The organism is Paracoccus sp. R86501, assembly GCF_042466435.1.
Lineage (GTDB): Bacteria > Pseudomonadota > Alphaproteobacteria > Rhodobacterales > Rhodobacteraceae > Paracoccus.
The window spans coordinates 665,615-723,285 of the sequence record NZ_JAXHPZ010000001.1 but is presented as its reverse complement, the minus strand read 5'-3'; the positions used below and the strand labels follow the sequence as shown (position 1 = coordinate 723,285).

Here is a 57,671-nt window from a genome sequence, read left to right as displayed (position 1 = left end):
CGCTTCCAGATTGCAGACATCGATGATGGTGCGACCGGATTTATAGGCCTCGATGAAGCCCGCCTCGGCCTCTTCGCGTTCAGCGGACAGGCGGGCGACCTCGGCGGCGTCTTCGCGTTTGACGACGACCAGGCCGTCCGCATCGCCGTTGATCACGTCACCCGGACGCACGACCTGACCGCCGATGACGATGTCGCCGTTGATCTGACCAAGCGTTTCCTTGACCGTGCCCTTGATGCAGACCGACATCGAAAAGACCGGCAGACCAAGGCGGATCAGTTCCTGCGTGTCGCGTACGCCGGTATCGGTGACGACGCCCGCGATGCCCTTGGCAAGGCAGGCGTTGCCCAGCACGTCGCCAAAGCAGCCGGCCTCGGAATAGGCGCCGGCGGACATGATGATGACATCGCCGGGCTGTGCGTAATGGATTGCCAGTTGCAGCATGATGTTGTCGCGCGGCGCACTGGCGACGGTGAAGGCGGGTCCGCAAAGGCGCATGTCGCGGTGGATCGGTTTCAGGTCCGAGGACAGCGCGCCCAGCCTGCCCTGCGCTTCGTGGATGGTGGCGCTGCCGAAGGGCGCAAGGGCCGCGACATCTGCTGCGGCGGCACGTTCGATCTTGGTGATGATATGGGGCAAGGTTCTGATCTTTCTGCTTGAAGCGGGGGTGCGGGCTTGCGTCCGCGGTCCTGCGCCAACCATAGGCGGCGCCTTTTGCCGCGCATAAGAACGTCTGCCTCTGACGTGATCGGAAATCGCGATAGCAGCGGGGCCGGTCATGCGAAAGCGATCTGACATCATCAAAAAGTGCCAATGCTAGGTTCGGGGCAAGACAAGAAAACTGCCAACAGGAAACCACGCATCTCATGTCGATCAGCATCGAATCCATCATAGCAAGGATGGAATGGGCGGCGCGCAGGCATCTGGACGAATTCGCCTGCCTGGAAGACGGGCACCGGATCACCATCCGGCGCGGCCAAAGCGCCCTGACCGCATCCCCCGCCCCCATCGCCAGCCTGCCCTGCGAACCGGCGGCCGACACGCAGGGCTACGACGTCCCGGCCCCGCTGGCGGGCCTGTGTCATCTGCGCCCCGAGGCCGGAGGCGACGCCTTCGTCCAGCCCGGCGCGCAGGTCACCGAAGGTCAGACCATCTGCATCATCGAAGCGATGAAGATGATGACCCCCATCCCTGCCCCGCGGTCCGGCACGCTTGACGCGATCCTTGTGCAGGACGGCGCGACGGTCGCCGCCGGTGACTCCCTGGTCAGGATAAGCTGATGCCCGATATCGACATGAACACCGTGCTGGTCGCCAACCGGGGTGAAATCGCCCTGCGCATCATCCGCGCCTGCCGCCGCCTGAACCTGCGGGTGGTCTGCGCCTTTTCGCAGGCCGACCGCGGCGCGCCCTATCTTCAGCTGGCCGATCAGGCGATCTGCATCGGCCCGGCGCCTGCCGTCAAAAGCTATCTGAACATTCCCGCCCTGATCGCGGCAGCGCAGGCCACCGGCGCGGGGCTGATCCATCCGGGCTATGGCTTTTTGTCTGAACGCCCCGAGTTTGCCGAAGCCGTCGAGGCTGCGGGCCTGACCCTGATCGGGCCGAACGCCCGCGTCATGGCGCAGATGGGCGACAAGGTTCAGGCCAAGCGCGCGATGATCGCGACCGGCGTGCCCTGCGTCCCCGGCCCCGACAGCGTGCTGCCCGACGACCCCGAGGCCATCCGCCAGATCGCCCGCGACATCGGCTATCCGGTGATCCTGAAGGCGGCGGGCGGCGGTGGCGGGCGCGGAATGCGCGTCGTCCATGACGACAGCCAGCTGGCCGATGCCTTCATGCTGACCCGCCAGGAGGCCACGCGCTTTTTCGGCAATCCCGACATCTATATCGAGAAATTCCTGCAAAAGCCCCGTCACGTGGAAATTCAGGTGCTGGCCGATGCGCATGGCAACGCGCTGTGGCTGGGCGACCGCGACTGTTCCATGCAGCGCCGCCACCAGAAGATGATCGAAGAGGCCCCCGCCCCCGGCATCGACCGCGCCCTGATCGCGCAGATCGGCGAACGCTGCGCCGCCTCCTGCCGCGAGATCGGCTATGTCGGCGCTGGCACCTTCGAGTTCCTCTATGAGGACGGCCAGTTCTTCTTCATCGAGATGAACACCCGCATTCAGGTCGAACATCCCGTGACGGAAATGGTCACCGGTCTGGACATCGTCGCCATGCAGATCGACGTGGCACGCGGCAATGCGCTGACCGTGACGCAGGACCAGATCGTGACGCGGGGCCATTCCATCGAATGCCGCATCAATGCCGAAGACCCCGACAGCTTCGCCCCCAGCCCCGGCCTGATTACCGCCATGCACATCCCCGGCGGCCCCGGCATCCGCGTGGATACCCATGTCAGCGCGGGCTGCGACATCCCAGCCAGCTACGATTCAATGATCGGCAAGATCATCGCCCATGGCGCCGACCGCGCCGAGGCATTGGCCCGCATCCGCAGCGCGCTGGCCGAAACATCCGTCAGCGGGGTGTCCACCAATATCCCGCTGCACCTGCAGATGCTGGCCAATCCCGGCTTTGCCGAGGGCGGCGTCAGCATCCACCATCTGGAACATTGGCTGGACAGCAGAAAGGCCCAAGATGCGTGATCCGATGATTTCCATGATCGGCAGCCGCGCGGTGCTGTTTCAGGCACCCTGCCCCTTCGATCTTGCCAGCCAGCAACGGTTCTGGGCCATCGCCGACCGGGCAGCCCATTGGCCCGGCGTACGCGAGGCCGTGCCCGGCATGACCAATGTCACGCTGTTGCTGGACCATGTCCCGACCGATACCGATGCCCTGCTGGCCGATCTGACCGCGCTCTGGTCCAGCGGCATCCGCAAGGAGGTCGAGGGCCAGTTGCTGACCATCGACATCGCCTATGACGGCCCCCATCTGGCCGAGGTGGCGGAAATGACTGACATGACCATCAATCAGCTGGTGGCCCTGCATTCGGCCCCCGATTACACCGTCTATGCCGTCGGCAGCCACGCGGGATACTGCTATTTGGGTGGTCTGGACCCGCGCCTCGAAACGCCCCGCCGCAAGGTCCCCCTGCCGCGCCTGCCCGGTGGATCGCTGTCGCTGGCGGGTCTGCAGACCGGCGTCTCGGCATCGGCCGGACCAAGCGGCTGGAACACTATCGGCAGCACCTCGGTCAGCTTTTTCGACCCGGCGCGCGACCCCGCCGCGCTTCTGGGACCGGGCGATCGCATCCGCTTCAACCCCGTGAAGGTGGCACCATGATCGAGGCCCTGTTCATCCCCCCCGCCGCCACCGTTCAGGATCTGGGCCGTGACGGATATTGGGCCCAGGGTCTGGGCCGCGCCGGTGCCATGGACAGCCTGTCCCACCGCATCGCCAACCTGATGCTGGGCAATGACGCCAATGCCGCCACGCTGGAAATCGGCCTGACGCCCGCCAAGCTGCGCTTTACCGCGGACGGTGCCTTCGCGCTGGTCGGTGCAAGTTGCGGTGCGACGCTGGACGGCCTGCCGCTGCCGCGTGTCTGGGCGGGCATGGCCAAGGCCGGACAGGTCCTGCAACTGGGACCGATGACCAGCGGCGCGCAGGTCTATCTGGCGCTGGCGGGCGGCATCGATGTGCCCTTGGTGCTGGGATCGCGCAGCACGCAGCTGCGCGAAGGCTTCGGCGGCCATCAGGGTCGCGCCATCGCTGCCGGTGACGTCCTGCGCCCATTGGGTCAGGCGGTGCTGCCCGCAGGTGGCCTCAGCCTGAGCCTGCCGGAATTGCGCGATGCTGACGGCGCGATCACGCTGCGGGCGCTGCCCTCGACCGAATATCCCGATTTCACCGACGAGGCGCAGCAGGCGTTCTGGTCGGGCGGCTTCATGGTCGGCCAGCAAAGCAACCGTCAAGGTTACCGGCTTGAGGGACCAGTGCTGACCTGCACGCCCGGTCAGGAACTGCGGTCCCACGGCATCGGCCCCGGCATCGTGCAGGTTCCGGGCGGCGGGCAGCCGATCATCCAGCTGGCCAATTCCGCCACGATGGGCGGCTATCCCAAGATCGCCGCCGTGATCGAGCCTGACCTGTGGCGCATCGCCCAGGCCCGCCCCGGCGACACCCTGCGGTTCCGTCAGGTTTCGCTGGCAGACGCGGCGCAGTCCGAAGCCGATCACCGCGCGATGCTGGCGGACCTGTCGCGGCAGATCGACGACTTCACAACACGACAGAAAGGCTGGGCCTGATGTTCACCGAACCCGAAATGGACCGCCTGTTGGACGCCATGCGCGCGAATGGCGTCAACTGGCTTGAAATCACCGGCGATGACGCGCTGCTGCGGCTGTCGCTTGCCGCCAGCGTTGCGACCCCCTTGGCACCGCCAGCGCCGCCCGCCCTGATCGCCGCCACCAGCCCTGAAATCGGCACCTTCCTGCCGCGTGGCAGCGATGACGGGCTGCCCGCCTTGGCCCAAGGCGACGATGTGCAGGCGGGCGAGGTCATCGGCTATGTCACCCGCGGCGACATTCGCGCCGCCGTCACCGCCCCAGTCGCCGGACGCATCGCCAGCGACCTGCCCGCAACCGGCAAGCTGACCGGATACGGCGACACCATTGCGGAACTGGAGGCCGACGCATGATCATCGACATCAACTCCGACATGGGCGAGGGCTTCGGCCCCTATCGCATCGCCGACGACGAGGCGCTAATGTCTCAGGTCAGCTCGGCCAATGTGGCCTGCGGGTATCATGCCGGCGATCCGGTCATCATGGACCGCACCATCCGCATGGCGCTGGAACATGGCGTCGATCTGGGCGCGCATGTCAGCTTTCCCGACCGCATGGGCTTTGGCCGTCGCAAGATCGACATGGATCTGGACGAACTGCAGGCGCATGTCCTCTATCAGCTGGGCGCGCTTGGGGCGCTGGCGGGGCGTGCGGGGCACCGCATCACCCACATGAACCCGCATGGCGCGCTTGGGAACCTAGCCAGCAGCGATCCCGCCGTGGCCCATGCCGTCGCCCGCGCCACGTTGGATTTCGACCCCGAGATCGCCTTTCTGGTCCTGCCGGGCAGCCAGCTGGAACAGGCGGCGCTGTCGATGGGCGGGCGGGCCATCCGCCTGTTTCTGGCCGATCGCGGCTATCTGGCCGACGGCCAGCTGGCGCCGCGTAGCCAGGCCGGAGCGGTCATCCACGACCCCGAACAGGTCGTCGCCCGCGTCATGCGCGTCATTCGCAACCAGCAGATCGATACCGTGGACGGACAGATCATCGCGATGCCCGTCCAGTCGATCCTTGTCCACTCCGATACGGCCGGCGCGGTCGATCTGGCGCGCAGGCTGCGCGACGGCATCACCGCGCAGGGCGGAACCATCACGCCGCTGTCGCGCCAGAACTGACCAAGACATTCACAGGAGAGTATCAACATGGCCTTTACCGATTACAAAACCGCATTGGTAACCGGCGCCTCGGGTGGCATGGGCTGGGCAATTGCCGAACGCCTGCGCTCGAAGGGGCTGACCGTCTATGGCGTTGCCCGCAACGAGGAAAAGCTGAAAGAACTGCAGGACCTCTGCGGTGTCATCCCGCTGGTCGGCGACGTGTCCGACACCGAGGCGCTGACCAAGATGGTCGAAGGGCTGGAAATCGACGTTCTGGTCAACAATGCGGGCGTGTCGCGTCCGGGCAGCATCCTGACCTCGAACGCTTATGACATCGACGAACAGATCGACGTGAACCTGCGCGCGGGGCTGCAGCTGTGCCGCCTGCTGCTGCCCGGCATGATGGAGCGTGACCGTGGCCATATCGTCAACATCACCTCGATGGCGGGTCATTACGAATTCGGCGGCCATATCGCCTATCACGCCACCAAAGCCGCCATGCACACCGTGTCGCGCCAGCTGCGCGTCGATGCCTTCGGTCGCCGCGTCCGCGTCACCGAGGTCAGCCCCGGACGCGTCGAAACCGACATCTTCGCCAAGGTCGAAAAGATCGATCCCGCAGAAGCCAATCGCAAATACTACGAGGGATTCGAGATCCCGCAGACCTCGGATATCGCGGATGCCGTGGAATACGCGGTCGGCGCGCCGCAATACGTCAACATCGGCATGATCGAGCTGCTGCCCACCCTGCAGGTTCCGGGCGGTCTGCGCACCGGCAAGCGCGTCGGTGACGACGTCATCCTGACCGGCAACAAGTAACCCCAAGCGAGCATCGCCATGAGCAAGATCAAACTGGCCGATCGGGTCACCAGTATCCGCGTGTCCCCCAGCACCGCAGCCGCGCAGAAGGTGCGCGACCTGCAGGCCGAGGGTCGCCACATCTTCAACCTGACCGTGGGCGAACCCGACTTCGACACGCCCGACAACGTCAAGGCCGCCGCCGTCAAGGCGATGGAGGACGGCCAGACGAAATACACCCCCGTCAACGGCACGGTCGAGCTGCGCAAGGCGATCCGGCACGACTTTTCCACCCGGCTGAACATCGACTGCACGCTGGACCAGATCTGCGTCGGCGGCGGCGCCAAGCAGGTGCTGTTCGTGGCGCTGATGGCCACCGTGCAGGCGGGGGACGAGGTGATCGTCCCGACCCCCTATTGGGTCTCCTATCCCGATATGGTCATCGCCAATGGCGGCACGCCCGTCATCGTGTCCTGCGGGTCGGATGTCGGCTTCAAGCTGACCCCCGACGCGCTGGAGGCCGCGATCACCCCCGCCACGAAATGGGTGATCCTGAATTCGCCCTCGAACCCGACAGGGGCGGCCTATACCGCCGAGGAACTGCGCGCCCTTGGGCAGGTGCTGCTGAAGCACCCGCATGTGCTGGTCATGTGCGACGAGATCTATGACCGCATCTGGTACGCAGATTTCGATGTCTGCAGCATTCTTGGCGTCGTGCCGGAACTGAAGGATCAGGCGCTGGTCGTGAACGGGGTGTCGAAATCCTATGCCATGACTGGCTGGCGCATCGGTTACGGCGTCGGCCCGCAGGACCTGGTCAATGCGATCAACAAGCTGCAGTCGCAGATGTCGTCCTGTCCGTCGTCGATCAGCCAGGCCGCTGCTGCCGCCGCCCTGACCGAAGACCAGTCCGAGGTCGATCGCGCCGTTCAGGTCTATCGCCAGCGCCGCGACCGCGCGCATGAGCTGATCAACGCCATTCCGGGTCTGGAATGCAGCCTGCCGGACGGGGCCTTCTATCTGTATCCGAATTGCGCGGGCATGATCGGCAAGACGACGCCGGACGGCAAGATGATCAGCAATGATCTGGATTTCAGCCTCTATCTGCTGGATGCGGCGGGCGTGGCATCGGTCCATGGCGGGGCATATGGGCTGGAGCCTTATTTCCGCATCTCGACCGCCACCTCGATGGAGGTGATCGAGGGCGCTTGCGCGGCCATCGCCAAGGCCTGCGCGGAACTGCGCTGAAAGACTGCTGCCGGGGCGTGATCGCCCCGGCAGCGGATCATCATTCGGGCTGCACGCCCTTGGCGAAACGGTCCCAATCGGAAATCACCGCATCGGCGAAAGCGTGGCCGACGCGATAGGCATTTTCCGTCGCAGGCCCGAACCCGCCCGAGGTCGCCGCCAGCGACGCCGCCGTATCCTGCCCCTCATGCGCCCGGTCGAAATTCGAGGCGGTGCGCAGAACGGCCACACGGTCGAAATCGAGGCGGCCCGCATCCGCCGCACGGGTCAATGCGGTCAGCGTGGCATTGTCTTCCATCTGGCTCATGCAGTAATCGGCCGCGCCGTCGGTCAGCAGGGCGGTATGGGCTGCGACCTCGTCGCCGATGATCTTGCCGTGCCAATAGGTGTCCGACGACACCGATGCGCAAACCATTACCGAAGGCGCGGCTTTGGCGGCCTCCTGCGTATAGTTCGCGCGATAGGCAGCCGCCTGTTCGCTGTCGGCCAGTTCGACATCCTTGGTGGCCTGATAGGCCGCATCGACAAGCGCGGGGTTCAGGGTGAAGACCTCGGACCCTGCGGTCCAGCCGGGCTTTTCGCCGGGGGTCTTCGCGCCCAGTTCGACGATCTGGCTGGTCCAGTCGCTTGGCGCGTCACGGCTGTCGATGCGGTGCACAAGACCGGTATCGACGACATGATCGGCCCAGGCCGCCGAACCCAACGTGCCGTTTTCGGGGTCCACGCCCGCAATGCCCGCCACCAGAACATAGCTTTGCGTCAGGTCCAGCTGATCGGAAAACGCCACCGCCATGGTCGAGCTTGCCGCATTGGCATAGCCCATCGTCGTCGTCATCACACACAGATCGGCATTGCAGGACAGGGTATCGCCACCCTTTGGCAGTCCGGGAACGGTGATCTTGTCGGGCAGGTCCATGTTGGCCAGCCAGGGGGCGGATTCCGCCTCGAACATGGCGATGACCAGCACTTTGGGCGCAAGGGTGGCGGCCCCCGCGACCGCAGGCATGGCCGTCAGCAGGGCCAGTGCCGCCGCACCGGTCTTCAACGATTTCAAAGTCATGGGTCCGCTCCTTCATGTCGGTTCAGGGCGGGGTATCGCGGGGGCGCGGCGGGGGCCAGCCATGCCACGGTATGCGTGGCAAACATCCCGAAGATTGTGCAAAAATCGGGCAGACGGTCAGCTGGCCTGGCTATAGCGGCGCTGTTGCCCCTCCCCGCCCGTGTCGAAGACCTGCGCGACCAGACGGGCAACCCGTAGATCGGTCAGCGTCAGCACGCCGTCCTGCAGCCGCCCCGCGCCGGGATAGCGGGCCAAGGCCGCCCTGGCCCGCGCCACGCAGAATGTGGCCAGCGTCGCATCACCGGCAAGGGCGGGCAGATCGGCGCGGCCATAGCACATCAGCGCCTCGATCACGGCGGCGATGGTGTGATCCTGCGGCGTCATCTGCACCCCGCGCGCGGTTGGCAGGTTATCTTGGGCAACGGCCTGCTGCCAACCGGCGGTCGCGGCGATATTCTGGACATAGCCCTGCGGCAGCCGGGATATGGCAGATGGGCCGATCCCCAGCAGGATCGGGTTCGGGTCGGTGGTATAGCCCTGAAAATTGCGCCGCAGCCGACCCTCGCGGCTGGCCTGCGCAAGGCTGTCCCCCTGTCGGGCGAAGTGGTCGATGCCCACGGCGTCGTAATCGCTGGCCAGCAGGATGTCGCGCGCCAGATCGGACAGGTCCAGCCGTTCCTGCGCGGTGGGCAGCGCATCTTCGGGGATCAGCGCCTGCCTGCGCGCCACCCAGGGCACATGGGCATATCCATAAAGTGCTATCCGGTCGGGCTGCATCGCCAGAACCGTCCGCAAGGTCCGCGCCAGTCGCCGGCCCGTCTGGTGCGGCAGCCCGTAAAGCAGGTCCATGTTCACGCTGGTCACACCCCGTGCGCGCAGGCCCAGCACCATATTCACCGTGCGTTCCGCCGATTGCTGACGCCCGATGGCCGCCTGCACCGAGGGGTCGAAATCCTGCACCCCGATCGAGGCACGGTTCATCCCCAACCCCATCAGCGCATCCAGCCGCGCATCGTCGCAATCGCAGGGGTCGATCTCGACCGAGACGCGGGTGGCGTCATCCATCGGGAAGGCCGCGCGCAACATCGCCCCAAGGCGGTTCAGGCGGTCGGGCGACAGGATCGTCGGCGTCCCACCCCCCAGATGCAGCGCGCCGATACCGATGTGATCGGGCAGATGGGCGCGGATCATCGCAATCTCGCGCTCCAGATGGTCCAGATAGTGCTCCAGCGGCGCATCGCTGCGTGCGCCCTGCGTGCGACAGGCGCAGAACCAGCACAGTCGCCGACAATAGGGCACATGCACATAAAGCGACAGCGTGCTGCCGGACGGGATGGCGCGCAGCCAGTCCTGATGTGTGTCGGACCCGATCAGATCCGAAAACCGGTCGGCGGGCGGATAGCTGGTATAGCGCGGCGCACGCGCATTCAGCAGGGCGTGATGCAAGGGATCATGTGTCATGGCCCCGAATTAGTCGCGCCACGACCCACCATTCATTGATCGAAATCAAATGCGGATGTAAAACAACGGCCATGACACGTTTGACCACGATCATCGCCTGCAACGACTGTCCGATCCGCTTCCGCGCCGTCTGCGCCGATTGCGATGCGGACGAACTGGCCGTTCTGGAACGGGTCAAGACCTATCAGACCTATGCCGCGGGGGCGCATCTTGCCTCGGCGGGGGAAAGGCTGGACCATTTCTCGTCCATCGTCTCGGGTTGCGCCACCATGTCCCGCACGTTGGAGGATGGGCGTCGCCAGACCGTCGGCCTGCTGCTGCCATCCGATTTCATCGGGCGACCGGGTCGGGCGCAATCGGCCTTCGACGTGCAGGCCCTGAACGAGGTGACGGTCTGCCGTTTCGAACGCGGCGCGTTCGAGCGCATGGTTCGCGAAACCCCCCATATCGCCACGCGCCTGCTGACCATGTCGCTGGATGAACTGGACGCGGCGCGGGACTGGGCGGTGGTGCTGGGCCGCATGACGGCGCGCGAAAAACTGGCGGCCTTTCTGGTCAGCCTGACGCGGCGGCAGGCGCAGGGCATGGGCGGTCGCCTGCCCGGTGGCGGTGTCACGCTGAACCTGCCCCTGACGCGCGAGGAACTGGCCGATCATCTGGGCCTGACCATCGAAACCACCAGCCGCCAGATGACCGCCCTGCGCAAGGACGGCCTGATCGATCTGCGCCAAACCCGCAAGGTCTTCATCCCCGACTTCGAGGCCCTGTCGGCCGAGGCCGGTGAAGACGGCGATGGCGGTCCCATTATCTGACCGCCGCAGCGATCCGGAATAAATGCCGGGTTCGTGATCCTGTTTGATCCATGTCAAGGAAGCCACCCTGCCCCCCGTGCGACTGCCGGGGCGCGGCCCGCACCCGGGCGCGCTTCGACATGAGGACGACATGCAGTTTACAAGGATCGCCATTCTGGCGCTGATCACCCTGCTGGCGGCGATGGCAGCAGACCTTGGGCGCGATCTGGCCTATTCGGTGCATGCGACCATCGTCATGCTGATCGCGGGCGGGCTGTGCCTGTGGCAATTGCGCCGGGTCGATGAACCCCGCATCCAGCCAATTTCCGGCACCTATATGGACAGCCCCATCCGCGCGGGCGTCATCGCCACCGCCTTCTGGGGCATCGCGGGCTTTCTGGTCGGCACCTTCATTGCCTTCCAGCTGGCCTTTCCGGCGCTGAACTTCGACTGGTCCGAGGGATACGCCAACTTCGGTCGCCTGCGCCCGTTGCACACCAGCGCGGTGATCTTCGCGTTTGGCGGCAATGCGCTTATCGCGACGTCGTTCTATGTCGTCCAGCGTACCAGTGCGGCGCGGCTGTGGGGCGGCAATGCGGCGTGGTTCGTCTTTTGGGGATACCAGCTGTTCATCGTGCTGGCCGCGACCGGATACCTGCTGGGCGCCACCCAATCCAAGGAATACGCTGAGCCGGAATGGTATGTCGACATCTGGCTGACCGTCGTCTGGCTGACCTATCTGGCTGTCTTCATGGGCACGATCCTGAAGCGCAAAGAACGCCACATCTATGTCGCGAACTGGTTTTATCTGGCGTTCATCGTCACGGTTGCCATGCTGCATGTGGTCAACAACCTGTCGATCCCCGTATCGCTTCTGGGGTCCAAATCCGTGCAGGTCTTTGCGGGCGTTCAGGATGCCATGACCCAGTGGTGGTACGGCCATAACGCCGTCGGCTTCTTCCTGACGGCGGGCTTTCTGGGTATGATGTATTACTTCGTCCCCAAACAGGCGGGCCGCCCCGTCTACAGCTACAAGCTGTCGATCATCCACTTCTGGGCGCTGATCTTTCTGTATATCTGGGCCGGTCCCCACCACTTGCATTATACCGCCCTGCCCGATTGGGCGGCGACGCTTGGCATGGTGTTTTCCATCGTCCTGTGGATGCCCAGCTGGGGTGGCATGATCAACGGTCTGATGACGCTGGAGGGTGCCTGGGACAAGATCCGCACCGACCCCATCATCCGCATGTTCGTGGCCAGCCTTGCCTTTTACGGCATGTCCACCTTTGAAGGGCCGATGATGTCGATCCGCGCGGTCAACAGCCTCAGCCACTATACCGACTGGACCATCGGCCACGTCCATTCCGGCGCGCTTGGCTGGAACGGCATGATCACCTTTGGCTGCCTCTATTTCCTGACGCCGCGCCTTTGGGGCCGCAAGCAGATGCATTCGATGTCGGCCATCAACCTGCACTTCTGGTTGGCGACGCTTGGCATCGTTCTCTACGCATCATCCATGTGGGTCACCGGCATCATGGAGGGCCTGATGTGGCGCGAGGTCGATGCCAACGGCTTCCTGGTCAACTCCTTCGCCGACACGGTGGCTGCCAAGTTCCCGATGTATGTGGTGCGCGGTCTGGGCGGCGTCCTGTACCTGGCCGGTGGTCTGGTGATGGTCTGGAACATGTGGATGACCATCCGCGCCCCGCAAGCCCGTCCCGCCACCGTATTCGTCCCGGCAAGGTGAACCCATGACCCAAGACATCCACGAACCCAAGCCCCGCCGCGGCCTGCTGGACCGCCACGCCACGTTGGAACGCAACGCCACCCTGTTGCTGGTGGGGTCCTTCCTTGTCGTCACCATCGGCGGCATCGTCGAAATCGCGCCGCTGTTCTGGCTGGAAAACACCATCGAAAAGGTCGAGGGGATGCGTCCCTATACGCCCCTGGAACTGGCGGGCCGCGACATCTATGTCCGCGAGGGCTGCTATGTCTGCCACAGCCAGATGATCCGCCCCATGCGGGACGAGGTCGAACGCTATGGCCATTATTCGCTGGCGGCGGAATCGATGTACGATCACCCCTTCCAGTGGGGGTCGAAACGCACGGGGCCGGATGTGGCGCGCGTCGGCGGGCGTTACTCCGACGAATGGCATTACGACCACCTGTCGGACCCGCAATCGGTCGTCCCCGAAAGCGTCATGCCGAAATACGACTATCTGGCGCGCACCAGGCTGGAGGTCACCCATATCGGCGATCTGCTGGAAACCCATGCGATGGTCGGCGTGCCCTATACCGATGACATGATAGCCAATGCCCGCGACGATATGCGGGTGCAGGTCGATCCTTGGGGCGACACCGATGGGCTGCTGGAACGCTATCCGGGGGCGCAGGTCCGCGATTTCGACCGCAATCCGCAGCTGACCGAGATGGACGCCCTGATCGCCTATCTTCAGATGCTGGGCACGTTGGTCGATTTCTCGACCTTCATTGCCGATGACAGCCGCTAGGGGGACCGGATGACCGATACATATTCGCTTTTGCGCCTTTTCGCAGACAGCTGGATGCTGCTGGCCATGTCGGCCTTCTTCCTTGGCGCCTGCCTCTGGGCGTTTCGCCCCGGTGCCCGCGCCGCCCATGAAGAAGCCGCAATGGCCATCTTTCGCGACAGCCCGACACGCGCCGACGGTGACGACCAGCCCAAGGACCCGACATGACCAAGCACCCCAAAACCGACGACAAGCCAAAGGTCGATACCACCGGCCACAGCTGGGACGGCATCGAGGAGTTGAACAACCCTCTGCCCCGCTGGTGGCTGTGGACGCTCTATGGCACCATCGTTTTCGCGGTGATCTATGTGATCCTGTATCCCGCATGGCCCATGGTGAATGGCGCGACCAAAGGCGTGTTGGGCTGGTCCACCCGCGCCGATGTGCAGATGCATATCGAGGAAGTGGACGCCAGCCAGGCCGATATGCGGGCATCCCTGACCGAAACCGATCTGGGGGTTCTGGACCGCAATCCTGAACTGATGGAATTCGCGATGAACGCGGGTGCGGCGGTGTTCCGGACTAATTGCTCGCAATGCCACGGGTCGGGTGCAGGAGGTGCGGTGGGCTATCCCAACCTGCTGGACGACGACTGGCTGTGGGGCGGCATGGTGGAAGACATCGCCTATACCGTCCGCCACGGCATCCGGAACGAAGATGACCCCGACGCCCGTTTTTCCCAGATGCCCGCCTTTGGCGAGATGCTGACCCGTGACCAGATCGCGACGCTGGTGGACCATGTGCGCAGCCTGCCGGATGGCACAGCCCCCTTGGCCGGTGCGGGTGGACAGCTGTTTGCGGACAATTGCACCTCCTGTCACGGCGATGACGGGCGCGGGGATCGCACGCAAGGTGCGCCGAACCTGACCGATGCGATCTGGCTTTATGGCGACAGTCCCGAACAGGTCACCCGCATCATCACCCGCGGCCCTTATGGCGTCATGCCGCCGTGGAACACCCGCCTCTCCGAGGCGGAAATCCGCGCCGTCGCCGCCTATGTCCACGGCCTTGGCGGAGGCGAGATGCCCGCCGCGCAATAGCGCAAAACGGACCCTATTTGATCCACGTCAAGGCATGGCGCGCGCCTTTGCGAAAGGAAGGGCGCGCAACCACAAGGCAGCATGATGTCCGACACCCCCCAGAACCTCTATGCCGCGCGGGTCCCGATCTTTCCCCGCCGCGTGCAAGGGTATTTCCGCCGCCTGAAATGGTGGATCATGGCCGTCACGCTGGCCATTTATTACCTGACGCCATGGCTGCGGTGGGATCGCGGCCCGAACCTGCCCGATCAGGCGGTGCTGGTCGATATGGCCAATCGCCGCTTCTATGTCTTCTGGATCGAGATCTGGCCGCATGAGTTCTATTTCGTGGCCGGGTTGCTGGTCATGGCGGGGGTGGGGTTGTTCCTGTTCACCGCGATGCTGGGACGGGTCTGGTGTGGCTATGCCTGCCCGCAGACCGTCTGGACCGACCTGTTTCTGGTGATCGAGCGTTGGGTCCAGGGCGACCGCAACGCCCGCATGCGCCTGCACCAGGCGCCATGGACGGGTCACAAGATCCGCCTGATGGGCACCACATGGGCGCTGTGGCTGATGGTGGCGATGGCCACCGGCGGGGCGTGGGTGTTCTATTTCACCGATGCACCGGAACTGGCGCGCCAGCTGGTGACGCTGTCGGCAGCGCCCATCGCCTATGTCACCATCGCCATCCTGACCGCGACGACCTTTGTCTTTGGCGGATTTATGCGCGAACAGATCTGCATCTACATGTGCCCGTGGCCGCGCATTCAGGGTGCGATGATGGATCCCGGCACGCTGACCGTCGCCTATCGCGACTGGCGCGGCGAACCACGCGGGCGCGGGTTGCGCCGTCAGGCAGCGGGCCTGCGCGTGGCGGGTCCGCAGATTGGCGGGCGCGCGCCGCTGATCCCCATGCCGGGCGTGCCCGACACCACGACCCATGTGCAGGGCCCCGGCGACTGCATCGATTGCAATGCCTGCGTCAACGTCTGCCCCATGGGCATCGACATCCGCGACGGCCAGCAGATGGCCTGCATCACCTGTGCCCTGTGTATCGACGCCTGCGATCAGGTGATGGAGAAGATCGGCCGCCCGCGCGGGCTGATCGACTATCTGGCGCTGTCCGACGCCCCGCGCGAAGCCGCAGGCGGTGCCCATATCCCGGCGTGGAGACATGCGTTGAAGCCGCGCAACCTGATCTATCTGGCGATCTGGCTGGCCATTGGCGCGGCGCTGGTCTTTGCCCTGTTCGTCCGCCCGCAGATCGAGCTGACCGTCGCCCCCGTCCGCAACCCCACCTTCGTCACCCTGTCGGACGGCAGCCTGCGCAATGCCTATGACGTGCGGCTGCGCAACAAGCATCACGATGCCCGCATCTTCAACCTGACACCGGGTGCGGGCAGCGTGGCCGATTTGCAGATCGAGGGGCATCAGGACGGACAGGTCGCGGTCCCCGCCGACGCTCAGATCAAGGTTCGCGTCTATCTGACGGCTGCTACAGGGTCGGCCCCTGCCAGCAGCGACCACAGCCCCGTCCGCCTGTGGGTCGAAGACACCATCAGCGGCGAACGCGCCCATGTGGACACCACATTCAATGGAAGGGACAGCCAATGACCGAACTGACAGGACGCCATGTCGCCGCAATGTTCGTGGGCGGCTTCAGCATCATTATCGCCGTCAATCTGCTGCTGGCGACCAAGGCCGTCAGCACCTTTCCAGGCCTCGAGGTGCCGAATTCCTATGTCGCCAGCCAGTCCTTCGACGCCCGTCGCGATGCCCAGAACGCGCTTGGCTGGACGTCGCGGGTCAATTACCGCGACGGGTTACTGGCCATCGTGGTTCTGGACCTCGACGGCAACCCCGCCCCCATCCGCGATCTGACCGCCCATATCGGCCGTCCGACCGAGGCGCGCGACGACATCGCCCTTGCCCTTGACGCAAAAGGTCGCGTGGCCGTCGATCTGGCGCAGGGTATGTGGCGGCTGGATCTGGCGGGCCATGCCGATGACGGCACCCCCTATCAACGCGCCATCCCCCTGAAGGTCGATCCATCATGGTAGCCGCCTGCCCCGCCTGTTCGACCGTCCAACTGCCCCAAGGGCGCGCGGTGGATCAGCCGACCCACGTGCTGCACCTGCCCGACATCCATTGCGGCGGCTGCATCGCCACGATCGAACGCGCCCTGACGGCCCTGCCGGTGGTCCAGCAGGCGCGGGTGAACCTGACGCTAAAGCGCGTCATGATCATCGCGCCGGGGGCCGAGGATGCGATGCTGATCGATGCCCTTGCCCGCGCCGGTCACCGCGCCGACCGGCTGGATGCGGGCCGCCTTGGCCCCCGCGACGTGACCGCCCGCGATCTGCTGACCCGCATCGGCGTGGCGGGCTTTGCGATGATGAACGTCATGCTGCTGTCCGTCGCCGTCTGGAGCGGCGCCGCCGGCGCCACCGCGCAGGTGTTCCATCTGGTGTCCGCCGCCATCACCATCCCTGCCGTGGGCTTTGCCGCGCAGCCGTTCTTCGTCTCCGCCATTGCCGCCCTGCGTCACGGGCGGATGAACATGGATGTGCCGATCTCGCTGGCGATCGTGCTGGCCTCGGCGGCGTCGCTGGCCAATGCCTTCGGCTTCAGCGACCGTGCCAATTGGTTCGACGCCGCGCTGGCGCTGACGTTTTTTCTGCTGATCGGGCGCTATCTGGACCGTGCGGGCCGCGCCGCCGCCCGTTCCGCCGCAGCCGAGCTGGCCGCCCTGGAAGCCCCGCAGGCCGTGCTGATCGAGGGCGCGGTCGATCGCATCGTCGCCGCCGAGACCCTGCAACCGGGGTCGCTGATCCGGGTGCGCCCCGGCGACCGCCTGCCCGCCGATGGCACGATCATCACTGGCCAGACCGATCTGGACCGATCCGCGCTGACCGGCGAATCCGTTCCGCAACCCGCAGGTCCGGGCGATGAGGTCACCGCCGGAGAGACCTGCCTGACGGGCGCGCTGACCGTCCGCGTGGATCGCGCCGGGCGCGATACCGCGCTGGCCCGCATGGCCAATCTGGTCGCCACCGCCGAGACGCAGCGCACCCGCCACACCGGCATCGCCGACCGCGCCGCCCGCATCTATGCGCCGCTGGTCCATGTGCTGGCCGCCGCCACCTTTGTCGGCTGGCTGATGCTGTCGGGCGACGGCTGGCGGGCGCTGGACATCGCCATCTCGGTTCTGGTGATCACCTGCCCTTGCGCCTTGGGGCTGGCGGTGCCTGCGGTATCGACCGTGGCGACGGCGCGGCTGTTCCGCGCTGGCATCTTGGTGAAATCGGCCACCGCGCTGGAACGTCTGTCCCAGATCGACACCGTGGCCTTCGACAAGACGGGCACGCTGACGACGGGGCTGGTGACGCTCGGCAGCAACCCCGATGCGGACACGCTGTCCATCGCAGCGGGGCTGGCGCGGGCATCATGCCATCCCGTTTCACGGGCCATCTTGGCGGCCGCAGAGGCGCGCGGCATCACACCCGCCGCCGTCACCGACACCACCGAACATCCGGGCTGCGGCGTTCAGGGGACGCTGGACGGCCGAACCGTCCGCCTTGGCCGGGCCGGCTGGATCGCAGGTGCCGAGGGAACCGATGCCGCCGTCTGGCTGTCCGTCGCGGGCCGGCCGCCGGTCCCGCTGTCCACGTCCGAAGCCCTACGCAACGATGCCCTGCCCACCATCCAGGCATTGCGCCGTCAGGGTTATCATCTGGCGCTGCTGTCGGGCGACGCTCCCGAACCCGTGGCCCGCATGGCCCGGGAAACCGGCATCGACACCGCGCTGGCCCGGCTGACACCCGCCGAAAAGGTGGACTGGGTCCGCGAGGGCACCGCGCGCGGGGCGCATGTGGTGATGGTGGGGGACGGGCTGAACGATACGGGCTGTCTTGCCAGCGCCCATGCCGGGATCTCGCCGGGTTCGGCGCTGGATGCGGCGCGGTCGGCATCCGACGTGGTGCTGATCGGCGGCGGGCTGATGGGCGTGCCGGGCGCGCTCTCCACCGCACGGGCCGCGATGGGCCGGATGCGCCAGAACATCGGGCTGGCAGTGCTTTACAATGTCGTCTCGGTGCCGCTGGCGATGTCGGGGCATGCCTCGCCGCTGATCGCGGCTCTGGCCATGTCGCTGTCATCGCTGACCGTGACCTTGAATGCCCTGCGGAGGTTTCGATGAACGTGCTGGCCGTCCTGATCCCGATCTCGGTCACCCTTGGGCTGGCCGGGCTGGCGGCTTTCGTCTGGTCGCTGCGGTCGGGCCAATATGACGACCCCGCCGGCGATCAGGCCCGCGCGCTGGACCTGATGGAGGACTGACCCCGGGCAGGGGTCAGTCCGCGGCCCGGCGGATCAGGCCAGCGCCGGTTCCAGTTCGGTGGACCACAGCGTGATATCCTCGCGGTCCATCAGGCTGACGGTCATCACCTTGGTGGCGGCGCTGATATCGACCTTGCCGAAGAACTGCATCCCGTCCGAGGGCGGCAGGTTCGCCTGTCCCTCGTCCGGATGCTTGGCAAAGCGGACCTCGGGGCCGAAGGTGTTGTCATAATCCGACGGACCGAAGGTCCCCGCATGCAGGGGCCCCGACACGAATTCCCAGAACGGATCAAAGTCCTGAAACACGGCACGGTCGGGGCTGTAGTGGTGGGCGGCGGTGTAGTGCACGTCGGCGGTCAGCCAGACGGTGTTGCGGATGCCGCCATGCTTGATGAAGGACAGCATCGCGGCAATGTCACCTTCGCGGCCGCGCACCGGACCGTCGCCATTCGCGCCGTTCTCCATGGCCGTGTCGCCGTCGCGGACCATCATGCCAATGGGCATATCGGCGGCGATGACCTTCCAGACAGCCTTGGAATTGGTCAGTTCGCGCTTCAGCCACGCCATCTGGTCGGCACCCAAGAAGGGCGTACCGCCCTCTTCGTCATTGGCGGTGTTGTCGCCGCGATAGGTGCGCATGTCGATGACAAAGACATCCAGCAGCGGGCCATAGGCGACCTTGCGATAGATGCGGCGCGGCTCGGCCAGGTTCTGGCGGGTGGGCAGCATCTCGTGGAAGGCCTGACCGGCGCGGGCGGCCAGCAGGCGCGCCGATTTGACCGCATAGCGGTCGTCGGCATCCAGCATTTCATTCGGATACCAGTTGTTGGTGACCTCGTGGTCGTCCCACTGGGCGATGACGGGGACCTGCGCGTTGAAGGCGCGAACGTTCGCATCCATCATGTTGTACAGATGCTGACCGCGATATTCGTCCAGCGTCTCGGCGACCTTCATCTTGGCCTCGGTCATGACGTTCTTCCACATCGTGCCGTCGGCCAGTTCCACCTGTTCCTGCAGGGGGCCGTCGGCATAGACGGTATCGCCCGAATGCAGGAAGAAGTCGGGATTGTGGTTCAGCATCGCGGCATAGGTCTTCATGCCGCCACGATCCTCGTCGATGCCCCAGCCTTGGCCTGCCACGTCGCCCGACCAGACAAAGCTGACGTCGCGCAGCGCATTCGGCGCGGTGCGGAAATGGCCGGTGACGGGTTCGGATTTCGTGCCATCAGACAGATCGGCCATGGTCACGCGGTAAAAGATCTCCTGATCCGAGGGCAGACCCGTCAGCGCCATCTTGCCCGTGTTGTCGGTCGGCGACCCGACCGGCAGACGCGGCATCAGATGCGCGTCGCGGAAACTGTCCGAGGTGGACCATTCGACCCACATCTCGGCCTCGCGGTCGGCGCGGCCCCAAATGACGGCGCCGTCATGGGCCACGTCGCCCGATTGCACGCCATGGGTGATGACGGGCCGCGAGGCGGCACGGACCAGCCCCGGCATGGCCAGCCCCCCGGCCACGGCTGCGGTTCCAAGCAAGGCTTGCCTACGGGTAAAGGTGATGCGGGGCATTTCAGATCTCCGGTTCGTCAAGGGACACAGAGGGCTGAATTCGCAACAAAAGCTGACAGTTACGCGACAGGGCTGCGAAGTTCGGGTGACATTGCCCTGTCCCGCAAAGCAGAACGGCCCACCCCATAGGGCAGGCCGTGTCGCGTGACGATGCCGCCGGGCTCAGCCCGTGCGCAAGTCGCGCTTGATGGCATCGGCGGCCCGCAGCGACAGGGCCGCCATGGTCAGCGTGGCATTCACCGTGCCTGCGGCCGCCATTGCGCCCCCCGTCGCCAGGAACAGGTTCTGGTGGTCGTGGCTGCGGCACCAGCTGTCCACAACGGAATCGCGCGGATCGGTGCCCATGATCGTGCCGCCGCAGATGTGGTTGTTGGGGGTGAAATGATCGCTCATCTCGACCTCGGTGCCGCCAAAGGCCTCGGCGATGGTCCGCAGATGTTCGCGCGACGATACGGCGGCGCGGCGGACGTAATCGCCCACGTCATAACGCACGTCGGGCATCGGGATGCCAAGGCTGTCGCGGCGGTCGCCCGAGAGGGTCAGGCGGTTTTCGGGATCTGCCAGCGTCTCATGGTTGACATAGATGTTGACGCCACAGGCCGCGCGGCGGCGGATCTCGGCGTCCAGCGCCTTACCGACCTTGCCGGTCTGCAGCGCCTTCAGCCCGCCCTTGGTGGTCTGGGCGGTGTTGTTATAGCCGATCTGGATGGCCGAACGTTCACCCCGCCAGTCGCCGTCGCGGAAGTTGGTGATGGAGGACATCTGGACCGAGCCCTGCCCCGCCCAGATGGGTTCCTCGGCCACGAAGCTCATCGAAATGCCGGGGTGGTCCATCATGTTGCGACCCACCTGATCCGAGGAATTGGCGATGCCGTTCGGGTTTTTGTCGTTGGCCGCGACCAGCAGCAGCTTGGGCGTCTCGATGCCGTTCGCGGCGATGACGAAGCGACGCGCCAGAACCTTGGTGCTGTTCTTGTCCGGATCATAGAAATGCATCGCCGTCACGTCGTTCGCGCCGTCCGTGTCGATGCGATAGACGACGGCATTCGGGATGACCGTCGCGCCCAGCTGTTCGGCCTTTTCGACGGAATAGATGCCGTTGTACATCGCGCCGATGGGGCAGATCGGCATGCAGTTGTTGTTGCCGCAGCACTGCGGACGCCCGTCATAGGGCCGCGAATTGCGCCCCTGCGGCACCGGCGTGTTGTCGTAACCCAAGGGCGCCACAACTTCGGTAAAGCGACGGTCGCCATAGCCGTAGGGCATCGAGGTCATAGGCCAAGGCTGCGCACGCGGGGCGGACGGGGTGATCTGCTGATCGTTGGGGCCCATGACGCCCATCTCGGTCTCGGCGGCATAGTAATAGGGTTCAAGGTCGTCATAGCTCAGCGCGAAATCGCGGCCGACGCCATAGCGCGACTTCATTTCGAAGTCGCTTGGCAGATAGCGCCAGCTGGAAGCCGCCCAATGCCAGGTCGTCCCGCCGACACCCTTGATGATGCCCTGCTTGTAGGCGGCGGCATCGGGACCGGTCGTCTTCAGATACCCGTTGTCGGGGAAGAAATTCGTATGCGGCGCCCAAGGCACGTTCGGATAGGGCGTGGCATAGTCGAAATCGGCTTTGTTCCGCGGCGGCATGTAGCGCCAGTTCTCGACGATCTTGTCGCGGTCATAGCGCGGCCCGGCATCCAGGATGATGACGGAGAGGCCCGCCCGTACAAGATCCAGCGCCAGAAGGCCGCCGCAGATCCCCGCGCCGGCGATGACGACATCGGCTGTCAGAGTTTTCTGGGTCATGGGATGTTCCTTGGGGTCAATGCACGCGCATCGGATCACCGATGCGCGGCCAAAATGGGGGGTGTCAGGCCGCGCGGCGGCGGCGGACGATCAGAAGGGCGACCAGTCCCAGCACGGCCAGCGCGGCGATCAGCCCCGCCACCATGATCTGCGGGGTGGCCAGCCGGACCAGCGGTGGCACGGCGCCCCCGGTGCGGGCCGTCTTCACGTCATCGGCGGTAAAACCCACGGGCTGGGGGCCAAAGCTGGTGGCGGTGAAGCTGGCAAGCCGCGCGATCTGTTCGTCGTCCAGCTTCTGCACTAGGCTGTCGGGGCCGAAGCCCGGCATCAGCGTGTGGTGGTCGCCGGTCTCGCGGGTGACGCCCTGCAGGATGGTGGACAGCAGGTTCGTCCCCTGTGCCTGCGTCAGCGTCAGATTGCCCTGCAGCGCCGGATAGGTGCCATCGGGCGAACCCTGGCCAGACAGCCCGTGGCAGGACGCGCAGACGGTCTCGTAGAGCTGCGCCCCCGAGGCATCTTCGTCCAGCCGGTGCTGGCTGCGTGCATCGGCATGATCGGCGGGAACGAAGGCGGCGGGGGTGGGCACGTCGGCGGCGGCTGCGGGTTCCCGACCCTTCGCGGGCAGGCTGCGCAGATAGGTCACCATGGCCGCGATGTCGTCATCCTTCAGGTGCTGAAGGCTGTATTCCACGGCCTCGGCCATCGGACCCGAGGCGCGGGCATGGGTCGCCACGCCGGTCTTCAGATAATCGGCCAGATCCTGATCCGACCAATCGCCAAGTCCCGTCGGCGTCAGGTTCGGGGCATGCCAGCCGCCGATATCACCGCCCGCCAGCATTTCGCCATGATCCGACCCCATCAGTAGGTTGCGCGGCGTGTGGCAGGTGCCGCAATGCGCCGGCCCCTCGACCAGATAGCGGCCACGGTTCCATTCGGGGGACTGGTCGCTGTCGGGCTGGAAGGGTTCGGCCCGCGCAAAGGCGGCGTTCCAGGCGATCATCGACCAGCGCTGCGAGAACGGGAAGGAAAGCCTGGTTTGCGGCGCAGGTTCCTCGACCGGCTCGACCTCGGTCATCAGATAGTCGTAGAGCGCCGAGATATCCTCATCCGTCATGCGGGCATAGGACGGATAGGGCATCGCCGGATAAAGATGCGCGCCGTCCTTGCGGATGCCGTCACGCAGGGCGGCGGTGAACTCCGCAAGGCTGTAGCCGCCGATCCCGAATTCCACCGACGGCGTGATGTTGGACGAGGTGATCGCCCCCATCGGCGACTGGATGGCATAGCCGCCCGCATAGGGCGCGCCCTCGTGGCCATTGGTGTGGCAGGCGGCGCAATCGGCGGTCGTGGCGACATATTCGCCGCGCGACATGTCCTGGGCCGCGACCGGCAGGGCAAGCCCGCCCATCATCACGGCGGCAAGGCGGAGGGTATGGGAAAGGGTCATCATCGGCCTTCAGAATGCGGGCATGTCAAGAAGCGCGGGCGGCGTGGCGGTCCACCAGTCCGGACCGTTCAGCGCATAGGTCGGGATCGGCACCGCATCCAACGCGGGCTGATACATCAGAGCCTTTTCAAAGGTATAGACTGTGGCATCGCTGCCTTTGGCCACGGCGCCCGTGTACCATGCACTGATGATCGCCAGCAGCGTTTCGCGCAACGGATCGCGGTTCAGGGCGGTCAACAGCGTCTCAACGTCGGGGGCGCGGGTCTCGCTGATTTTACGCTCCAGCGCTTGGGCGTCGGCATCGAAATCGCCGTTCTCAAGCCGCAGACCCTGCAGCAGCCCCGCCCCCAGATCGCTGTCCAGATGTTGATGGCCGGTGGCAAAGCGCGACAGCGCCATGAAGCGGTCGATACGGATGGCATCTTGCGCAAAGCCTGCGGAAGGAAGGGCGGCCACGAACAGCCCCATGGCAGAGCTGCCAAGGAACTGTCGCCGGTCCAGACGAGCGTTTTCGAACATGAGGCTGATCCTGCGATGGATGGCGAACACCGCCTCGAAGGTGGCGGCTGTTAGCGCGCAAACTGACCTTCGCGTCAGGGTTTGCAACCAATCAACCGCATGTTGTTCCACCATGACCGAAAAGGTCAGGTTTGCACCCCAGGCGCGACATGTCGCCATATGCGACGTTCGGTCGCAGGCTATTCGTCAATGTTTACAGATGCATATCGTGCAAATCCGCGCGGCCTTGGCGGACGTTACGTCAGCTTATGCAAAAGCAAGATATGCAATGTGATCATAGCGGAAAGACCCGCATGCGATAGCTGTGGCCGCGAAAACGACGTCAGATCACGCCGAATCATTGCTGCAAGTCGCCATCGCGCCCCTAGGCATGACAGCGTGAAGGAACTTACCCTGCGTTAGATCAAGGTCGCGCACCGTGATGATCACCGACCGATCCAAGGCACCGCGAACCTGCTGAACGTGTCAGCCCCCGGCATCAACCGGTTGATCAAGCACACCAAGGACAGGTTGGGCATCCGCTTGTTCGAACGCAAGGCCCGCGTCTTTGTCCCCGCACCCAAGGCGCAGTCGATCTGTGCCATGCTGGAACAGGCGCACCGGCAGATGGACAACCTGGCCGCAGCGGTTGCTTCGCTGCAAAAAGGCTATGAACTCACGCGGTCCCTCACCTCGGCACCGTTGATCGCGCGGGTCATTCGCGGTCCGGACCAGCGCTTTCCCGATCTGGACATCCTGAAGATCAAGAAGACGCTGGACTATCTGCTGCTGGAACAGAGCGAAATGGTCATCATGTCGTCGCCGATCGACAACCCGGCGGTCCATAACATCCCCTATGCGAAGCTCGCATCGTCGCCATCATGCCCGAGGGGCACGAACTGGCCGAAAAATCCGCGTTCTCGATCCGTGACCTGATGCACTTTCCCTTTGCAGGCGTCGCCCCCGACGACCCCTATGGCCGCAAGCTGCCCCAGCCTTTCGTCGATCCAGAGCTGACCCAGCGTCATGCCATGCGCGGAGGCTTTGCACAGACCATCGTCAGCCTTTTCCGCCACGGGCTGGGCGTGGCGGCGATCGGCGAATTTTGGGTGTCCGAGGTCTATATGCCCGGTCTGGTCCGCCGCCCGCTGGTCGAGCCTTCCTCGATCACCGCCTGATCGGGGCTAAGCGCGGGCGGTTCGATCGATACCGTCAGCCGCGCCATCACCCCCCCCCATGCCGAAGAGGTTTTGGGTGGCGAGGTCATCTTGCTACACACGACCGGCGGTGTCTTGGCCAAGCTGACCAACGCCTATGACACAGCCGCCGAAAGCCCCGATTTCCCGGAACTGATGGAAGGGCGCGGCTTAAGATGCAGTCGATCAGCGGCGACGAGGCGCAGTTCCTCCTAAACCAGTGGCAGAGCCAGACCGCCTGGACCCTGGGGGATGCGGGTTTCGCTAAGAACTCGCCTGAAGACTTCGGCATCGCCCGACGAATAAGGACGCCCGCCGGTTGCCCCGCCCGACGCGGGGCAACCCACCGCACCGCAAGCGCCAACGTCCCGCGGGGCGAAGCGCCGCGAAGGATCACGCATATGAAACCGACACCCAAGCGCCGCCCCGGCGAATCGCCTTTCAACGCGGCCATTCTGGTGGCAAACTTTTACCTTTTGTATACCGCCCATAGCATCGCGGGTTTCAAGGCGCTGTCCTCGCGCGGGGCCGTGCCGATGGCCATCACTGCCATCATGGTCGTCACCAGCGCGATCATGCTGCGGCAGACATGCCGCAAGGGTAGCGGTACCACGCAGACGCTGCGTCATGATATCCTGCCCGCGGCCGTACTGATGACCACCGCGATGGTCGGCGCTTGTGCAGTGGCACTGCGACGCCTTGGCTTCCTGCCGACGTCGGTGGTGTTCCTGCTGGTGATGATCCGCTTCCTGTCGCGTCGTTCATGGAGCTTCTGCCTAGCGGTGTCGGTCGGCACGGTGATCCTGATCTAGACGATCTTCTGGTTGATCTTCGCCGTCCTGATGCCCCAAGGCATCGTCCCCGAAGGGCGCATCGTCGCCTTCATGTCCTCCCTGTTCTGGGGCGCGCAAATGGACATCCTGTCGAACCTGCTGATGCCGCTGACGCGTCTTAATCGGCGCAGGCACATTCGCCGGCATTTATATCGGCGCCATCAGGGGCTGTCGGTCACGATGGCAGTTTCCATCCTGATCTCGTTCACCTTCTCATGGGACGCCTATCCAGCACTGGCGCCGATGATCGGCATCTATATGGGCGGGGTCTATGGCGGGTCGCGGACGGCGATCCTGCTGAACACAACCGGCGCACCATCCGCCATCTCCTCCGAGCTGGACGGCTTACCTCTGGCTTGGCAGGGCCGCACGGGCGAGGCCATCGGCACCATCATGGGCGCCCTGCCTGGCACCGACGGCGACATCGCATCGCTGATGGCCTATGACCACGCCAAGCGCGTCACCCGCAACCCCGCGCCCCCCCCCTTCGGCCAAGGCGCTGTCGAGGGTCCGGTCGCCACCAAAACCGCCAATAACGCTGCCGTCGGCGGGGCTTTCATCCCCATGATGACGCTTGGCATTCCGAGCGATGCGGTCACCGCCATCATGATCGGTGCACTGTTCATCCACGGCTTGAACCCCGGCCCGATGCTGATGATCGAACAGCCACATATGTTATGGTTCATCGTCGGATCGCCGGCACTAGCCAACTGCTTCATGCTGATCTTCGGGCTGACGGGCATCCGTCTGTTCGTCAAGATCGTCGAGCTGCCGCGCACCATCCTGCTGCCCGTGATCATGGTCCTGTCGATCGTCGGCGCCTATGCCATCAACAACAGTGTCACCAACGTCTATTGGATGCTGGGATTTGGTGTCTCTGGCTATTGCATGCGGCTTTACGGCTGTCCGCTGGCACCGGTCATCCTGGGGGTGATCCTGTCGCGTCTGCTGGACGACAACTGGCGCCGCGCCATCATCAGCGAGCGTGAGGACTTCGGTGCCATGATGCAGGGCGTCGTAACCAGTCCGCTGTCGCTGTTTCTGCTGGTGGCGGTTGTGCTGATCCTTGTGACGAACACGCCCATCTGGGCCCGCTGGCGCGCCCGCAAGGGCTGATGTCCAAGATCCGAAGGGAAGATCCCTACCATGTCCGATATCATCCATCTTGGCCTGATCGGCGACAATATCGCCGCTTCGCAGTCCCCGCGGCTGCACCGGCTGGCGGGCGACCAGAACGGTCGGCGCGTGGTCTATGACAGCCTGATCCCCGCCCAGCAGGGCTTGGGTTTCGACGCGCTTTTCGCCCGCTGCGCCGATCAGGATTACCAAGGCGTCAACGTCACCTATCCGTATAAAGAGGTCGCCGCTGCCATGGTCTGCATCGACGATCCGCTGGTCGCGGCTGTGGGGGCGGTCAATACGGTGCTTTTCACACCCGATGGACCACGCGGGTTCAATACCGGTTATTCGGACTTCTTTGCGGCCTATCGGCTGGTCCGCGGCGATGCCGATCCCGGTGCGGTTCTGATGATCGGCGCGGGTGGCGTCGGACGCGCGGTGGCCTTCGGGCTGCTGGCGCTTGGAGCGAGCCAGATCCGGCTAGCGGATTGCGACAGCGGCATCGGACGTGCCGTGGCGCAGGATTTGCGAGACCTGCGACCGTCAGCTCAGATTATGACCGGCACCGAAGCACAAGCCATGGCCGCTGGGGCGTCGGGTGTCATCAACTGCGCTCCAGTTGGCATGGTCGGCTACGACGGCACCCCGCGGGATGGCCATCTGACAGCGGGCGCAAGCTGGGCCTTCGATGCCGTCTATACCCCGGTCGAGACGCGTTTCCTGACCGATGCCGCTGCCCATGGTTTGCAGATCATCTCGGGCTCTGAGCTGTTCATCGGTCAGGGCGTCGATGTACGGGCACTGTTCACCGGCCTGCCGCTGGATCTGGCACGGGGCACGGCATCGCATGAAAACCTCGATCGCCACCGTCTCGCTGTCGGGCAGCCTGACCACCAAGCTGTCCGCAATTGCCGCCGCTGGTTTCGATGGGATCGAGATTTTCGAACAGGACTTGCCGGCATCCGACTTCACCCCCGCCGAGGTCGGGAGTATGGTCCGTGACCACGGGCTGACCATCACCCTGTTCCAGCCCTTCCGTGCTTTCGAGGGCCTTCTCGATTTCCTACGCAGCCGTGCCTTTGCCCGTGCCGAACGCAAGTTCCAGCTGATGAACCAGCTGGGCACCGATCTTACACTGGTCTGCTCGATCGTCCCCCCCCACCAAGCCATCGGCGGCATCGACCGCATGACGCAGGATTTCTGCGACCTTGGCGATCTGGCCCGGAAATACGGCGTCCGCGTCGGCTTCGAGGCGCTGTACTGGTGCCGCTTCGTCAACGATCACCGCGACGCATGGGAGGTCGTCCGCCGCGCAGATCATCCTGATATTGGCCTGATACTGGACAGTTTCCACACGCTGGCGCGCAGAATCGACCCGGGCGACCGGATCACTTTTGTGAAAATGGCGGATGCGCCCGCTATCGGCATGGAGCTGCTGGATTGGTCTCGCCATTTCCGCAACATTCCCGGCGAGGGCGATGTGGATATCACGGGCTTTATGTGCGTTGTGGCAGCAACCGGTTATGACGGCCCGCTGCGCCTTGAGATTTTCAACGACCAGTTCCGTGCTGGCCTGCCACGCATGGCGGTCCAGAACGGGCGGCGCTACCTGATCGCGCTGATGGATCATTTGCGGTATGATGAAGCGACGATCCCCGTCGCCCTGCCGATTTTCCGCTTCCCGCCTTGGTCACCCGTTTCGAATTCATCGAATTCGCCACCAGCCCTGCCGATGCCCCCGCCATCCAGGCCCTGCTGCGCAGCATCGGCTTTGCCAAAGCGGGACGGCATGTGTCGAGACCCGTGACCCTGTGGCGTCCGGGTCGGATGAATGAGCGGGTCAACACCGATCAGGACTGCTTTGACTAGGCCCTTCAGCTGCATGGTACGACGGTATCGGTAATTTCAGTGATGGTCGATGACGCGGGCGGTGGCCTTGAAGGCGCGGTCGCACTGCCAGGACCAGACGCCCGGTCAACTGGACCATCCAAGCCATTCGCAGCGTCGGCGGCAGCGTCATCCGCTTTCTAAACGACCGCTCGGATCGGGGCGAATGACTATCAGGACATCAAGGCACGCTTCAGGCTGGAGGATGCCCTGTTTGCCCAGATGCCACAGGGCGGGATCATGTACGACCAAGATGCCGAGGGCAGCTTTTTCCAGCCGCACAGCAAACCCCGCCCCGACGCCTTCTTTTTTTTAGATTGTCCAGTGTCAGGGCAGTTGTGACGACCATGGCGCGCCGCCCGCCCCGCTGGAATGCCCCGCCGCCAGGTCGCTACCAGTCCGGCGCTATTGCCTGCCATGCCCATCTGGGCCACGCTGAGCACATGCCCCATGCCGGGGCCACGGGTGAACGCAGGATGGAGCCGCAGACCACCGGCCTGATCGACAGGGTGATCGCCCTGCTGGACATGATCCTGGCTCAGGGGCAGCTGCTGCTGACGGGGCTGCTGCGCCCGTGGAACAGCTATCAGCTGGCCATTGCCCTGGCGCTGCTTTTGCTGGCGCATCTGCTGCGAATGGCCTTCACGCCACGTCTGCAGGCCTGGATGCGCAGCCGCGAGGATTGGCCGATGTGGCGGCTGCGGCTGCTGGTGCTGGTCCGCAGGCGGTTACGCGGGATCATCTTCGTCGCGCTGATCTGGACGGTCGTGATCGTCATGCGCGAGGTGACATGGCCCAGCCGGTCCTATCTGCTGGTGCTGTTGGCCAATCTGACGCTGGCCTGGCTGATCATCGTCTTTACCACACGGCTGATCACCAACCCGCTGTTGCGGCGAGCGGTGCGATGGGGGGCGCTGACATGGGTCACGCTCAGCGCGCTGGATCTGACCCAGACCGCCGCCCGCCTGCTGGACCATATGGACGTCGAAATGGGCGAGGTGCGCATCTCGGTCCTGATGCTGCTGCAGATGCTGACCGTGCTGACGATTTTCTTCCTGATCGCCAAATTCATGTCGCGTTGGCTGTCGGCACGCATCGCCGCAAGCGAGAACCTGTCGCCCTCCATGCGGGTGCTGTCGGTCAAGCTGATGCAGACGGCGCTGTTCATCGCCGCCTTCGTCATCGGGCTGCGGGCCATCGGGGTCAACCTGACGGCGCTGGCCTTCCTGTCCGGGGCGATCGGCCTTGGCATCGGCTTCGGTCTGCAGAAGGTCGTGTCGAACCTGGTCTCGGGCGTCATCATCCTGATGGACAAGTCAATCAAGCCCGGCGACGTCATTTCCATCGGCGAGACCTTTGGCTGGATCAACCAGCTGGGGGCGCGCTATGCCTCGATCTCGACCCGCGACGGGCGAGAATACCTGATCCCGAATGAGGATCTGATCACCGGTCAGGTCGTCAACTGGTCGCATTCCGACAAATTCGTGCGCCTGGACATCAATTTCGGCACTTCTTATGACGACGACCCGCATCTGGTCCGCAGGATCGCCGTCGAGGCATCGCTGACCGATGACCGGGTGCTGCAGTCGCGCCCGCCGGTCTGCCATATCGTGGGCTTTGGCAATTCCAGCGTCGATTACGTCCTGCGCTTCTGGATCAAGGACCCGACCGGCGGGCTGACGAACATCCGCGGCAAGGTCTTTCTGGCGCTGTGGGACAGCTTCAAGGCGAACGGCGTCTCGATCCCCTTCCCCCAGCGCGAGGTGCGTGTCCTGAACCCGCGACAGGTCCAGGACTGACGCGGCTAGCTCCAGATGAAATCATCCGCGGGCGGTTCATAGATGACGTAGTCGGGTGCCTGGACGGCCTCGGCCATCACCGGTTCCAGCCCCCCCTCCGGGACGAAGGCCACATCGACCCAGTAATTGGTGTCGTTGTAGCTTTGGGTAGGAAAGCCCCCGGTGCCGCCCGCCGAAAAGACGCCGTTGCCTGTGGGCGCGGTCAGCACCTGATCGTCGCCCGTGTGGTCATTGGCGAAATAGCCCGAGGTATAGGCATAGTTCTGTTGCGTGCCATAGGACGCGACATAGACCTGCCCCGCCTGCACCGCGATCGGGCTTGGCAGCGCCGCTGTCTGCCACCCCGTCTGCCCCGGCGCCGAGGTCACGGTGACCGATCCCAGATTGACCCCCGCCTCGGTCCACAGGTTCAGGGTGCGGGTGTCGGTGTCGCCCGCATCACCTGCCCCGCGGTAATAGGTCAGATGGGTGATGCTGCCGTCCTCGGATGCGGTGAAGCGCACGCCCAGTTCGTAATCGGTCGGGTCAGCCAGCGATGTCGCGGCAGGCTGATCGGACTGGCTGAACAGATGCGAGGCACCGGCGGCAGGTTCGTTGCCGATATTGACCACGGTGACTGTCATCGCCTGCTGCACCGACGCCCCATGCCCGTCGTTCACCGCCACGATGACGTCATAGATGTTGTCGCCCCCTGCATCCGAGGGGTTCTCGAAATCGGGGGCCGACACGAAGGTCAGCAGACCCGTGGTCGGGTTCAGCGCGAATTGCGCCGCATCCGCCCCGCCCGAAATGCTGTAGGTCAGGCTGTCGCCGTTCTCATCCGCAGCACTCAGTTGTGCGGCGCGGGTCTGTTCCTCGGCCACCGAGACATCGGCGGATGAGGTGAAGACCGGCGCCTCGTTGGGCGTCGTCGCATCGGGCGAAAAGCTGAGATCCACCCAATAGTTCGAGCTGTTGTAGCTTTGGGTCGGGAAGAGGCCCGTCCCTCCTTCGGCATAGACGCCATTGCCCCCTGCCGCCGCCGACAGCGTCCCGTCCGGCCCCGACCACAGCGACGCGAAGAAGCCGTTGGTGAAGGCGTAATTCTGTTCGGTGCCATAGGAGACGACATAGGTCTGCCCGGCCTCCAGCGCGACGCCGCTGGCCAGCGTGCCGACCTGCCAGCCGACCTTGCCGGGGTCCGATCGCACCTGCACCGCGCCCAGATTGACGCCATCGGCGGTCCAGATGTTCAACGTGCGGATATCGGTGTCGCCCGCATCCGCCAGGCCGCGGTAATACCGCAGGCTGTTCACCACCCCGTCCGCAGATGCGGTGAACCTGACGCCCAGTTCATAGGTCGCGCTGTCGTTGGTGACGACTGTGGCAGGTCCGTCCTGATGCCCGAAGAGGTTCGACGGCCCCGGCTGATCTTCGGGATCGACGTCGGTGACGGTGATGCTGACGGCCGTTTCGGTGGCGCTGTTCACCCCGTCCGATGCGCTGACCACGATGTCATAGGTGTTGTCGGCGCCCGTATCGATAGGTGCCTCGTGGTCGGGGGAAAAGAGGAAGGTGATCCGTCCGGTCTGGGCGTCGATCCAGAACAGATCCGCATCATCCCCGCCCGCGATGCCATAGCGGATCGTGTCGCCCTCGGTATCGGTGGCGGCGACGATGCCTGCCAGCGTGCCGTTTTCCGGCGCGTCGAAATGCCCGCCCGAGGTAAAGACCGGCGCGTCATTGCCCACGCTGCCCCGCGCGAAGGTCACATCCACCCAATAGTTCGACCCGTTGAAGCTGTCCGTCGGTCGTGCCAGCTGCGTGCCGTATTGATAGACGCCGCTGCCCGCCCCCGCCGACATGATGCCATAGGGCTCGGCATAGGGGGTGGCATAGAAGCCCGCGGTGGTGACGTAATTGTTCACCGTGTCGTATGACACCGTATAGGCGACGCCCGGCTGGATCTGGACGGGCATATCCAGCGCTGCGGTCTGCCAGCCGAAATCACCGGGATCGGAAACGAAGGATACGCTCCCGATCAGCTCTCCGTTCGGCCCCCACAGGTGCCCTTCGCGCAGGTCGGTGTCATTGGCATCGGCCTGCGCACGATAGTATCGCAGCTCGGTCACGGTGCCGCTTTCGGCGGTGATGAACTGCTGGCCGACGGTCAGGGCGGTGTTGTCGTTGACCATATTGCCGGTGAAATCCTGCAGGGGGCTCAGCAGGTGGATGTCGTCGGGCGGGACAGGCTCGGTCACGGTCAGCACATGGCTGGGCAGCGACGCCGCGGCGGGCGTGTTCAGGGAATCGTCGATGGCGCGGACCTTGATGTCATAGGTGCCTTGCTCTGTCGGTCGCCAGTTCAGTTGCCAGTTGGCGGTGCCCTGCGCCGCGATCCATGTCGCGCCGCCATCCAGCGACACCTCGACCCCGGCGACGACGCCATCGACGGTCAGCGCATTGCCATCGTCATCCGTCGCGGTCCCGGTGATCTGCACCGTCTGATAGGCGCCGACTTCGGTTGGCAGCGGATCGACATGCACTATGGCCGCAACCCCGTCCGATGAGGCCAAGGCCCGCACCAGCCCCTGACTGGCCAGAACCGCATCCGAAACGCCGGGCTGGATGCCCATGTCGGCGAACATGTTGACGGTGAACTGCTTGAGGTCGGTATTCTCGATATCGGCGCCATAGGGTTCGGAATCATGCCGGTCGCTTAATGCCCATGTCCAGAAGACCGTGCCCGCGCCAAAGACGATCGCACCGCTTTCGGCGCGATACATCGTCAGGTTATGCGTGGCGACGCCCGGCGCGACGGTATTGCCCTGATCGATCAGGATGCCGCTCCAAGGGATGGTGGTTTCCGACAGCTTGATCAGGCCTGCAGGCCGGTTCACGTCGTTGGGCGAAGTGTTCCACTCGTAACCCAGAATACCCTCGGACATGTCCAGCTTGCCACCGTTGGCGATGGTCGTGTCGCGCCAGACCCGCAGCACCGAGTAGCTTTCGGGAACATCCAGCGCGCCGCCGAATTCCCCCGTCCCGTCCGGCCCGAACAGCTGCCCCGACAGCGAATTCTCGGCGCAGTTGCAGGTGTGGGGCTGGCCGGTCAGCGGATCATCCACCATCGCCCCGCCCGCCAAGGGGTTGTCCTGGAAGCGGATGTCGCGCCAGGTTCCGGTCCAGATATCGGATGGGTCGAGGTTATAGTAATCGTCGCCCGTCGCGTTTTCATCCGCATGGGCCCAAGTCTCCTTATAGCAGACCAGCGTGCGGTATTCTTCGCCGTCGACGATGCTGACATCCCAACGGGTCTTCCAATAGATGTCGTTGCCGCCCCAGAACAGCAGGTTGACGCCTGCGTCGCGAGCCTCTTCGACATTCAGGCGCTGGTCGCCCGACCAGTATTCGTCGTGACCGACGGAAATGAACGACTGGTATTGCTTCAGGTAATCCGCACCCAACCGGTCCGTATCCATCCCGGAAATATAGGAAACGTCATAGCCGTTCTGTTCCAACCAGAAGATCGCCGCGTAATCGGCCCCGAACAGGTAATCCTGCGCCCCGGCAGCCGGGCCGCCCTGCTGGCCTTCGATGCCGCGGGTGATCAGGGGGCGATTGTAGCTGACGGCATAGGCGCGGTCCTGCGCGGTGCCCGAGGGGTCGGGGACGTCGGGGTGATCGACCGTGCCGCTGGCATCGCCATAGAAGTTCGCCCCGATCTGGCCGTTGTTGCCGAACCAGCCGTTATAGGCCTGCCACGTCGTGTCCGAGGTCTGCAGCACGATATCGGCGGGGCGGTCGTCTTCGCGCACGATGAAGGGGATCTGGTTAGTCGCGCCCTCGATCGGGTCGCCATCGGCATCCAGCCGCTGGACGCGCGCCAGATATACGCCCGATACGGCATCGGGCGGAATGTCCCAGCTGTCGGTGACCGACCAGTTTCCGGCATCGACCAGCGCCCGCGTGGCATCGTAATCGGCGTCGGGCTGCACCACACCGTCGGTGTTGACCCAGCCCCCGACCTGCCGCGCGCCGTCGCCGCCGTAATATCCCAGCCGGAAGATCTCGACCTGATAATCGCTGCCGGCATCGCCGTTGATGTTGATCTTGAAGTTGACCTGACCGCCGGCATTGATGCTGATGTCGGTGGCGAAACCTTCGATCTGGGACGAATGGTTGACATCCCAATAGCTTTGGGGCGCACGTCCGTCCGTGCGTGCATTTTCCAACGTGATGGCATTGTCGGGCATGGCCTGACCTCCGGGAAACTGGTTACTGGACAGGCCGGCAAACTGCCGGCCAAGGCACTGGTGACATCTGTCAGGCGGACAGCCTGCGCGGCAGTCCGGGGCGCTGGCGGATCAGCGCGGCATCCAGATCGGCGCTGATCCGCGCCTGATCGAACCCCGATCCGATGAAGACCAGCTCTTGCCGGCGGTCGCCGAAGGGGGGCTGCCACCTGTCCGCGATACGGGCCATCGCGGCGGCATCCTGCGGCCACTGGTTGCGCGGCATGGCCGCCCACCAGCGCCCCGCCGTGCCGATGGTGGCCAGATTGCCCGCAAGGCTAAAATCCATCACGCGGGTCGGATCGGTAGCGGTCCAGAAATGCCCCTTGGCGCGCATGACGCCCTGCAGCGGGCCGGTCAGTACCGCGCGGATACGTTCCGCATCGAAGGGATGGCGGGCGCGATAGACAAAGGATGATATGCCGTATTCCTCGGTCTCGGGGGCGTGATCGGCAAAGCCGTTCAATTCCTGGAACCACAGGGGATGGCTGCGCGCCTTGGCGGCGGAAAACAGGCCGGTTGCCAAGATGTCGTCCAGGGCCACCCGCCCGTGGTCCGCATGGATGACGCGGGCCTCGGCATTCAGGACGCCGATGATCCGCCGCGCCGCCGCGACCTTGTCGGGCCCTGCGGTATGGACCTTGTTCAGCACGATGATGTCGGCAAACTCGATCTGGTTGACCAGCAGTTCGACGATCGCACGACGGTCGGACGGATCGCGGACCTGCCCGCGCATCGCCAACAGGTCATGGCTGGCGAAATCATCGGCCAGCGTCGTGGCATCGACCACTGTCACCATGGCGTCCAGCCGGGTCAGATCGGCCAGACCCTGCATGTCCTCGTCGCAATATTCAAAGGTCGCGGCGACGGGCAAGGGCTCGGAGATGCCGGTGGATTCGATCAGCAGACAGTCGAAACGGTCCTGCGCCGCGATGCGCCGCACCTCGGTCAGCAGGTCGTCGCGCAGGGTGCAGCAGATGCAGCCGTTTGAAAGCTCGACCAAGGTTTCGTCGGTGACGCTCAGCTGGGCGCCGCTGGCGCGGATCAGGTCGGCGTCGATGTTGACCTGGGACATGTCGTTGACGATGACCGCGGCGCGCAACCCGCCCCGGTTGTTCAGGATATGCCCAAGAAGGCTGGTCTTGCCCGCACCCAGAAAGCCCGAAAGAACGGTGACCGGAAGCCTTTTCCCATGATCCATCGCACAGCTACCCCGACCCATCGAATGACATGAACGCTGCGGTGCAGTATCGCCCCCCGGGGGAAAGGCACCAAGGGCGCGGACGGGCAAGGGACTAGGACTAAAGCATGCCCCCTCGGCAATCGGGATGATGGGGGTCCAACTTTCAGGTGCATGTCCGGGGCAGCGGACATCGGGTTCCGATGCCGGCCAGCCCAGACATTCACGACCCGAAAAACGACAATATCGCGCCATCTTTGTGACATTCAGGCACACAACGGCGCTGATTCGGTGCAATTTCCGGCAAATTAGATGCAAGAATATCACCCATTAATTGCATAAATATTTTGCATTCCGCGCAATATCCGCGCAAGCTTGACCCACAAGGCGTTCGGATGACCCAAGGTCATTTACAACCTGCGGCCGAAGGTGAACTCCGACACCTGAGACACCGCAACGTCGTGCCGGCGGATCGTTCGCGCTGCGCCAAGGCGCGGCCCGAAGTCCCCAAGGCATGCACCAAAGAGGGAGATGCGACATGACCCAATTCACCAGGCGCAGTTTGCTGGGCATGATCGGGACGGCCGCGGGCAGTTCCGCGATGTATTATGCCATGGCATCCATGGGCCACGCGGCGGCATCCAATTACACCGGCCCGGTCAAGCTGGACGGCGACCCCAAGGGGGCCAAGGTGCTGATCCTGGGCGCAGGTCTGGCCGGCATGACGGCAGCGCTGGAGATGCGGGCGGCGGGTTATCAGGTCGAGGTGCTGGAGTATCGCGAAAAGGCCGGCGGTCGCTGCTGGACGCTGCGGTCGGGCGATGAATATACCGAACTGGGTGGCGCCAAGCAGACGGTCGATTTCGCCAAGGGCAACTATCTGAACCCCGGACCGTGGCGCCTGCCCCATCACCATTATGCCGTGATGGATTACTGCAAGCGGCTGAACGTCCCGTTGGAGCCGTTCATCCAGACCAACTACAACGCTTATGTCCATCGCGGCGATGCCTTCGACGGCGCGCCGCAGCGGATGGGCAAGATCAGGACCGACCAGCGCGGCCATATCGCCGAACTGCTGGCCAAGGCGGTCGATCAGGGCAAACTGGACGAGATGGTCACCGAAGACGATCGCGAAATGCTGATCGAAAGCCTGCGCAGTTTCGGCGTGCTGGACGAACAGAACACCTATGCCAAGGGGCTGCGCACCAGTGGCTATCGCGGTTACGAAAAGCAGCCGGGCGGGGGTGTGGATGCGGCGCCCGTGGCCTCGGACCTCTATGATCCCAGCCAGGTCATCCAGTCGCAATTGTGGCGGTCGCTTGGCCAGCATGAATCGCTGGAACACTGGGCCCCGATGTTCCAGCCGGTCGGCGGTATGGACGGCATCGCCAAGGGCTTTGAACGCGAGGTCGGCGACCTGATCACCTATAACGCCAAGGTCGTATCGCTGCAGCAGGACGACAACGGCGTCACCGTGACATGGGAAGACACGGCCGGGGGCGGCACCAAGACCAGCACCGCCGATTACTGCGTCTGCACGATCCCCTTCTCGGTTCTGGGGCAGATCGACCACAACCTGTCGTCCGGGCTGTCGAACGTGATCAGCTCGATGTATTACAACGGCTCGACCAAGGTCGGCTTGGAGTTCAAGCGCCGCTTCTGGGAAGAAGACGAACAGATCTATGGCGGCATCAGCTATACCGATCAGGCGATCACCCAGATCAGCTATCCCTCGACGGGGTATCAGTCGGATGGGCCTGCGGTGCTGCTGGGATGCTATACGTGGCGCGGTGCCGATACGTTCAAGTTCAACGCCATGCAGCCCGCCGAACGGATCGAATGGGCCTTGCGCCAAGGCGAAAAGATCCACCCCCAGTATCGCGACGAATTCAAGGCGGGTGTCGCCGTGTCGTGGCACAAGGTGCCGTGGGTTCTGGGCTGTTCGGGCGTCTGGGACGACCGCGACGAACAAGGCTATGAAGAGGCGATCAAGATCGACAATCGCGTCGTCTGCGCGGGTGAACACCTGTCCTATCTGCCCGCATGGCAGGAAGGCGCCATCCTGTCCTCGCTGGACGCGATCACGCGTCTGCATGACAAAGTCATTAACGGGTGAAGCCATGAAAACGATCCTGATCACGATTGCCGCCGCGATGTCGCTGTCAGCCGTCGCCGTCCATGCGGAACCCACCCAGATGTCGCCCTATGCGACCGATGCCAGCTTCGGGGCCGAGGGATATACCTCGACCGACGGCGAGGTTCTGTACCAGACGCTTTGTGCGGGCTGTCACATGCCCGACGGTTCGGGCGCGGTCGGCGCGGGGAAATACCCCGCCCTGAAGGGGAACGCGAACCTCGAATATTCGGCCTATCCGATCACCCTGATCGTGAATGGCCAGGCCGCCATGCCCGCCTTCGGCACCTTTCTGAACGACGAACAGGTCGTTGCCCTGACGACCTATCTGCAGACGGATCTGGGCAACGACTTCGAACCCGATGCGACCGCCGAGGCCGTCGCAAATGCACGTCCGGCAACCCCGGAAGATACCACGAAAGCAGAGCACGAATGACACATTCCCTGATCGCCATCGCCACCGCCGCCCTTGTTCTGGGAACGGGCGCCGCTTCTGCGGAGGTCACCCGCCATCCGATCCCGAATTCGGACTTCCCCATCCTGCAGGCGGTCGAAATTCCGGCCGATGCGACGCTGGTCTATCTCAGCGGCACCGTGCCACAAGTGATCGACGAAAAGGCCGAGGCTGGATCGCCCGAACAGTTCGGCGATACCGCAGCCCAGACCGAAAGCACCCTTGCCGCGATCGAAGCCAAGCTGACCGCGCTGGACCTGACCATGGGCGATGTCGTCAAGATGCAGGCCTATCTGGTCGCCCCCGAGGGTGGCGATGCGATGGACTTTGGCGGCTTCATGGACGGCTATACGCAGTTTTTCGGCACCGACGAACAGCCGAACCTGCCCACCCGTTCCGTCTTCGAAGTCGCAGGTCTGGCCAACCCCGCCTGGCTGGTCGAGATCGAAGTCGTCGCCGTCCGTCCCTGACCCACTGCGCATAAAGAAAGATCGACCCCGCATGTCGATGCGGGGGCGGTTTTCGTATGTGGCGATCGAAGCCGTGGTTCAGAAGATGAAGTCATCCACCGACAGCGCCGCGACATCCCTTATCAGAACTTCGAAATCGGCCTTGGCATCCCCGTCAACATCCGCCTGCAACAGCAGATCGTCCCCGGCATCCACGATCCAGACGGAATGTGCCCCCGCTGACGATCCGGCAAAGGTCAGATCCTGCTTGCCCGACTGCCCAAGGTCTGCGTCGAACTGGGCAAAGTCCAGTTTGTCGATGCCCGAGACAAAATCATGCACAACATCATGGCCGCTACCGGTCCGGCTTTCCTTGTATTCGTCGAAGACGAAAGTATCGCGGTCCTGATCCTGCCCGCCGAACATCGCGTCGGAACCGCGACCGCCGATCAGCGTATCGCGGCCGGTCCCGGCAACAAGGACGTCTTGACCACCCTGGCCATCCAGAATGTCGTTGCCTGCCATTCCTGCCAGCACGTTCCGTCCGCCACTGCCGGTCAGCAGGTTGTCCAGATCATTGCCGATGCCGTCGATGTGCAGCTTGCCCTGCAACGACAAGGCTTCGACATTGTCGGCCAGGACCCAATCGACCGATGAAATCACCAGATCATGGCCCTCACCTGGGTTTTCGAACGTCTTGTCGTTCGCGTCGTCAACCAGATAGACATCGTCCCCCAGCATGCCATACATCCGATCGCCATCGGCGGTGCTGACCAGCGTGTCGTCATCATCACTGCCTGCGATTGTCGCATCCGGCGGCGCGACCTCATCCGGCGTGTTGACCACAGGATCAGTGGCGGGCACATAGGTGCTGCCATATTCACCATCCCGGATCTCGGCGTCCCAGACCGTCGCGACCAGGGGGCGACCGGGATCGGACCACGTGCCCGCCCATCCCTGCATCGAGTTCGGCACGGCCCAAAGATCGACATAGCTGTTCATCGGGGCCAGGTTCCAGGTGCCGCCCGGCATGTCGGCCGCAGTGAAATCACCGACGATCTTGCCATCGATGTAAAAGACCGCGCCCGTATCCGTAACCGAGACTTCGTAGGTATGCGCCGCGTCGGCCGCATCGAAACCAAGATCGATGATCGTGTGGTTCGCCGTATTGTCAGCGAGGCTAACATGGTTGCCATTGACGTCGATCATGTGAATGTTCAGTTCGACGCGGGTGGTATCTTCGCCCACGAACTCGAAATCAAACTCGGTCCAAGGCGCGTTCTGCCAGTCGCTTTTATAGGTGAACATCCCGAAGACGGCACCGGACACCATCTGCGGTGCCTGCGCGGTCCAGCTCCAGGTGCCCGTGGTGGCCGAGGTGGTATTCTGGATCTCGCCCCCGTCCCAAGGTCGCGCCGATCCGTCCGGCGCGCGGTCCAGAACCAGCTGCACCTGCCCGTCCGCCGTCGTCCGGACATTGTCCCGCGACCAGTCCATGATCGTGGTCTGACCCGCGCCCCAATCCGAAACCAGCCACCCGTCTTCAGGCCTTTGTTGACCCAGAGTATAGATGGCCAAGCCTTGGTCAGCTTCCGTCTGGTTCATGCCGTCCGCCTTTCATGATTGCTGCAAATCACGCAACTGCACATCACAGCCCGGGTCCGCGTCACTGCGGGTCGCGCAGATATTCATCACCCGCCGCATACCCCCGCGCCAAACAATATGAACATACATTATTAACTTTATATTAATTAACAGACGCTCATATTATATATTTAATTTGATATGCATGACTTTGGCAACAACTTAGCCTTGGCGAACAACCTCAAAATTTTCCCGTTATTATTTAAGAAATGTACAAAAAGAAATACCAAGCATAAATTCTTGTCTTGTTAATTGTATGCGCAAAATGCGAAATTGGATCGCAAGGATCTTATTCGCGCGCTTTGATTGGAATTGCGGCATCAGTCCTGAACCGCCGATGTCTTGACATCATGCGGCTGGATGATTGGGCAGCCACAATCGAATGGACTTTCCCAAGTGTTCGGCAAGATCAGAAGGTGTCCAGTTGAGCAAATTGCCCGCAGGCACGCGCAATCCCGCTATAACAGCCCCGAGGCCCGGAACGAGGTTTCGGAGTCCTTTCCGATGATGACATGATCGTGGACCGTCACGTCGATCGCCTCGCATGCCGCCAAAACCCGGGCCGTCATGGTGATGTCTTCGCGGCTTGGATTCGGGTCGCCCGAAGGGTGGTTGTGGACCAGAATGACGGCGCTGGCGTTCAGCTCCAACGCACGCTTGGCGACTTCTCGGGGATAGACCGGAACATGGCCGACCGTGCCCGTGCCAAGCGCCTCATCGGCGATCACGGTATTCTTGCGGTCAAGAAACAGCACGCGAAACTGCTCGGTCTCGCGATGCGCCATGCAGGTCCGGCAGTAAGCGATCAGTTCATCCCAAGATGACAGGACTTCGCGCTGCAGAACCTTGGACTGGGCCATACGTTGCGCGAAGGCGTCGATAATCCGCAGCTGAAGATAGACCCACCGATCCGCCCCCTCGACCTGCAGAATGCGATGTTCGGATGCGGCGATGACACCGTTCAGATCGCCGAATTCCGCCAGAAGACGCTTGGCCAGCGGTTTGACGTCAATCTTCGGAATGGCATTGAACAGCAGAAGTTCGAGCAGTTCGTATTCCGGCATGGGCCCGTGGCCACTGGCAATGAAGCGCGTCCGAAGCCGCTCCCGGTGACCCCAGTAGTGCGGGCGCGCCGTGCCGTCTGATCCGCGGACCATCCCACCCCCGGCCGTCACATCCTGCTTCAGCCGATCGGTCATCCGATAAGAAGGCGTGAATGCGGGCTGGGTCATGGCATCGACCGGAGGCATACGCGCCTCCAGATCGGCCAGTCCGGCCATGGCTTCTTCGGAAAAGCCGCCGCCAATGCGTGTGGTCTTTTCCGCGTCTTCTAAACGACGCTGCGAAACAGGTGTCGCATCGCCATCGGGTTCGAACCGGTCCGTCATCAGCTTCGCTCAACTACGATATGCATCACATTTCGCCGCGGAATTCGGCGATACCCAAGACAGATGGTTATCACTCACTTTGGTAAACGAATGGTTAATATCGTGATTGTGGTCCGCCCTACCGCGCAAGATGAATGTCAGTGGCCGACCAAGGCGGACTGAAGGCGGGGGTGGTGTCGGAAGCCGTTCATCTCCGGATGACCGCTTTCGTTCAAAACCGGCTTTCAAGAACTGTGAAGCAAAATATAATCGACACGCGCCTTGTCACTTGTCCCGCAGGCCCGGAACACTGTTGATCCGGAACAGAAGGTTGAGCGCCGTCGAAGGGCTGGCGCCGCCGAAATGGCTGGTGAACCGCTGTTCGGCTGTCCCGTCCGAGAAGAGTTCGTAAAGCGCCGCAAGGAACCGTGGTCGAAAGCCCGGGGTGTTGTTCGAGACCAGCAGGGCATATGGTTCATAACTGAGGACCGTGCGTGGAGGTTCGGTCTTGGCGCAATTCGCCCCCGTCTCGGCCCGGTATGAGCGATAGAACTCGATGATATCCAGATCGCCGAAGTAATAGTCGATTTCGCCCCTGCACAGCGCGGCGACGGCTTCGACGTGGCTCTCTGCGGCCCAGAGGCACAGGACCTGATTGTTGGCGACTTTGGCGGCTCGTCTGATGACGGTTTCCGATGTGGTGCCCTGAACGTGACCGGCGATGAAGACCCCGGGCAGTGGTTCGTCAGCCATCCCGGACGGCGGGCAATCCCCGGCAAGGCTGCGGTTGTCCGGACCGCGCGCCTTTCTTTCCTTCAAGGTGACAAAGCTTCCATTGGCCACAAACACCACCGGTGAGAAAGCCAGCACTTCGTCACCCCGCACGGCGAATGTATCCAGCCGCTTCAACGAAAGGGTCGTCGGGTCGCACAGAAGGTCCAGCGTCCAAGGCCCCAGTGCTTCATCCTTCTGATCTTGCGCCGAAACATCGATCCGGCCCTCCAGAATTTGCATTCGCTGCCGTGCCGTCACCGGCCGTTCGATGAAGGTAAAGCCGGCACGCGTCACCGCCTCTCGGCAGAGATCGACCAGATAGCCGCGAAATTTTTCGGTATAGGGGTCATGGCGGGCAAAGGGCCCGGCATCGACACGAACGCCAATCGTCACGGTCTGAGCCTGCGCGCTGCCCATAGCCAGCGCCAGGAACCCGGCGATCGCCAGGCACGCAAGCTGGAAACAGGCCCGCCCCGGCATCCTCATTGGACGGTCGTCGGACGACCGACGCCTCTCTGGTAGACATCGGGGAATTCGTCGCGAAGAAAGCCGACGGCATATATCGCGGCCACGGTCCCGGTCAGCAATGCCGGCAATGCCGTATCGACGGCAAGTCGCCAGGTCGGGGTCAGTCCGCAGCCGGAAGGTCGTTCGGCGATCACCCCAAGACAGGACCATCCGACCTGCGCCGCAAGCCCGAACATGGCGATTGCCGAAAGCAGCGTTGCCAAGGCGCCAATGAACCACCAGCGCCATAGGGCAAGTCGCCCCGCCCGCCAGCAGTCGATGATAAGCGCTGCGGTCACCGCCACGGCGCTGCCCTGCAGCGCGAAGGTCAGTTCCTGAACAACCGCGAAATCGATGACCTGCCATAATCTTTCGCGGACTGTTTCAAGTCCCACCGCGTTGATCACGACGTAAAGGTGGTATCCGATCCGGAAGAAGAAAGCGACGAACAAGGCAATCAGGCCGCAGATCATCAGCTGGGGAACGAAGCGCGATCGCTTGGCCGATTCCGTAAAGGCGTTTTCCCAGACTGGCGGGACGCTGACGTATCGGGATTGCTGGAAGGTCAGCGTGAAGAACAGCGCGGGCACATAGGTGACGGCCGTGGAAAGCGTGATCGCAAGGGCATGTTTGGCAAGACCGATCGTCCGCCATCCCGGCTCGAACCCCTCGGCCAGAAACACCCAGCCATAGATAAGGCTGCCGACCACCGCCATCAGCAGGATCGCAAGCGTCAGCCGGGAAAAAAGCGCCGAGGCGATGTTGTCGATGTTCGCCTGCTCCATCAGGCCGGATACCGACGCAAGGTAACGCCGAGCCACGATCAGCCGTTCGTCGTCTTCGGTTTCATCCGCCCCCTGGCTGGCGATCTGCAGCGCCTGATGTTCCTCATAGAGCACGACAAGCAGGCAGAGATCCTCGACCGTATCTTCGGTGGCCGCGATCAGCCCCGACCAGTCGGGCCGGACGCGGCTTTCGGCGGGACCATCGCTGATGCCGCTTTCTTCGGTGGCATAGCCCGAAACCCGGTCAAGCTCGGCCACAAGCGTGTTGACCCGGGCGCGCACGTCGGCTTCGACGATGCGATACTTGGTGCTGATCGGCAGATAGGGCGCAAAGACCGCCTGCTCGAGTATCCAGCGGCGCAGAATGATGATCTTGGTCGCGTCCGAAGTGAAACGCTCGGCGTTTTCGACGTTCTGGTCGCAGGCACTCGAATATGCCCTGATCCGGTCCCAATCGGACTTTTGCAGCCCCTGACCGGTTTCTTCGGATGTCAGCAGGGGCTTGTGGCGAAGAGCAAGGGCGACCGTGACAAGATGGGTCGGGATGCCGGACAGCTGATGCGCCGTCGCGCGTACGAATTGCTCCAGCTTCAGCAGGCCCGGCACATTCGGCGCAAGTCCGACGACCGCCAGGCCGACCGCAAGTGGAATGGCGGCGCTGTAGCCGGTTCCCGGGTCCACCCCCGCAAGGTCCTTGACCGCACCGCCTTCGTCGAAAGCCACACCCGCGACATAGTCCGGCTGGGGCAACACGCCCGCGCCCACCGACTGGCCGAGACTTGAAAGACCGGGAATAAGCTCGGCGAACTGCTGAAGGCCGGGAACCGTCAGGAATGCGACGACCGCCAGATAGACCAGCGTCAGGATCACCGCATAAAACAGAAATGCCTGCCGATAGACGTCGCTCTTGCGCAGATCGGATGGCCGCAGCTTGTCGAGAAGGCGATAGAATTCCTTCGACTGATCATAAGTGGAACGGTTGAACTGGTTGATTGCATGCAGCCACACCGACACCGCCCCGAAGAACAGCGCGACGAGGAAGCCCTCGACGCCCTGAACGGCATCAGGTGTCATCGGACCGTTCCTGCCGGCAGCCAGCCCATCACGTCACCCGCAGGTCTGCACTGCAGGATTGCATGGGACGTTCTGGGCAGAAACGCTGCCGCCAAACGGCAGTGACAGGCCCAACAACGCGCCGCCAAACGCGAAGACGAAAATCAAACGTTTCATTTCTGGTCCTCCGATATGCATGATGCCATCCCGAAAACGGAAGGGCCTTTTGTCCAAGGTTCGATAGGTGCCAGGGATCGCCCCGCCTTCGACGATGCCTTGGCCCGGGCCATCCGTCAGGTCAGCAGACCGGTGAACCTCAGCATGGCCTTCAGGCTGTCAACCGGATGGGACGGCTGGAAACGGCTGGGTGACCAGCGGTTGCCGTCGATCGTGGCGTGCCAATATGACGACGTGTCGCGCGTCACCAGACCCACCAGCGTATTCGCAACCAGATGGCTGCCCAAGGCACCTAGATGATGCCCGCCGGTCAGCTCTGCCTCGCGCAGGACATAGAACCAAAGCGGGGTGGCTGCATCCAGACCAGCCGCCTGCATGAAGTCCCGGCCATCGCGGATCTGTTCGGGCGACAGGATCGGGATCGGGCGATAAAGACCGGTCTGGTTGATCGCATCCGCAAGGGATTGTGCCGACGGAAGGTTCAGCCTGTAGGCACGCCGCAGATTGCGCTGCGCCAGCTTTTTCATCATCGCGGGTTCGGCAGGCTCGTTCAGCAGATCGTTCAGGGGTTCTGCCAGATGGGTGTCGATCTTGCGGGACGAACGGTTGCGCGTTTCGGCATGGACCATGCGGTCCCATTCGATGACCCAGTTTCCCGGCAGCGACGTCTTGGGATCCGAGGTCAGGGGGGACGGCATGCGCCCGTTGCCAGTGAATTCGAACAGCTGCCGGAACGTCGAGAAGGGCGCTATCTGGTTCGTTCCTTCAACGGCAGTGCCAAAGAAGCGGTTGTGATCATAACCGCCGCGTACCATCGAATGACCGAAGCGGAAGGCCGCGATCGAAAACTCCAGCGGCATCGGCATTTGCGCAGGATCGGCAGAAGGGTGTGCATCGTAGAAGTTCGAATAAAGCGGTGCGCCCTTCGCCAGAACCTCATCCGCCACATCACCGGCGCAGATCGCCGGCAGATATTCGTTCAGGACCAGCCATTGATAATGGTACTGCGTCAGCTGCCGCGCGTCTTCGAAGCTGCCCGCAACATCGGCCAACTTGTTGTGCAGTCGCAAAAAAGCGACATGCAGCTGTGCAACCAGCAGATTTTCATCATTACGGCCATCGCCCAGGATGGCGCGGGTCCGGATCGGACCGTTTTCACCCATGAAATTGGCGCGCAATGCGGGGTTCAATGCATCAAGCTCGGCTTCCGTGACCTCACCCCGGTCAAGCAGGAAGCCAAGGCGCAACAGGTCGGCCGCAGGATCGGCGGGCAGTGGCGGACGACCGTCGCCCGAGTCAGCGACCGTCCCCAGGCGCATCTTGTTCGTCAGGGTCGGATGGCGCATCAAGCCCGCCAGTTTGGTCGCGAAAGGCCCCTGCCCCGGCTTGTCGCCATAAAGGCTGTCCAATCCAAGCGAACCGTCGCGCAGATTGCTGATCCCGGCCTCGACGGTATCACGGGGCATCGGTTCGAAGTCACCCGAGATCACCGACAGACCCTCGATCTCGCGGTCGGTATTGGCCGTGATGTCGTGGTCGATGAACTGGCCGAAATACGTAAGGATCGGCGGCAGCGCGCTCTCGGATTCGCCAGTCGCTTCGGTCGCCATGCTGTCGGCCAAGGCATCCAGAGCCGTCAATGTCTGTGCATCGACCGGGATGCCCGAAGCGTCGCGGAACATATATCGGAAGGCGCCGTTCGTGCTTGCCGATCCACCGCCGGCACTGCGCGAACGCGATCCGGCGCCAGCAGCATCATAAGCGTCGACAACCGCCGTGATCGGAATGACCCCCGCATCGGGCAGAGGCTTTCGGATTTCACCGATTGTCCTTGCAGAACGCGTGCCCCGATCCGATGCACGATCCGCGACATCCTGAACAACATGCATTCCATGGCTGAGAGAGAATAACATTGGTTACTCCTTGAATAGGCTGACGATGACAAAGCCAAGCTTGATTCCGATAAATTCCCACTACAGAAAACCCCGATAGATTGCGCTTTCAGTTGAATTTATTCGGCCAAAATTCTGTAGGTTTATTGATTCTGCATTCGGGTAATATCACAAAATCATAGATAAATATATATTTATAATATTTTGGTAATTTTATTACTTTAGATATATTTAATAGATCGTAAGAAATTTTGATCACTCATCGACCGATCTGGGCGTTCAAGGTCCTCTCGCTTTGCCCTTCAATCCTCGCATCAGGCGGATCGAGTTCCATGACGAAAAGCTTGACCAACGTCCCGGCTCCATTGCAGATGCCCAGATGTTTGGTTTTCGCGATATCGAAATTATAACTGCCATCGTCCGCCAAGGCGGGTTTCGCGCAGCGTCTGAAAATCTGGGGTTGGCGCAATCCGCAATATCACGCCGGGTACGCCACCTTGAGGATCGCATGAAGATCGCGATATTCGAACGCGATGGACGGGGCGTTCGTCTGACAGCAGCTGGCCGGAGGCTGTGCGACGAGGCCGAGGTGCTGGTTGCACAGCGCGATCGGATTTTGGGCGAATTGACTCAGAACGTCATGGCAGGTGTCGTACGTCTGGGTGTCGCGGAAACGATGACCCATACGATCTTGCCCAGCATGCTGACGGATCTAAGGGCGCGACATCCTTTGCTGCGTTTCGAAATTTCAGTGGATACTTCGGAACAGATGGGCGCGGAACTGGGGCAGGACGAATTGGATGTCGTAATAATGCTGCGCGATCAAGCGCCGCGCGGCATCCATCTGACTGCGTTGCCGCCGGTAACGCTTGGCTGGTTCGTGTCGCCACAGCATTTCACCCTGCCCTGCCCGGCAACAATCGACGATCTGGCCGCGCTGCCGATCGTTACCTTTCCCAAAAGCACCACCCCGCATCGGCGCGTGGTCCAATTACTGTCGCCCGGCCGCCGAGAGGTTGCGGCGGTGCATGGGTCGGCCTCGTTGGCGACAGTGCTGCATCTTGTCGGCCAAGGGTTTGGCATCGGCACGATACCCCATGACATCGTGCGATCGTGGTCCCATGCGGGATTGCAGGAAATCGATGTTACACCGGATGCACGTCTGCCCGATCTGGAATTCGCGATCTGTTACCTGCCGGAACGCAACGAGAAATTCGGCCAAGAGGTCACGCGCGCTGCACTGGCCGCCGCCAACTGATCTTCTCAGGTGATCAATACCGAGAAGATATGAACTATTGATCCGTTCAGTCGCTCCGCTCAAACTGTTTCATGAAATAACAGGGGGCGCTGAAATCGGCACATAGCAAGCCAGCAGGCCGCTTTTTCACGGCCGAATGGGCTTTGCCGCATGCCAGACCCCACCCCCCGATACAATGTTCCCGTCGCGCAAACGGGGCGCCCCTATGATCGGCGAAGACCGATATTGAAAAGACTAAAAACCCCAGCAGGAGAAATCATATGAAGACGACCTTGGCCTTGTTGATGACCGGAACGATGCTGTCGGCCCCTGCTTTTGCAGATGAGCTGGCCGTTGTCGGCAGCTGGTCGAACCTGCCCCTGTATCAGGATTTCGAAACTCCGTTCTGGACCGAGAAGCTGCCCGAAATGACCGGCGGCGCGTTGACGGCGCAATTGACCAGCTTTGACCAGATGGGCATTGCGGGTGCGGATGTGTACCGGATGCTGGGTGACAAAGTCTTTGACGTGGGCGCAACTGTCGCCGATTATACCGTTGGCGATGCGCCCGAACTCGAGGGCCTTGATGTGCCCTTGGTTGCCAATGACGCGGCCAGCGCGCAAGCGATGGTCACGGCGGCCCGCCCGATGGTCGAAGACATCATGCGCGACCGTTTTGATGCACAGGTGCTGGGCATCGCCCCTTATCCACCACAGGTGGTATTCTGCCAGGGTGCGGTGACGTCGCTGGATGACCTGCAAGGCAAAAAGGTCCGTGGATCGGGCCGTATGACGACGAAGTTCCTTGAAGCTTTGGGCGCGGAGGGCATCAACATCGCCTTTTCCGAGGTTCCCGGTTCGCTGGAACGCGGCGTGATCGATTGCGCGGTGACCGGCGCGGGTTCGGGGTTCTCGGCTGGCTGGTGGGAAGTCTCGGACCATCTGCTGACGCTGCCCTTGGGCGGTTGGGACCCTGTTGTGATTGCCATGAACGCGGATCGCTTTGACGGTCTGTCCGAGGATGACCGCAGCGCGCTTCTTTCCGCCGTCGCCGACGGGCTGGAAGCCCCTGCATGGGCCGCCGCACAGGGTGGTCTGGAAGGCGACATCGCCTGCCTGACCGGCCAGCCGGAATGCGCAGAAGATACCAAAGCCGCAATGACCTCGGTCGAGGCCAGCGAGGATGACATCGCCCGCGCCCGCCAGATCCTGACCGATGAGGTTCTGCCTGACTGGGCCGAACGCGCCGGTGACGAATGGGCGGCCCGCTGGAATGAAACGGTCGGCCAGACGGTCGGTCTGACTATTGCGCAATAAGGACAGCGCGATGATCGACACCCTTTATGGCGCGCTTCGGCGCGCCAACCGTATTGTAGCCCTGGTGCTGGGGCTGGCGCTGGTGCTGACTGTCCTGTTCATCCTGACCGATGTCATCCTGCGCAAGATGGGCCAAGGTTCCTTGGGCGGTTCGGACGAGATTTCGGGATATGTCATGGCAGCCGTTGCCAGCTGGGGCCTTTCCTTCGCGCTGATCGAACGCGCCCATGTCCGCATCGATGTCCTGCGGCTGAAGCTGCAGCCGATGGGGCGGATGGTGATGGATGTCTTTGCGATGATCGTCACCAATGCTGTGATCCTGTTGATCGCATTCCGCAGCTGGCCGGTCTTGGAAAAGACGCTGGAACGCGGATCGCGGGCCAATACGCCTTTGGAAACGCCGCTGTGGATTCCGCAGGGGATCTGGTTTTCGGGCTGGCTGTGGTTCGCATTCACCGCGACCGCCCTTAGCCTGATCGCGCTGTCCCATGTCATTTCTGGTCGGCAACAGGCGCTTGACGCCACCATCGGTATCGGATCGGAGGTCGAGCTGTGATCTGGACTGTTGCAATTTCCCTGCTGGGCTTGATGGCCCTGTCCATTCCCGTCGGTATCGTGCTGTTTTTGCTGGGCATCGGCGTCAGCCAGTTCTATTCCGCCTTTCCACTGTTGCGCGGGTTGGGTCAGGTCGTCTGGTCGTCCTCTGCCTCAAGCACGCTGATCGCGATCCCGCTGTTTGTTCTTTTGGGCGAAGTTCTGGTGCGCGGCGGTGTCGCTGAACGCACCTATGCGGCGCTGGACAAATGGCTGTCATGGCTGCCCGGCGGTCTGGTTCATGCCAATATCGCAACGGCGACGATGTTCTCGGCGACCTCTGGGTCGTCTGTCGCAACGGCGGCCACGGTGGCCACAGTCGCCATGCCGCAGGCCGAGCGTCTGAACTATGACCCGCGGTTGTTTTCGGGCGCGATTGCGGCTGGTGGCACGCTGGGGATCATGATCCCGCCCTCGATCAACCTGATCGTCTATGGCTTTCTGACCGAAACCTCGATCCCGCAGCTGTTTCTGGCGGGTCTTGTGCCGGGCTTGCTGCTGGCCTTGGCGTTTATCGTCGTTACGGCGCTGATCTGTGTTGTTCGCCCCAACCTTGGCGGACCATCGCGCAGCTTCACATGGGGGGACCGTGCCCAAAGCCTTGGTCAGCTGATGCCGATTGTCATACTGTTCGGGGTTGTCATCGGCTCTATCTATGCCGGATGGGCGACGCCGACTGAATCCGCCGCGATTGGTGTGGCCATGGCTGTTGTCATCGCCGCCTTCGGTGACGGACTGACATTCAAATCCGTCTGCGAGGCGCTAGAGGGTACGATCCGTATTTCCGCCATGATCATGCTGGTCATCGTCGGCGCCTACTTCCTGAACTTTGCCATGACCTCGGCCGGTCTTGGTCGCCAGTTGACCGAGCTGATCGAAGGATCGGGCCTGTCACCCTTTGGCACGTTGTTGCTGGTGATCGCGCTCTATATCGTGCTGGGTTTCTTCATCGAGACCCTGTCCCTGATGGTCGCCACCATCCCGATCGTCGTGCCGATCATGGCGGGACTTGGCTATGACAAGGTCTGGTTCGGCATCCTGATGATCGTTCTGGTCGAAATGGCACTGATTACCCCACCCGTCGGTCTGAACCTGTTCGTGGTCCAGGGCGCGCGCAAAAGCGGGTCGATCAACGACGTGATTATGGGCGTCATTCCTTATGTTCTGGTCATGGCCCTGATGGTCGTTGCCCTGATTGCACTGCCCGGTCTGGCACTGTGGCTTCCCACCGTTTTCTGAAAGGACTGAACCATGCGTTTTATCTGCAATGGTCAATGGCTGGAACTTGAACTGGCACATCTGGTTGTCGCTGGCTGGACCGGTCGCGACGAAGCGGGCATCCGCCACCACATCGAAGAACTTGCTGCAATCGGCGTCAAGCCGCCCTCGGCCACCCCATTGTATTATCGGGTATCGGGCGGTCTGCTGACCTCAGCTGCCCGTATCGAGGTTGTTGGCAACGGCAGCTCGGGCGAGGTTGAACCGCTGATCATTCAGGCGGGCGGCAAGCGGTGGTTGGGCCTTGGCTCGGACCACACCGACCGCACGCTGGAGGCGCATTCAGTCGCGCTGTCCAAACAGGTTTGCGCCAAGCCCTGTGCCACTGAACTGTGGGACTGGGACACGGTTGCCGACCGTCTGGACCAGATCGTGTTGGAAAGCTGGATCTTCGAGGACGGCGCATGGCTGCCCTATCAGCAAGGCACTTTGGCCGGCATCCGTCCGCTGACCGATCTGATCACAGGATCGGAATTGGACCGCCTGTCGAATGATGGCGCTGTGGCCATGATGTGCGGCACGTTCGGCGCCAAGGGCGGTGTGCGTCCGGCTGCACAATTCCGCATGACGATGACCGATCCCGCCAGTGGGCGGCGTATCGTCCATGAATACACCACCACCGAATTGTCCGAGGTCGCATGAGCCCGTTTCTGACCCGCGTCGAGGGCACGATTGAACGCGTTGCAGCGCTGCCCGACACACAGCGCCGCGCAATCTTTACCGAATTCAGCCCCGATCGCATCCGCGCCGAGGCGAAACGCCAGCAGGCCCGACATGATGCGGGCGAAAATCTGCCGCTGTTCGGCATGCTGATCTCGGTCAAGGATCTGTTCGACGAGGCGGGCCAGATCACCAGCGCCGGTTCGCGCTTGTTGGCAGATCAACCAGCGGGGGAAGTGGATGCAGTTACCGTTGCACGACTTCGTCAGGCAGGTGCATTGATGTTCGGAAGAACCTCGATGTCTGAATTTGCCTATTCCGGCGTCGGACTAAACCCGCACCATGGCACACCATCAAGTGCGCTGGTCGATGGCGTTATACCGGGGGGCTCAAGTTCGGGCGGTGCCGTTGCTGTCGCGCTTGGACTGACGGACGCTGCAATCGGCACTGATACCGGCGGGTCGTTGCGCATTCCAGCGGCGGCCAACGGCATTTGGGGGATAAAACCCAGCCAAGGCCTGATCGACGACCAAGGCGTGCACCCCCTTGCGCCCAGCTATGACACGCCGGGCCCGATGGCGCGTGATCGTCAGACCGTGATGGCGGTGCTGGACGTGATGGCGGGCCAAACCGTCAACGCAGATATTCAGGGACCATGCACGTTTGCCGTTCCAGAAGGCGGTTTTGTCAACGGCCTTTCACCGCAGGTTCAGGCGCTTTTTGCTGAACGTCAGCAGCGCCTGCGCGCCTTGGGTCATCAGCTGCAGCCAGTCAACGCATCCCGCATCGGCGCCGCCGTCGGCCTGAACCGCATCATTGTTTCGGTCGAAGCGCATAATCTATACGCCAGCCGCCTGACCGAATTACAGGCAATCGGCGATCCACGAGTTCTGGCACGGATCAAATTCGCTGAAACTTTGTCGGCGGATCAAATCACTGACGCCTATGCGGCCCGTGCCGAAATATGTCAGCATTTTGACGATCTGATGCAGTGCTTTGATGCAATGCTGGCCCCGACGCTACAAATATTGCCGCCGACGATTGCCGAAGTCGAGGCCGACTTTGATCGCCTAAATGCCGCGATGTTGCGCAATACGTCTTTGGTCAATCTGGTGGATGGCTGTGCAATCGCCCTGCCTTCGTCCGCGGGCAGTTGGTCAATGACAATGCTTGTCGGCCGTAAAGGAACCGATGCATCAGTTCTCGGTATTAGCGGACTTCCGGGAATGACTGATTAAAAAGTAGTAGCCTAGTATCACAGAGAATGCTTGGTCAATTGATCAGGCGTTTCTTAAAATGATTTCCATTCCGACCATCGCCTGACGGGTAATCCCCCCATTTTTACGGGGGCTTGGTCGTAGAATTTACGCGGCCATCTTCAGTTTCTGGGCGGGTGTCATCCCGCCATTGCCCATGTTGGGGCGTTCGTGGTTGTAGGACCAGAGCCACTCGGTGGCAATCTGCTGAACCTCCTCAATGCTTTCGAAAATGTACAGATCCAGCCATTCGTGTCTGACCGTTCGATTGTAGCGCTCGACATAGGCGTTCTGCTGGGGCTTGCCGGGCTGGATGTGGGCCAAGGTGATGCCCCTGTTCTCAGCCCATTCCATGAGGGTGCCGCTGATATATTCCGGGCCGTTATCGACTCGAATTGTTCCAGGAGCACCGCGCCATTCGATAATTTGATTAAGGGCCCGGACGACGCGTTCGGCGGGCAGAGAGAAGTCGATCTCGATGCCCAGGCCCTCGCGGTTGAAATCGTCCAGGACATTCAGCAGCCGAAACTGGCGACCGTCGCCGAGGCGATCCGCCATGAAATCCATCGACCAGACCTCGTTCGGTGCGTCCGGCACAGCAAGCTCGTCCGGTTTGTCCCGCTTCAACCGTTTGCGCGGCTTGATCCTGAGGTTCAACTCCAGTTCGCGGTAGATCCGGTAGACTCGCTTATGGTTCCAGCCATGACCTTGGACATTCCTCATGTACAGGAAGCATAGGCCGAAGCCCCAGGTCTTCTTCGCTGCTGTCAGCCCCAGCAGCAGAGCCGCGATCTGCTCATTCTCGTCATCGAGCTTCGGGCTGTATCGGTAGCAGGTCTCGCTGACATCAAACGCCCGGCACGCCAGCGCGATGCTGACGCCTTTCATCGCCACCGTTTTCACGGCCAGCTCTCGGCGTTGAGTTGGCCGGACATTTTTTTCCGAGCGCTTCCTTCAGCAGGTCGTTCTGCATGCTGACATCCGCATACATGCGCTTCAGCCGCCGGTTCTCCTCGGCCATCACCTTCATCTCGGAAATCAGGCTCGCATCCATGCCGCCATACTTCGCGCGCCATTTGTACAGCGTGGCGCTGCTAATGCCATGTTCGCGGCAAAGTTCGGCAGCTGGAACGCCGCCTTCCATCTGTCGTAGCACGCCCATGATCTGGGCTTCTGTGAAACGTGTCTTCTTCATTGGAATCTCCTCGTTCATCCTGCCGAGAAAATTCTACTTCCGCATCCCCTTAAGATCGGGGGGGATTACCGCGAGACTGTGAGCTTCCGGAGTTCGCCCTCGGCGTTGGTAGGGCGCGTACCAAACCTTGAACCGTTTGAGTATCCGCAATGAGCGGTGCCGCAGCGGCGATGCTGCACCGCCATAAAAGGGCTTTCCGGACTACAGGTCGACCACGGCGTCGGTGTTGCTGCAACGCGAATGAACGACCGCTTGCATGTCATGGGCATGATCCTTGCTGCATCATTTACAGGCCGCTTTCCGCCCGTTCTGTCGCCAGAAACACCCCGCTGTCACTCGATATACTGAGCGTCCGCTTTCAGCTGATGCCGCAAATGCCACGCCGCACTGCCGTAAGGCCGCTCTCCGCCCTTCGCGTCGTCGCTGGTTTAGTGTCGATCCCTTACTTTCCATGCAGACTGCATTTCGGCAGGATTCGCCGGTGTAGGCTGCGATCATCCCTATCAAAGGGGCCGCTCCGCCATATCTCGGAGGTATACTAAGCGGATGCGGTTCGACCAGAGATCCTTAGTCTTAGAAGACCCTCATATTCAACGCCAAAGAATAGCTAGAAAAGATCGCATATTTTGAGTTCATTGCGAGCTGACCACCGTTCCGACGCAGTCATAAGCTTTAGAGAAATGCGGTCGCTAGAGAACAAAGTGAAGCCTACCTGGGGCGGGACACGTGAAGATGTCCCGTCCCATAACCCCTGAATATAACGAAAAAATCCGGCGGGAGCCGGACTTGGAGACAGGTTAGTTTCTGGCATTTGGCGGAGCGAGAGGGATTCGAACCCTCGAGACGGTTCCCCGCCTACACACTTTCCAGGCGTGCGCCTTCGACCACTCGGCCACCGCTCCGTGGAATGGGGTCTAGCCTGTGATGCGGCGATCCGCAAGCCTGATATCAGAGCTTGGAGACACGGTTTTGCAGCTCGGCCAACTGGCGTCGGATTTCGGCCATGTCCTGCGCATCGTCGGGGGCCTGGGCAGGCTTGTCCGATGGGTCGTCTTCGGGTTCGGGACCCGATGCACCGCCGCGCCAACCGCCCATCATCGTCTTGAGGAACATCTGCTGCTGGCGCTGCAACGCTTCGAATCCCGGCATCGAGGACATAGGATTCGGGATCGCCGACATGTTCTCCATGACCTTGGACTGGCCATCACGCAGCATTTCGAAGCTGGCAGCCAGGAACTGGGGGACGACGGATTGTGCGTTGGTCGTATAGCTGCGGACCAGATCCGTCAACACGTCCAAGGGCAGCACGCTTTCGCCGCGGCTTTCGTGTTCCGCGATGATCTGCAGCATGTATTGGCGGGTCAGATCATCACCGGATTTCAGATCGACGATCTTCACCTCGCGGCCTTCGCGGATGAAGGCGGCGATGTCTTCGAGTGTCACATAATCGCTGGTCTCGGTGTTATACAGGCGACGGCTTGCGTAACGTTTGATCAGCAGGGGCGCAGATGATGCGGCCATCAGGGCTTCCTTGGGGTCGTTTCACCCATGATGAAAGCTGCACATGCAAAAGGCAAAGGAAAAAGCCCCGGACGGGCCGCCATGCCGCATATGAAAAAGGGCAGCCGAAGCTGCCCCTTCAGATCACGTCGGATCGTCAGATCACTTTGCGGTGGCGCTGGTGGCCTTCTTGGCGGCTGCCTGCGTGTCGCGGGTCGCCTTTTCGGCGACCTTCTGGGCGTCCGATGCCATGTCCTTGCCGGCGGTCAGCATCAGGTTGACGGTGTCCATCTGAACCTTCTTGGCGACTTCGGCATAGGCGGCCATATGCTCGGCGGCCATTTCGGCCGACGAGGATGCGAAATCGCTCATGGCCTTGGCGTAATCGGCGGGCTCTTCCTTTTTCGAGGTCATCTCACCCATGCGGGCGATCGAATCCTTGGCCCACTGCGCCGAGATCTCGGTCGAGCGTTCGGCGGCGGTCAGCGCGACCTTGGTCAGCTTTTCGCCCAGCATGCTGTGGGACTTCATCGCGTCCTGCATCGAGCTGGTATCGATCGGAAAGTTCGCCATCATGTCCTGCATCGTCTTCGCAAAATCGGGGGTCTTGGCCATAACGTATACTCCTGTAACTGCGACGACAGAGAGACTTGGATAGGGAACAATCGTCGCTTCTATTCCGTGGCCCCAATATGCATGCTGCAGTGCAGCATTTCAAGAGTTTTATTCTGCGACGCAGCACAATCGGGGCGTAATCGGCAGCTGGGCATAACCCATTGATCCGCCGTCACGCCCCTGCCACGTTCAGCCGGCACGTTCATGGACATAGCTGCCCGGCGCCGGTTCCAGCCCTTCGTCGGGTGTCCGTGCATCGACCATTCGCCCCGCCCTTTCGGCCAGCCATTCGCCCCAACGCGGCCACCAGCTGCCTTCGTGGAAGCTGGCCGATTCCCGCCATGCTTCATGGCCGCTGCCGAAATCGTCGTCGCTGACGTAATGGCCGTATTTCTTCTTGGAGGGCGGGTTCACGATGCCCGCGATATGGCCCGATTGCGACAGGATGAAGGTCCGGTCGCGGGTGCCCATGGCCGCCACACCGCGCCAGCAATCCTTCCACGGCGCGATGTGGTCGGTTTCGCAGGCGATGGC

General features: G+C 62.8%; 51 protein-coding genes, 1 tRNA gene and 1 pseudogene (2 of these 53 running past the window's edge). 34 read left to right on the top strand and 19 right to left on the bottom strand.

Annotated elements, in window-relative coordinates; all coding sequences use genetic code 11:
* On the bottom strand, positions 1-639 hold the 5' portion of the coding sequence (locus tag SJY40_RS03610; RefSeq protein ID WP_378942847.1) for a 4-carboxy-4-hydroxy-2-oxoadipate aldolase/oxaloacetate decarboxylase. Its footprint begins 36 nt before the window's first position; the window shows 639 of its 675 coding nt (coding positions 1-639); it begins with the start codon at positions 637-639; its stop codon lies off the left edge, out of view.
* 227 nt (positions 640-866) lie between these two features.
* Here SJY40_RS03610 and SJY40_RS03605 point away from each other — a divergent pair, with 227 nt between their 5' ends.
* The 8 genes from SJY40_RS03605 to SJY40_RS03570 are packed head-to-tail and all read left to right on the top strand — an operon-like array spanning position 867 to position 7,433.
* Entirely contained in the window at positions 867-1,280 is a 414-nt protein-coding gene (locus SJY40_RS03605) for an acetyl-CoA carboxylase biotin carboxyl carrier protein (protein WP_378942844.1), read from the top strand.
* Complete coding sequence (accC, locus tag SJY40_RS03600; protein WP_378942842.1) at positions 1,280-2,650, top strand: acetyl-CoA carboxylase biotin carboxylase subunit; 1,371 nt, start codon at positions 1,280-1,282, stop codon at positions 2,648-2,650. Before SJY40_RS03605 ends, accC begins: the two co-directional genes overlap by 1 nt.
* Positions 2,643-3,287, top strand: a complete 645-nt coding sequence (gene pxpB / locus SJY40_RS03595) for a 5-oxoprolinase subunit PxpB (RefSeq protein ID WP_378942840.1) — start codon at positions 2,643-2,645, stop codon at positions 3,285-3,287. The genes accC and pxpB overlap by 8 nt, the downstream gene beginning before the upstream one ends.
* Positions 3,284-4,252 carry a biotin-dependent carboxyltransferase family protein gene (locus SJY40_RS03590; RefSeq protein WP_378942838.1) on the top strand — a complete coding sequence of 323 codons (969 nt, stop codon included), beginning with the start codon at positions 3,284-3,286 and terminating at the stop codon, positions 4,250-4,252. The genes pxpB and SJY40_RS03590 overlap by 4 nt, the downstream gene beginning before the upstream one ends.
* Positions 4,252-4,644 (top strand): hypothetical protein, encoded by a 393-nt coding sequence (locus SJY40_RS03585; RefSeq protein ID WP_378942836.1) that lies wholly within the window; start codon positions 4,252-4,254, stop codon positions 4,642-4,644. The genes SJY40_RS03590 and SJY40_RS03585 overlap by 1 nt, the downstream gene beginning before the upstream one ends.
* Positions 4,641-5,405, top strand: coding sequence for a LamB/YcsF family protein (locus tag SJY40_RS03580; protein WP_378942834.1), 765 nt, complete (start codon positions 4,641-4,643; stop codon positions 5,403-5,405). Before SJY40_RS03585 ends, SJY40_RS03580 begins: the two co-directional genes overlap by 4 nt.
* A gap of 27 nt (positions 5,406-5,432) precedes the next feature.
* On the top strand, positions 5,433-6,206 hold the full coding sequence (locus tag SJY40_RS03575; RefSeq protein ID WP_378942831.1) for an SDR family oxidoreductase: 774 nt from the start codon (positions 5,433-5,435) through the stop codon (positions 6,204-6,206).
* An 18-nt stretch (positions 6,207-6,224) separates the two neighbouring features.
* Positions 6,225-7,433: an aspartate transaminase gene (locus SJY40_RS03570; protein ID WP_378942829.1), complete on the top strand. Its 1,209-nt coding sequence runs from the start codon at positions 6,225-6,227 to the stop codon at positions 7,431-7,433.
* 40 nt (positions 7,434-7,473) lie between these two features.
* Here the strand turns inward: SJY40_RS03570 and SJY40_RS03565 are convergent, their stop codons facing one another.
* Positions 7,474-8,493, bottom strand: a complete 1,020-nt coding sequence (locus SJY40_RS03565; RefSeq protein ID WP_378942826.1) for a purine-nucleoside phosphorylase — start codon at positions 8,491-8,493, stop codon at positions 7,474-7,476.
* Positions 8,494-8,610: 117 nt separating this feature from the next.
* Positions 8,611-9,954, bottom strand: a complete 1,344-nt coding sequence (hemN, locus tag SJY40_RS03560) for an oxygen-independent coproporphyrinogen III oxidase (protein WP_378942823.1) — start codon at positions 9,952-9,954, stop codon at positions 8,611-8,613.
* 71 nt (positions 9,955-10,025) lie between these two features.
* Here hemN and fnrL point away from each other — a divergent pair, with 71 nt between their 5' ends.
* The 9 genes from fnrL to ccoS all read left to right on the top strand — a co-directional run bounded on the left by fnrL (position 10,026) and on the right by ccoS (position 18,651).
* Positions 10,026-10,766 carry a transcriptional regulator FnrL gene (fnrL, locus tag SJY40_RS03555; protein ID WP_378942821.1) on the top strand — a complete coding sequence of 247 codons (741 nt, stop codon included), beginning with the start codon at positions 10,026-10,028 and terminating at the stop codon, positions 10,764-10,766.
* A 130-nt stretch (positions 10,767-10,896) separates the two neighbouring features.
* A complete protein-coding gene (gene ccoN, locus SJY40_RS03550) occupies positions 10,897-12,492 on the top strand; it encodes a cytochrome-c oxidase, cbb3-type subunit I (protein WP_378942818.1) in 1,596 nt (531 codons plus the stop codon).
* Positions 12,493-12,496: 4 nt separating this feature from the next.
* A complete protein-coding gene (gene ccoO / locus SJY40_RS03545; RefSeq protein ID WP_378942814.1) occupies positions 12,497-13,255 on the top strand; it encodes a cytochrome-c oxidase, cbb3-type subunit II in 759 nt (252 codons plus the stop codon).
* A 9-nt stretch (positions 13,256-13,264) separates the two neighbouring features.
* On the top strand, positions 13,265-13,462 hold the full coding sequence (locus tag SJY40_RS03540) for a cbb3-type cytochrome c oxidase subunit 3 (protein ID WP_378942811.1): 198 nt from the start codon (positions 13,265-13,267) through the stop codon (positions 13,460-13,462).
* Positions 13,459-14,334: a cytochrome-c oxidase, cbb3-type subunit III gene (gene ccoP, locus SJY40_RS03535; RefSeq protein ID WP_378942808.1), complete on the top strand. Its 876-nt coding sequence runs from the start codon at positions 13,459-13,461 to the stop codon at positions 14,332-14,334. The genes SJY40_RS03540 and ccoP overlap by 4 nt, the downstream gene beginning before the upstream one ends.
* Positions 14,335-14,418: 84 nt before the next feature.
* Positions 14,419-15,927: a 4Fe-4S dicluster domain-containing protein gene (locus SJY40_RS03530; protein ID WP_378942806.1), complete on the top strand. Its 1,509-nt coding sequence runs from the start codon at positions 14,419-14,421 to the stop codon at positions 15,925-15,927.
* Positions 15,924-16,373: a FixH family protein gene (locus SJY40_RS03525; RefSeq protein WP_378942803.1), complete on the top strand. Its 450-nt coding sequence runs from the start codon at positions 15,924-15,926 to the stop codon at positions 16,371-16,373. Before SJY40_RS03530 ends, SJY40_RS03525 begins: the two co-directional genes overlap by 4 nt.
* On the top strand, positions 16,367-18,511 hold the full coding sequence (locus tag SJY40_RS03520; protein ID WP_378942800.1) for a heavy metal translocating P-type ATPase: 2,145 nt from the start codon (positions 16,367-16,369) through the stop codon (positions 18,509-18,511). The genes SJY40_RS03525 and SJY40_RS03520 overlap by 7 nt, the downstream gene beginning before the upstream one ends.
* Positions 18,508-18,651 carry a cbb3-type cytochrome oxidase assembly protein CcoS gene (gene ccoS, locus SJY40_RS03515; protein WP_378942798.1) on the top strand — a complete coding sequence of 48 codons (144 nt, stop codon included), beginning with the start codon at positions 18,508-18,510 and terminating at the stop codon, positions 18,649-18,651. Before SJY40_RS03520 ends, ccoS begins: the two co-directional genes overlap by 4 nt.
* A 33-nt stretch (positions 18,652-18,684) precedes the next feature.
* Here ccoS and SJY40_RS03510 read toward each other — a convergent pair whose 3' ends face one another.
* From SJY40_RS03510 to SJY40_RS03495, 4 genes are all read right to left on the bottom strand, one after another.
* Positions 18,685-20,220, bottom strand: coding sequence for an alkaline phosphatase D family protein (locus SJY40_RS03510; protein ID WP_378942795.1), 1,536 nt, complete (start codon positions 20,218-20,220; stop codon positions 18,685-18,687).
* Positions 20,221-20,382: 162 nt separating this feature from the next.
* Positions 20,383-22,017, bottom strand: coding sequence for a GMC family oxidoreductase (locus SJY40_RS03505; protein ID WP_378942792.1), 1,635 nt, complete (start codon positions 22,015-22,017; stop codon positions 20,383-20,385).
* Between the two features lie 64 nt (positions 22,018-22,081).
* The gene (locus SJY40_RS03500; RefSeq protein WP_378942790.1) at positions 22,082-23,467 is read right to left on the bottom strand and encodes a c-type cytochrome; all 1,386 of its coding nucleotides are present in this window, start codon (positions 23,465-23,467) and stop codon (positions 22,082-22,084) included.
* Between the two features lie 6 nt (positions 23,468-23,473).
* Positions 23,474-23,983, bottom strand: coding sequence for a sugar dehydrogenase complex small subunit (locus tag SJY40_RS03495; RefSeq protein WP_378942787.1), 510 nt, complete (start codon positions 23,981-23,983; stop codon positions 23,474-23,476).
* A gap of 522 nt (positions 23,984-24,505) precedes the next feature.
* On the opposite strand from SJY40_RS03495, the gene SJY40_RS03490 reads away from it, so the two are divergent.
* From SJY40_RS03490 to SJY40_RS03455, 8 genes and pseudogenes are all read left to right on the top strand, one after another.
* Entirely contained in the window at positions 24,506-24,898 is a 393-nt protein-coding gene (locus tag SJY40_RS03490; protein WP_378942785.1) for a hypothetical protein, read from the top strand.
* Positions 24,844-25,140, top strand: a complete 297-nt coding sequence (locus SJY40_RS03485; RefSeq protein WP_378942783.1) for a LysR substrate-binding domain-containing protein — start codon at positions 24,844-24,846, stop codon at positions 25,138-25,140. Before SJY40_RS03490 ends, SJY40_RS03485 begins: the two co-directional genes overlap by 55 nt.
* Before the next feature lie 194 nt (positions 25,141-25,334).
* Positions 25,335-25,970, top strand: coding sequence for a tripartite tricarboxylate transporter TctB family protein (locus SJY40_RS03480; RefSeq protein WP_378942780.1), 636 nt, complete (start codon positions 25,335-25,337; stop codon positions 25,968-25,970).
* Between the two features lie 30 nt (positions 25,971-26,000).
* Positions 26,001-27,107: a tripartite tricarboxylate transporter permease gene (locus SJY40_RS03475; protein WP_378942777.1), complete on the top strand. Its 1,107-nt coding sequence runs from the start codon at positions 26,001-26,003 to the stop codon at positions 27,105-27,107.
* A gap of 30 nt (positions 27,108-27,137) precedes the next feature.
* Positions 27,138-28,112: a shikimate dehydrogenase family protein gene (locus tag SJY40_RS03470; RefSeq protein ID WP_378942774.1), complete on the top strand. Its 975-nt coding sequence runs from the start codon at positions 27,138-27,140 to the stop codon at positions 28,110-28,112.
* A pseudogene (locus tag SJY40_RS03465) lies at positions 28,063-28,650 on the top strand (sugar phosphate isomerase/epimerase family protein); the annotation flags it as partial. The gene SJY40_RS03470 and the pseudogene SJY40_RS03465, both read left to right, overlap by 50 nt.
* 146 nt (positions 28,651-28,796) lie before the next feature.
* The gene (locus SJY40_RS03460) at positions 28,797-28,979 is read left to right on the top strand and encodes a hypothetical protein (protein ID WP_378942772.1); all 183 of its coding nucleotides are present in this window, start codon (positions 28,797-28,799) and stop codon (positions 28,977-28,979) included.
* A 494-nt stretch (positions 28,980-29,473) separates the two neighbouring features.
* Positions 29,474-30,796 carry a mechanosensitive ion channel family protein gene (locus SJY40_RS03455; protein WP_378948268.1) on the top strand — a complete coding sequence of 441 codons (1,323 nt, stop codon included), beginning with the start codon at positions 29,474-29,476 and terminating at the stop codon, positions 30,794-30,796.
* A gap of 5 nt (positions 30,797-30,801) precedes the next feature.
* Here the strand turns inward: SJY40_RS03455 and SJY40_RS03450 are convergent, their stop codons facing one another.
* Together SJY40_RS03450 and SJY40_RS03445 are read right to left on the bottom strand one after the other, a co-directional pair.
* Entirely contained in the window at positions 30,802-35,031 is a 4,230-nt protein-coding gene (locus SJY40_RS03450) for a DUF4082 domain-containing protein (RefSeq protein WP_378942769.1), read from the bottom strand.
* Between the two features lie 70 nt (positions 35,032-35,101).
* Complete coding sequence (locus SJY40_RS03445; protein ID WP_378942767.1) at positions 35,102-36,271, bottom strand: GTP-binding protein; 1,170 nt, start codon at positions 36,269-36,271, stop codon at positions 35,102-35,104.
* A gap of 517 nt (positions 36,272-36,788) precedes the next feature.
* Here SJY40_RS03445 and SJY40_RS03440 point away from each other — a divergent pair.
* From SJY40_RS03440 to SJY40_RS03430, 3 genes are read left to right on the top strand one after another with little or no spacing between them, the layout of a single operon-like run.
* Positions 36,789-38,366: a flavin monoamine oxidase family protein gene (locus SJY40_RS03440; RefSeq protein ID WP_378942764.1), complete on the top strand. Its 1,578-nt coding sequence runs from the start codon at positions 36,789-36,791 to the stop codon at positions 38,364-38,366.
* Positions 38,367-38,370: 4 nt separating this feature from the next.
* Positions 38,371-38,820, top strand: coding sequence for a c-type cytochrome (locus SJY40_RS03435; protein ID WP_378942762.1), 450 nt, complete (start codon positions 38,371-38,373; stop codon positions 38,818-38,820).
* Positions 38,817-39,308 carry a RidA family protein gene (locus SJY40_RS03430; RefSeq protein ID WP_378942759.1) on the top strand — a complete coding sequence of 164 codons (492 nt, stop codon included), beginning with the start codon at positions 38,817-38,819 and terminating at the stop codon, positions 39,306-39,308. Before SJY40_RS03435 ends, SJY40_RS03430 begins: the two co-directional genes overlap by 4 nt.
* Positions 39,309-39,386: 78 nt before the next feature.
* On the opposite strand, the gene SJY40_RS03425 is transcribed toward SJY40_RS03430, so the two are convergent.
* The 5 genes from SJY40_RS03425 to SJY40_RS03405 all read right to left on the bottom strand — a co-directional run bounded on the left by SJY40_RS03425 (position 39,387) and on the right by SJY40_RS03405 (position 47,276).
* Positions 39,387-40,892: a family 16 glycosylhydrolase gene (locus SJY40_RS03425; RefSeq protein ID WP_378942757.1), complete on the bottom strand. Its 1,506-nt coding sequence runs from the start codon at positions 40,890-40,892 to the stop codon at positions 39,387-39,389.
* A 497-nt stretch (positions 40,893-41,389) separates the two neighbouring features.
* Positions 41,390-42,319 (bottom strand): DNA repair protein RadC, encoded by a 930-nt coding sequence (gene radC, locus SJY40_RS03420; RefSeq protein ID WP_378942754.1) that lies wholly within the window; start codon positions 42,317-42,319, stop codon positions 41,390-41,392.
* A gap of 264 nt (positions 42,320-42,583) precedes the next feature.
* Complete coding sequence (locus tag SJY40_RS03415) at positions 42,584-43,465, bottom strand: substrate-binding periplasmic protein (protein ID WP_378942752.1); 882 nt, start codon at positions 43,463-43,465, stop codon at positions 42,584-42,586.
* 89 nt (positions 43,466-43,554) lie between these two features.
* Positions 43,555-45,438, bottom strand: coding sequence for a hypothetical protein (locus SJY40_RS03410; RefSeq protein ID WP_378942750.1), 1,884 nt, complete (start codon positions 45,436-45,438; stop codon positions 43,555-43,557).
* A gap of 272 nt (positions 45,439-45,710) precedes the next feature.
* On the bottom strand, positions 45,711-47,276 hold the full coding sequence (locus SJY40_RS03405; protein WP_378942748.1) for a heme peroxidase family protein: 1,566 nt from the start codon (positions 47,274-47,276) through the stop codon (positions 45,711-45,713).
* Positions 47,277-47,865: 589 nt separating this feature from the next.
* On the opposite strand from SJY40_RS03405, the gene SJY40_RS03400 reads away from it, so the two are divergent.
* From SJY40_RS03400 to SJY40_RS03375, 6 genes are all read left to right on the top strand, one after another.
* On the top strand, positions 47,866-48,744 hold the full coding sequence (locus SJY40_RS03400; RefSeq protein ID WP_378942746.1) for a LysR family transcriptional regulator: 879 nt from the start codon (positions 47,866-47,868) through the stop codon (positions 48,742-48,744).
* A gap of 260 nt (positions 48,745-49,004) precedes the next feature.
* Positions 49,005-50,039 (top strand): TRAP transporter substrate-binding protein, encoded by a 1,035-nt coding sequence (locus SJY40_RS03395; RefSeq protein ID WP_378942743.1) that lies wholly within the window; start codon positions 49,005-49,007, stop codon positions 50,037-50,039.
* Between the two features lie 10 nt (positions 50,040-50,049).
* Complete coding sequence (locus SJY40_RS03390) at positions 50,050-50,595, top strand: TRAP transporter small permease subunit (protein ID WP_378942740.1); 546 nt, start codon at positions 50,050-50,052, stop codon at positions 50,593-50,595.
* On the top strand, positions 50,592-51,872 hold the full coding sequence (locus SJY40_RS03385) for a TRAP transporter large permease (RefSeq protein WP_378942738.1): 1,281 nt from the start codon (positions 50,592-50,594) through the stop codon (positions 51,870-51,872). Before SJY40_RS03390 ends, SJY40_RS03385 begins: the two co-directional genes overlap by 4 nt.
* Before the next feature lie 12 nt (positions 51,873-51,884).
* Complete coding sequence (locus tag SJY40_RS03380) at positions 51,885-52,553, top strand: DUF2848 domain-containing protein (RefSeq protein ID WP_378942736.1); 669 nt, start codon at positions 51,885-51,887, stop codon at positions 52,551-52,553.
* Entirely contained in the window at positions 52,550-53,809 is a 1,260-nt protein-coding gene (locus SJY40_RS03375; RefSeq protein WP_378942734.1) for an amidase, read from the top strand. Before SJY40_RS03380 ends, SJY40_RS03375 begins: the two co-directional genes overlap by 4 nt.
* Positions 53,810-53,935: 126 nt before the next feature.
* On the opposite strand, the gene SJY40_RS03370 is transcribed toward SJY40_RS03375, so the two are convergent.
* From SJY40_RS03370 to phaC, 5 genes are all read right to left on the bottom strand, one after another.
* Positions 53,936-55,022 (bottom strand): IS3 family transposase gene (locus SJY40_RS03370; RefSeq protein ID WP_378942731.1). Its coding sequence is split into 2 segments (ribosomal slippage): positions 53,936-54,761 and positions 54,760-55,022, totalling 1,089 coding nucleotides; the frame shifts between segments, so codons are not numbered across the junction.
* An 812-nt stretch (positions 55,023-55,834) separates the two neighbouring features.
* Positions 55,835-55,924: transfer RNA gene (locus SJY40_RS03365), tRNA-Ser, on the bottom strand.
* A 46-nt stretch (positions 55,925-55,970) separates the two neighbouring features.
* A complete protein-coding gene (gene phaR / locus SJY40_RS03360; RefSeq protein WP_378942729.1) occupies positions 55,971-56,543 on the bottom strand; it encodes a polyhydroxyalkanoate synthesis repressor PhaR in 573 nt (190 codons plus the stop codon).
* Between the two features lie 141 nt (positions 56,544-56,684).
* Positions 56,685-57,137: a Phasin gene (locus tag SJY40_RS03355; protein ID WP_378942727.1), complete on the bottom strand. Its 453-nt coding sequence runs from the start codon at positions 57,135-57,137 to the stop codon at positions 56,685-56,687.
* 189 nt (positions 57,138-57,326) lie between these two features.
* A protein-coding gene (phaC, locus tag SJY40_RS03350) for a class I poly(R)-hydroxyalkanoic acid synthase (protein ID WP_378948266.1) crosses the window boundary here: on the bottom strand, positions 57,327-57,671 show its 3' end. Its footprint extends 1,440 nt past the window's final position; only the last 345 of its 1,785 coding nucleotides appear in the window; its start codon lies off the right edge, out of view — the gene reads right to left on this strand; it ends in the stop codon at positions 57,327-57,329.

Bases quoted from the DNA above. Each gene is read 5' to 3' on its own strand.
- SJY40_RS03605 (WP_378942844.1), top strand. From the start codon at position 867: ATGTCGATCAGCATCGAATCCATCATAGCAAGGATGGAATGGGCGGCG.
- accC (WP_378942842.1), top strand. From the start codon at position 1,280: ATGCCCGATATCGACATGAACACCGTGCTGGTCGCCAACCGGGGTGAA.
- pxpB (WP_378942840.1), top strand. From the start codon at position 2,643: ATGCGTGATCCGATGATTTCCATGATCGGCAGCCGCGCGGTGCTGTTT.
- SJY40_RS03590 (WP_378942838.1), top strand. From the start codon at position 3,284: ATGATCGAGGCCCTGTTCATCCCCCCCGCCGCCACCGTTCAGGATCTG.
- SJY40_RS03585 (WP_378942836.1), top strand. From the start codon at position 4,252: ATGTTCACCGAACCCGAAATGGACCGCCTGTTGGACGCCATGCGCGCG.
- SJY40_RS03580 (WP_378942834.1), top strand. From the start codon at position 4,641: ATGATCATCGACATCAACTCCGACATGGGCGAGGGCTTCGGCCCCTAT.
- SJY40_RS03575 (WP_378942831.1), top strand. From the start codon at position 5,433: ATGGCCTTTACCGATTACAAAACCGCATTGGTAACCGGCGCCTCGGGT.
- SJY40_RS03570 (WP_378942829.1), top strand. From the start codon at position 6,225: ATGAGCAAGATCAAACTGGCCGATCGGGTCACCAGTATCCGCGTGTCC.
- SJY40_RS03565 (WP_378942826.1), bottom strand. From the start codon at position 8,493: ATGACTTTGAAATCGTTGAAGACCGGTGCGGCGGCACTGGCCCTGCTG.
- hemN (WP_378942823.1), bottom strand. From the start codon at position 9,954: ATGACACATGATCCCTTGCATCACGCCCTGCTGAATGCGCGTGCGCCG.
- fnrL (WP_378942821.1), top strand. From the start codon at position 10,026: ATGACACGTTTGACCACGATCATCGCCTGCAACGACTGTCCGATCCGC.
- ccoN (WP_378942818.1), top strand. From the start codon at position 10,897: ATGCAGTTTACAAGGATCGCCATTCTGGCGCTGATCACCCTGCTGGCG.
- ccoO (WP_378942814.1), top strand. From the start codon at position 12,497: ATGACCCAAGACATCCACGAACCCAAGCCCCGCCGCGGCCTGCTGGAC.
- SJY40_RS03540 (WP_378942811.1), top strand. From the start codon at position 13,265: ATGACCGATACATATTCGCTTTTGCGCCTTTTCGCAGACAGCTGGATG.
- ccoP (WP_378942808.1), top strand. From the start codon at position 13,459: ATGACCAAGCACCCCAAAACCGACGACAAGCCAAAGGTCGATACCACC.
- SJY40_RS03530 (WP_378942806.1), top strand. From the start codon at position 14,419: ATGTCCGACACCCCCCAGAACCTCTATGCCGCGCGGGTCCCGATCTTT.
- SJY40_RS03525 (WP_378942803.1), top strand. From the start codon at position 15,924: ATGACCGAACTGACAGGACGCCATGTCGCCGCAATGTTCGTGGGCGGC.
- SJY40_RS03520 (WP_378942800.1), top strand. From the start codon at position 16,367: ATGGTAGCCGCCTGCCCCGCCTGTTCGACCGTCCAACTGCCCCAAGGG.
- ccoS (WP_378942798.1), top strand. From the start codon at position 18,508: ATGAACGTGCTGGCCGTCCTGATCCCGATCTCGGTCACCCTTGGGCTG.
- SJY40_RS03510 (WP_378942795.1), bottom strand. From the start codon at position 20,220: ATGCCCCGCATCACCTTTACCCGTAGGCAAGCCTTGCTTGGAACCGCA.
- SJY40_RS03505 (WP_378942792.1), bottom strand. From the start codon at position 22,017: ATGACCCAGAAAACTCTGACAGCCGATGTCGTCATCGCCGGCGCGGGG.
- SJY40_RS03500 (WP_378942790.1), bottom strand. From the start codon at position 23,467: ATGATGACCCTTTCCCATACCCTCCGCCTTGCCGCCGTGATGATGGGC.
- SJY40_RS03495 (WP_378942787.1), bottom strand. From the start codon at position 23,983: ATGTTCGAAAACGCTCGTCTGGACCGGCGACAGTTCCTTGGCAGCTCT.
- SJY40_RS03485 (WP_378942783.1), top strand. From the start codon at position 24,844: ATGCCCGAGGGGCACGAACTGGCCGAAAAATCCGCGTTCTCGATCCGT.
- SJY40_RS03480 (WP_378942780.1), top strand. From the start codon at position 25,335: ATGCAGTCGATCAGCGGCGACGAGGCGCAGTTCCTCCTAAACCAGTGG.
- SJY40_RS03475 (WP_378942777.1), top strand. From the start codon at position 26,001: ATGCCCCAAGGCATCGTCCCCGAAGGGCGCATCGTCGCCTTCATGTCC.
- SJY40_RS03470 (WP_378942774.1), top strand. From the start codon at position 27,138: ATGTCCGATATCATCCATCTTGGCCTGATCGGCGACAATATCGCCGCT.
- SJY40_RS03455 (WP_378948268.1), top strand. From the start codon at position 29,474: ATGGAGCCGCAGACCACCGGCCTGATCGACAGGGTGATCGCCCTGCTG.
- SJY40_RS03450 (WP_378942769.1), bottom strand. From the start codon at position 35,031: ATGCCCGACAATGCCATCACGTTGGAAAATGCACGCACGGACGGACGT.
- SJY40_RS03445 (WP_378942767.1), bottom strand. From the start codon at position 36,271: ATGGATCATGGGAAAAGGCTTCCGGTCACCGTTCTTTCGGGCTTTCTG.
- SJY40_RS03440 (WP_378942764.1), top strand. From the start codon at position 36,789: ATGACCCAATTCACCAGGCGCAGTTTGCTGGGCATGATCGGGACGGCC.
- SJY40_RS03435 (WP_378942762.1), top strand. From the start codon at position 38,371: ATGAAAACGATCCTGATCACGATTGCCGCCGCGATGTCGCTGTCAGCC.
- SJY40_RS03430 (WP_378942759.1), top strand. From the start codon at position 38,817: ATGACACATTCCCTGATCGCCATCGCCACCGCCGCCCTTGTTCTGGGA.
- SJY40_RS03425 (WP_378942757.1), bottom strand. From the start codon at position 40,892: ATGAACCAGACGGAAGCTGACCAAGGCTTGGCCATCTATACTCTGGGT.
- radC (WP_378942754.1), bottom strand. From the start codon at position 42,319: ATGACGGACCGGTTCGAACCCGATGGCGATGCGACACCTGTTTCGCAG.
- SJY40_RS03410 (WP_378942750.1), bottom strand. From the start codon at position 45,438: ATGACACCTGATGCCGTTCAGGGCGTCGAGGGCTTCCTCGTCGCGCTG.
- SJY40_RS03405 (WP_378942748.1), bottom strand. From the start codon at position 47,276: ATGTTCCGCGACGCTTCGGGCATCCCGGTCGATGCACAGACATTGACG.
- SJY40_RS03400 (WP_378942746.1), top strand. From the start codon at position 47,866: ATGTTTGGTTTTCGCGATATCGAAATTATAACTGCCATCGTCCGCCAA.
- SJY40_RS03395 (WP_378942743.1), top strand. From the start codon at position 49,005: ATGAAGACGACCTTGGCCTTGTTGATGACCGGAACGATGCTGTCGGCC.
- SJY40_RS03390 (WP_378942740.1), top strand. From the start codon at position 50,050: ATGATCGACACCCTTTATGGCGCGCTTCGGCGCGCCAACCGTATTGTA.
- SJY40_RS03380 (WP_378942736.1), top strand. From the start codon at position 51,885: ATGCGTTTTATCTGCAATGGTCAATGGCTGGAACTTGAACTGGCACAT.
- SJY40_RS03375 (WP_378942734.1), top strand. From the start codon at position 52,550: ATGAGCCCGTTTCTGACCCGCGTCGAGGGCACGATTGAACGCGTTGCA.
- phaR (WP_378942729.1), bottom strand. From the start codon at position 56,543: ATGGCCGCATCATCTGCGCCCCTGCTGATCAAACGTTACGCAAGCCGT.
- SJY40_RS03355 (WP_378942727.1), bottom strand. From the start codon at position 57,137: ATGGCCAAGACCCCCGATTTTGCGAAGACGATGCAGGACATGATGGCG.